The sequence below is a fragment of the Moorena sp. SIO3B2 genome (assembly GCF_010692525.1).
Classification (GTDB): Bacteria; Cyanobacteriota; Cyanobacteriia; order Cyanobacteriales; family Coleofasciculaceae; genus Moorena; species Moorena producens.
Map to the genome: position 1 here is coordinate 1 of NZ_JAAHHE010000041.1, position 44,996 is coordinate 44,996.

At 43.8% G+C, this 44,996-nt stretch carries 44 protein-coding genes and 2 pseudogenes; 23 read left to right on the forward strand and 23 right to left on the reverse strand.

The annotated features are described in order from the left end of the window. Positions 1-124: 124 nt before the first annotated feature. A pseudogene (locus F6K38_RS44160) lies at positions 125-262 on the reverse strand (Uma2 family endonuclease); the annotation flags it as partial. Positions 263-916: 654 nt separating this feature from the next. On the opposite strand from F6K38_RS44160, the gene F6K38_RS12575 reads away from it, so the two are divergent. Next, the gene (locus F6K38_RS12575) at positions 917-5,305 is read left to right on the forward strand and encodes an nSTAND1 domain-containing NTPase (RefSeq protein WP_287356678.1); all 4,389 of its coding nucleotides are present in this window, start codon (positions 917-919) and stop codon (positions 5,303-5,305) included. Between the two features lie 61 nt (positions 5,306-5,366). Then, positions 5,367-5,573, forward strand: a complete 207-nt coding sequence (locus F6K38_RS12580) for a hypothetical protein (RefSeq protein WP_131826990.1) — start codon at positions 5,367-5,369, stop codon at positions 5,571-5,573. A 52-nt stretch (positions 5,574-5,625) separates the two neighbouring features. Here the strand turns inward: F6K38_RS12580 and F6K38_RS12585 are convergent, their stop codons facing one another. Further along, positions 5,626-6,015 (reverse strand): hypothetical protein, encoded by a 390-nt coding sequence (locus F6K38_RS12585; RefSeq protein WP_287356680.1) that lies wholly within the window; start codon positions 6,013-6,015, stop codon positions 5,626-5,628. A 33-nt stretch (positions 6,016-6,048) separates the two neighbouring features. Then, on the reverse strand, positions 6,049-6,381 hold the full coding sequence (locus F6K38_RS12590; protein ID WP_287356682.1) for a hypothetical protein: 333 nt from the start codon (positions 6,379-6,381) through the stop codon (positions 6,049-6,051). A gap of 297 nt (positions 6,382-6,678) precedes the next feature. On the opposite strand from F6K38_RS12590, the gene F6K38_RS12595 reads away from it, so the two are divergent. Together F6K38_RS12595 and F6K38_RS12600 are read left to right on the forward strand one after the other, a co-directional pair. After that, positions 6,679-7,023 carry a peptidoglycan-binding domain-containing protein gene (locus F6K38_RS12595; RefSeq protein WP_008189214.1) on the forward strand — a complete coding sequence of 115 codons (345 nt, stop codon included), beginning with the start codon at positions 6,679-6,681 and terminating at the stop codon, positions 7,021-7,023. 352 nt (positions 7,024-7,375) lie between these two features. After that, the gene (locus F6K38_RS12600) at positions 7,376-9,820 is read left to right on the forward strand and encodes a caspase family protein (RefSeq protein ID WP_287356695.1); all 2,445 of its coding nucleotides are present in this window, start codon (positions 7,376-7,378) and stop codon (positions 9,818-9,820) included. Between the two features lie 269 nt (positions 9,821-10,089). On the opposite strand, the gene F6K38_RS12605 is transcribed toward F6K38_RS12600, so the two are convergent. Continuing rightward, the gene (locus tag F6K38_RS12605; RefSeq protein WP_154659940.1) at positions 10,090-10,251 is read right to left on the reverse strand and encodes a hypothetical protein; all 162 of its coding nucleotides are present in this window, start codon (positions 10,249-10,251) and stop codon (positions 10,090-10,092) included. Positions 10,252-10,298: 47 nt separating this feature from the next. On the opposite strand from F6K38_RS12605, the gene F6K38_RS12610 reads away from it, so the two are divergent. Then, entirely contained in the window at positions 10,299-10,421 is a 123-nt protein-coding gene (locus F6K38_RS12610; protein WP_287251492.1) for a hypothetical protein, read from the forward strand. A gap of 28 nt (positions 10,422-10,449) precedes the next feature. On the opposite strand, the gene F6K38_RS12615 is transcribed toward F6K38_RS12610, so the two are convergent. Further along, positions 10,450-10,881 (reverse strand): putative toxin-antitoxin system toxin component, PIN family, encoded by a 432-nt coding sequence (locus tag F6K38_RS12615; RefSeq protein WP_008189219.1) that lies wholly within the window; start codon positions 10,879-10,881, stop codon positions 10,450-10,452. A 9-nt stretch (positions 10,882-10,890) separates the two neighbouring features. Continuing rightward, the gene (locus F6K38_RS12620) at positions 10,891-11,142 is read right to left on the reverse strand and encodes an AbrB/MazE/SpoVT family DNA-binding domain-containing protein (protein ID WP_008189221.1); all 252 of its coding nucleotides are present in this window, start codon (positions 11,140-11,142) and stop codon (positions 10,891-10,893) included. Between the two features lie 65 nt (positions 11,143-11,207). Here F6K38_RS12620 and F6K38_RS12625 point away from each other — a divergent pair, with 65 nt between their 5' ends. Continuing rightward, the gene (locus F6K38_RS12625) at positions 11,208-11,459 is read left to right on the forward strand and encodes a hypothetical protein (protein ID WP_008189223.1); all 252 of its coding nucleotides are present in this window, start codon (positions 11,208-11,210) and stop codon (positions 11,457-11,459) included. A gap of 131 nt (positions 11,460-11,590) precedes the next feature. On the opposite strand, the gene F6K38_RS12630 is transcribed toward F6K38_RS12625, so the two are convergent. Genes F6K38_RS12630 through F6K38_RS12640 form a run of 3 tightly spaced genes read right to left on the reverse strand, consistent with a single transcriptional unit; the run spans position 11,591 to position 12,637 of the window. Then, positions 11,591-11,770, reverse strand: coding sequence for a DUF4351 domain-containing protein (locus F6K38_RS12630; protein ID WP_287356684.1), 180 nt, complete (start codon positions 11,768-11,770; stop codon positions 11,591-11,593). Beyond that, positions 11,754-12,101: a hypothetical protein gene (locus F6K38_RS12635; RefSeq protein ID WP_008189225.1), complete on the reverse strand. Its 348-nt coding sequence runs from the start codon at positions 12,099-12,101 to the stop codon at positions 11,754-11,756. Before F6K38_RS12635 ends, F6K38_RS12630 begins: the two co-directional genes overlap by 17 nt. A 56-nt stretch (positions 12,102-12,157) precedes the next feature. Next, positions 12,158-12,637 carry a ParB N-terminal domain-containing protein gene (locus F6K38_RS12640; protein WP_008189227.1) on the reverse strand — a complete coding sequence of 160 codons (480 nt, stop codon included), beginning with the start codon at positions 12,635-12,637 and terminating at the stop codon, positions 12,158-12,160. Positions 12,638-12,900: 263 nt separating this feature from the next. On the opposite strand from F6K38_RS12640, the gene F6K38_RS12645 reads away from it, so the two are divergent. The 3 genes from F6K38_RS12645 (at position 12,901) to F6K38_RS12655 (ending at position 16,204) form a co-directional block, all read left to right on the forward strand. Continuing rightward, positions 12,901-13,317: a hypothetical protein gene (locus F6K38_RS12645; protein ID WP_008189230.1), complete on the forward strand. Its 417-nt coding sequence runs from the start codon at positions 12,901-12,903 to the stop codon at positions 13,315-13,317. Between the two features lie 814 nt (positions 13,318-14,131). Continuing rightward, positions 14,132-15,022 (forward strand): Rpn family recombination-promoting nuclease/putative transposase, encoded by an 891-nt coding sequence (locus tag F6K38_RS12650; RefSeq protein ID WP_287356686.1) that lies wholly within the window; start codon positions 14,132-14,134, stop codon positions 15,020-15,022. A gap of 351 nt (positions 15,023-15,373) precedes the next feature. Next, positions 15,374-16,204 carry an Rpn family recombination-promoting nuclease/putative transposase gene (locus F6K38_RS12655; protein WP_287356687.1) on the forward strand — a complete coding sequence of 277 codons (831 nt, stop codon included), beginning with the start codon at positions 15,374-15,376 and terminating at the stop codon, positions 16,202-16,204. Between the two features lie 410 nt (positions 16,205-16,614). Here the strand turns inward: F6K38_RS12655 and F6K38_RS12660 are convergent, their stop codons facing one another. The 4 genes from F6K38_RS12660 to alr all read right to left on the reverse strand — a co-directional run bounded on the left by F6K38_RS12660 (position 16,615) and on the right by alr (position 20,173). Continuing rightward, positions 16,615-16,812 carry a hypothetical protein gene (locus F6K38_RS12660; RefSeq protein ID WP_154659941.1) on the reverse strand — a complete coding sequence of 66 codons (198 nt, stop codon included), beginning with the start codon at positions 16,810-16,812 and terminating at the stop codon, positions 16,615-16,617. Positions 16,813-16,826: 14 nt separating this feature from the next. Continuing rightward, positions 16,827-17,483, reverse strand: a complete 657-nt coding sequence (gene tsf, locus F6K38_RS12665; protein ID WP_008189236.1) for a translation elongation factor Ts — start codon at positions 17,481-17,483, stop codon at positions 16,827-16,829. 158 nt (positions 17,484-17,641) lie between these two features. Continuing rightward, the gene (gene rpsB / locus F6K38_RS12670; protein ID WP_008189244.1) at positions 17,642-18,481 is read right to left on the reverse strand and encodes a 30S ribosomal protein S2; all 840 of its coding nucleotides are present in this window, start codon (positions 18,479-18,481) and stop codon (positions 17,642-17,644) included. Positions 18,482-18,946: 465 nt separating this feature from the next. After that, entirely contained in the window at positions 18,947-20,173 is a 1,227-nt protein-coding gene (gene alr / locus F6K38_RS12675; RefSeq protein WP_287356689.1) for an alanine racemase, read from the reverse strand. 466 nt (positions 20,174-20,639) lie between these two features. Between alr and F6K38_RS12680 the strand changes: the two genes are divergently transcribed. The 3 genes from F6K38_RS12680 to F6K38_RS12690 all read left to right on the forward strand — a co-directional run bounded on the left by F6K38_RS12680 (position 20,640) and on the right by F6K38_RS12690 (position 23,855). Next, positions 20,640-21,152, forward strand: coding sequence for an inorganic diphosphatase (locus F6K38_RS12680; RefSeq protein ID WP_008189248.1), 513 nt, complete (start codon positions 20,640-20,642; stop codon positions 21,150-21,152). 1,039 nt (positions 21,153-22,191) lie between these two features. Then, the gene (locus F6K38_RS12685; RefSeq protein WP_008189251.1) at positions 22,192-23,103 is read left to right on the forward strand and encodes an MBL fold metallo-hydrolase; all 912 of its coding nucleotides are present in this window, start codon (positions 22,192-22,194) and stop codon (positions 23,101-23,103) included. Between the two features lie 569 nt (positions 23,104-23,672). Beyond that, entirely contained in the window at positions 23,673-23,855 is a 183-nt protein-coding gene (locus tag F6K38_RS12690; RefSeq protein ID WP_131826918.1) for a hypothetical protein, read from the forward strand. Between the two features lie 301 nt (positions 23,856-24,156). On the opposite strand, the gene F6K38_RS12695 is transcribed toward F6K38_RS12690, so the two are convergent. Beyond that, positions 24,157-24,402, reverse strand: coding sequence for a hypothetical protein (locus F6K38_RS12695; protein WP_131826919.1), 246 nt, complete (start codon positions 24,400-24,402; stop codon positions 24,157-24,159). 286 nt (positions 24,403-24,688) lie between these two features. On the opposite strand from F6K38_RS12695, the gene F6K38_RS12700 reads away from it, so the two are divergent. Then, positions 24,689-24,967 (forward strand): hypothetical protein, encoded by a 279-nt coding sequence (locus F6K38_RS12700; protein WP_008189253.1) that lies wholly within the window; start codon positions 24,689-24,691, stop codon positions 24,965-24,967. Positions 24,968-25,151: 184 nt separating this feature from the next. Here F6K38_RS12700 and F6K38_RS12705 read toward each other — a convergent pair whose 3' ends face one another. The 3 genes from F6K38_RS12705 to F6K38_RS12715 form a co-directional block, all read right to left on the reverse strand. After that, a complete protein-coding gene (locus F6K38_RS12705; protein WP_008189254.1) occupies positions 25,152-26,195 on the reverse strand; it encodes a hemolysin family protein in 1,044 nt (347 codons plus the stop codon). Between the two features lie 500 nt (positions 26,196-26,695). Then, complete coding sequence (locus F6K38_RS12710; RefSeq protein ID WP_008189255.1) at positions 26,696-27,292, reverse strand: hypothetical protein; 597 nt, start codon at positions 27,290-27,292, stop codon at positions 26,696-26,698. A 45-nt stretch (positions 27,293-27,337) separates the two neighbouring features. Beyond that, on the reverse strand, positions 27,338-27,547 hold the full coding sequence (locus tag F6K38_RS12715; RefSeq protein ID WP_287266261.1) for a hypothetical protein: 210 nt from the start codon (positions 27,545-27,547) through the stop codon (positions 27,338-27,340). A gap of 216 nt (positions 27,548-27,763) precedes the next feature. Here F6K38_RS12715 and F6K38_RS12720 point away from each other — a divergent pair, with 216 nt between their 5' ends. Then, positions 27,764-28,429, forward strand: a complete 666-nt coding sequence (locus tag F6K38_RS12720) for a sigma-70 RNA polymerase sigma factor region 4 domain-containing protein (RefSeq protein WP_008189259.1) — start codon at positions 27,764-27,766, stop codon at positions 28,427-28,429. An 87-nt stretch (positions 28,430-28,516) separates the two neighbouring features. Next, positions 28,517-29,572, forward strand: a complete 1,056-nt coding sequence (locus tag F6K38_RS12725; protein ID WP_008189262.1) for a tetratricopeptide repeat protein — start codon at positions 28,517-28,519, stop codon at positions 29,570-29,572. Here the strand turns inward: F6K38_RS12725 and F6K38_RS12730 are convergent. After that, positions 29,562-30,092 (reverse strand): 2TM domain-containing protein, encoded by a 531-nt coding sequence (locus tag F6K38_RS12730; protein ID WP_008189265.1) that lies wholly within the window; start codon positions 30,090-30,092, stop codon positions 29,562-29,564. The genes F6K38_RS12725 and F6K38_RS12730 overlap by 11 nt on opposite strands. 34 nt (positions 30,093-30,126) lie before the next feature. Here F6K38_RS12730 and F6K38_RS12735 point away from each other — a divergent pair, with 34 nt between their 5' ends. Together F6K38_RS12735 and F6K38_RS12740 are read left to right on the forward strand one after the other, a co-directional pair. Then, entirely contained in the window at positions 30,127-30,393 is a 267-nt protein-coding gene (locus F6K38_RS12735) for a hypothetical protein (RefSeq protein ID WP_008189267.1), read from the forward strand. A 155-nt stretch (positions 30,394-30,548) separates the two neighbouring features. After that, positions 30,549-31,676 (forward strand): site-2 protease family protein, encoded by a 1,128-nt coding sequence (locus F6K38_RS12740; RefSeq protein WP_008189269.1) that lies wholly within the window; start codon positions 30,549-30,551, stop codon positions 31,674-31,676. A 104-nt stretch (positions 31,677-31,780) separates the two neighbouring features. Here the strand turns inward: F6K38_RS12740 and F6K38_RS12745 are convergent, their stop codons facing one another. Both F6K38_RS12745 and F6K38_RS12750 read right to left on the reverse strand, forming a co-directional pair. Beyond that, a complete protein-coding gene (locus F6K38_RS12745) occupies positions 31,781-33,217 on the reverse strand; it encodes a URC4/urg3 family protein (protein ID WP_008189270.1) in 1,437 nt (478 codons plus the stop codon). Between the two features lie 92 nt (positions 33,218-33,309). Then, positions 33,310-34,578, reverse strand: a complete 1,269-nt coding sequence (locus tag F6K38_RS12750; protein WP_008189272.1) for a GTP cyclohydrolase II — start codon at positions 34,576-34,578, stop codon at positions 33,310-33,312. A gap of 322 nt (positions 34,579-34,900) precedes the next feature. Between F6K38_RS12750 and F6K38_RS12755 the strand changes: the two genes are divergently transcribed. Then, positions 34,901-35,710 (forward strand): PQQ-dependent sugar dehydrogenase family protein, encoded by an 810-nt coding sequence (locus F6K38_RS12755; RefSeq protein ID WP_008189274.1) that lies wholly within the window; start codon positions 34,901-34,903, stop codon positions 35,708-35,710. Positions 35,711-35,786: 76 nt separating this feature from the next. Here F6K38_RS12755 and F6K38_RS12760 read toward each other — a convergent pair. After that, positions 35,787-35,994 (reverse strand): annotated as a pseudogene (locus F6K38_RS12760) (helix-turn-helix domain-containing protein); the annotation flags it as partial. A 274-nt stretch (positions 35,995-36,268) separates the two neighbouring features. Between F6K38_RS12760 and F6K38_RS12765 the strand changes: the two are divergent. Then, positions 36,269-36,520 carry a hypothetical protein gene (locus F6K38_RS12765; RefSeq protein ID WP_287252824.1) on the forward strand — a complete coding sequence of 84 codons (252 nt, stop codon included), beginning with the start codon at positions 36,269-36,271 and terminating at the stop codon, positions 36,518-36,520. Here the strand turns inward: F6K38_RS12765 and F6K38_RS12770 are convergent. After that, on the reverse strand, positions 36,474-37,688 hold the full coding sequence (locus tag F6K38_RS12770; RefSeq protein ID WP_008189279.1) for a DUF790 family protein: 1,215 nt from the start codon (positions 37,686-37,688) through the stop codon (positions 36,474-36,476). The genes F6K38_RS12765 and F6K38_RS12770 overlap by 47 nt on opposite strands. A gap of 241 nt (positions 37,689-37,929) precedes the next feature. Here F6K38_RS12770 and F6K38_RS12775 point away from each other — a divergent pair, with 241 nt between their 5' ends. The 4 genes from F6K38_RS12775 to F6K38_RS12790 all read left to right on the forward strand — a co-directional run bounded on the left by F6K38_RS12775 (position 37,930) and on the right by F6K38_RS12790 (position 44,302). Further along, positions 37,930-38,211 (forward strand): hypothetical protein, encoded by a 282-nt coding sequence (locus F6K38_RS12775; RefSeq protein WP_008189281.1) that lies wholly within the window; start codon positions 37,930-37,932, stop codon positions 38,209-38,211. Between the two features lie 458 nt (positions 38,212-38,669). Next, complete coding sequence (gene galE, locus F6K38_RS12780; protein WP_044495096.1) at positions 38,670-39,701, forward strand: UDP-glucose 4-epimerase GalE; 1,032 nt, start codon at positions 38,670-38,672, stop codon at positions 39,699-39,701. 1,264 nt (positions 39,702-40,965) lie between these two features. Beyond that, entirely contained in the window at positions 40,966-42,123 is a 1,158-nt protein-coding gene (locus F6K38_RS12785) for a glycosyltransferase family 4 protein (RefSeq protein WP_044495134.1), read from the forward strand. A 142-nt stretch (positions 42,124-42,265) separates the two neighbouring features. Continuing rightward, positions 42,266-44,302 carry an ATP-binding cassette domain-containing protein gene (locus F6K38_RS12790; RefSeq protein WP_287356691.1) on the forward strand — a complete coding sequence of 679 codons (2,037 nt, stop codon included), beginning with the start codon at positions 42,266-42,268 and terminating at the stop codon, positions 44,300-44,302. A 302-nt stretch (positions 44,303-44,604) separates the two neighbouring features. Here F6K38_RS12790 and F6K38_RS12795 read toward each other — a convergent pair whose 3' ends face one another. Continuing rightward, complete coding sequence (locus F6K38_RS12795) at positions 44,605-44,904, reverse strand: hypothetical protein (RefSeq protein ID WP_287356693.1); 300 nt, start codon at positions 44,902-44,904, stop codon at positions 44,605-44,607. Positions 44,905-44,996: the final 92 nt, after the last annotated feature.

Below are 44,996 nucleotides of genomic sequence, written 5' to 3' on the forward strand. Positions count from 1 at the left end.
AATCTCAGAAAAGAAGTGGCAGTGATAAATGAGTTCAAAAAGAATCGGTTGCGCCGTGTACTTGGAGACTTGTTCGCACGGTGCGTTGGGGACGAAGCGGGAGCAATCCCGCTGACTTACCCAATCCACTGGCGGTGCGCTCAATCCGTAGATCTCGATTGGCTAAACAGAATTCAGAAAACTGGGCAGGGGTCATGGGGATGATCCCAGGAAGATTGACCATCACAGGGACAGTTTGGGTTTGAATGAGTAGCCTAGTCATTATAGGGTTTTTATCTAGGTTGTAAACATAATTCTTGTATAAAAAAGCTTGCATACAAGAGGAACCCACCCCTAACCCCTCCCAGGAGGGGAAAGGCAAGAGGGGAAAGAGATACGAAGTTTTATTGGACAGTAAAAAAATACCTCCTAGGTTTACATCTCATTTATAAACCCTATATACGCCAATGAAAGTATGTAAAGATTTATTACGAAACTAATAATTTCTGCGTAAAGTCAACAGATTATCCTGGGGAATAAATAGGGAGCATCCCACTGCTGTGTGAGCGTGATTATACCGCCCACATATAGCAGAAGTCAGAAGTCAGAAGTCAGAAGTCAGAAGTCAGAAGCGGTGCGACCCTGGTGATTTCTAATCACCATCAGAATGCGCACCAAGAGAGTATTACTCTTGCGCTTACTTAGGTTTGATACTTTTGTCATGTTCTAACTGCCCTGTCTTGATGCAATAGCGAGTGGGGGAAACCACGCCAGTTGCTCATGGGGGAGACCCCCAAGACCGCACTGGCTCCCCAAGACCGCGCTGCATCGCTGGCGACTGCTATAAAAAGATATTTTTGCCAAAAAAAATGGGATGCTCCCAATCAAGAGTATTCAAGTTATCTTTATAAGTGCTTTTAAGTGCTTTTAGCAGAACATGTTTTCTCGAAATCTCGCCTTTATCACCGGCATCAATAACTACACAAACGGCATTTCCCCCCTCAACACTGCCGTAAACGATGCCAAAAAACTAGTGGAAATTCTCCGCAAAAAGCATGATTACGAAGTCTGGGAATGCTTAGACGAAGTGGCAACTCTGTCTAACTTTAACAAATTTTTATCCCATACCTTACCCGAAAAAGTCACTGAAAATGACCGCTTATTATTTTACTTTGCTGGTCATGGAGTCGCTCTCAATGGGGATGATGGTCCGGCTGGTTACTTAATTCCTCAAGATGCTTTACTGGGGGATACTAATAGTTATCTGCCCATGACGAAGTTACATGACGCTTTAAGTCAATTACCCTGCCGTCATTTTTTGGGTATCCTCGACTGCTGTTTTGCTGGTGCTTTTAAATGGTCGAATACTAGGGATTTACTCACATCGCCAGAAGTAATTCACCAAGAGCGTTATGACCGTTTTATTAGTGACCCAGCCTGGCAAATCATTACTTCTTCAGCTTCTGACCAAAAAGCCTTAGATAACTTTAATTTAGATAGCGAACGCAGTCAAGTCGGTAATCATTCCCCTTTTGCTAGTGCATTATTAGAAGCCCTCGAAGGTGCAGCAGATATCTATCCTCCTGCTACGAATGGTAAATCGGCTGGAGATGGGGTAATTACAGCCACAGAATTATATTTATATTTACGGGATCGAGTCGAAATTCCCACAGAAAAATCCCGCCACCGACAAACGCCCGGTATTTGGTGTTTAAACAAGCACGATAAGGGAGAATATATCTTTCTTTCTCCGGGACATGAACTTAACTTACCACCAGCACCACCATTGGATGAGTCACAAAATCCCTACCGAGGTTTAAAGTCCTTTGAGGAGAAACACAGTTCACTGTTTTTCGGTAGAACATTACTAGTAGAAAAGTTAGACTATTTTGTCAAAGCTAATCCCCTGACAGTGGTGTTGGGTGCTTCCGGTTCCGGTAAGTCTAGCTTGGTCAAGGCCGGATTAATTCCCAAACTACGGCAAGATAACACTGAGAAATGGTGTATTTTGCCACCCATCCGTCCTGGTGAGACTCCCTTGGAAGCATTAAATAATGTGCTGACTGAAGCTAAGTTACCAAAGGTAGAGCCACAAAACCCCCAGCATAACCTGGCAATGAGCATTGATGTTTGGGCGAAAAATAACCCCAACTCTAAGTTATTACTGTTTATTGACCAAAGCGAAGAAATTATTACACTCTGTCGAAACTTAGATGAGCGTAAGGAGTTTTTCCAACAGATACTCACAGCTATCAATGCTCATGGGGATAAATTACGGGTAGTACTATCCCTACGGTCTGACTTTGAACCCCAAGTCAGAGATGCTGGCTTAAAGTTGGCACCGGAAGTACTAAATCAATTGGGAACCACGGTACTGATAAATCTTTGGCAAAGTGGACGATTTATTGTACCAGGGATGACACGAGGGGAACTGCGCGAAGCCATTGAGAAACCCGCAGAAATACGGGTCATGTATTTTCAGCCCCACGAATTAGTAGAAAAATTAATTGATGAAGTGGCGGATATGCCCGGAGCATTGCCCCTGCTGTCTTTTGCCTTGAGCGAACTGTATCTGAAATACTTAAGACGACAACGGGAGGCACAATACAGGGGTATTACTATTGACCGGGCGTTGACTCAAGGCGATTATATGGAATTGGGGGGAGTAATGCGATCGCTAACTCAAAGGGCGGATGAGGAGTATCAGAAGCTAGTTAATGAAAACCCCGCTTATGACCAAGTGATCCGTCATGTGATGCTGCGGATGGTGGCACTAGGTGGGGGTGAATTAGCCCGTAGGCGGGTACCTTTATCGGAATTGGAATATCCACCAGCGAAAAATAGTTTAGTCAAGGAAGTAATTGAGCGTTTTAGCACAGCACGGTTATTAGTAGAAGGACAAGATGTTGAGGGGAATCCCTATGTAGAACCAGCCCATGATGCTTTAGTGCGGGGTTGGCAAAAGCTGCTGGAGTGGAAACAAAAGGAGGAGGAAAATTTACTTCTACAACGGCGGTTGACTCCTGCGGCGGTGGAGTGGAAAAGCCAGCAACAGGCAAAGTTTCTTTGGAATGCTAACCCTCGTCTTGATTTGTTGAATAAAGAACTCAATTCTGAGGACAACTGGTTTAACCAAGTAGAAGTTGAGTTTGTGCAGCGTAGCGTCAGGCGAAAAAGCTTCAATACTCGTCGGAATTGGGTTGTTGCGATCGTAGTTATGCTGGGGTTAGGTACAGGTTTAGTATTTTCTTTGATTGGACAGAGAGATGCTTTGATCGGCCAAGTCAGGGCTGATCGGCAATCCGCCGAAGCAAACTTAGAATTAGGTCAAGATTTAGAAGCTTTGGTTGCTAGTTTACGAGCGGGTAAATCTCTAAAAGATTGGCCGGGATACTTATCCTTATTCAAGCCAGAAAATGAGCTTAAAACTCAAGTATTACAAACTTGGCGAAAGGTATTCTATTTAGCGAAAGAACGTAACCGCATAGAAGTGCCTGAAAACTTTAATAAGATGTTTTTTACGTCTGATCATCGGTTACTGATTGCTACAGCAGAGGATGGTACTGTCCGCTTACAAGACTTCAAAGGCACAGAACTACCCAAAGTATTTTCAGGACATAGAGGTGAAGTCAATCTTGATATTAATAAGGATGGTAGCTTATTAGCAACTATTGACGATAAATGTACTGTTCGCCTATGGAACTTGGAAGGAAAACAGCAAGAGCCACCAAAGCTTATACGTTGTATCTCACAGGATGAAAATCTCGGCAGTGATATCAGTTTCAGTCCTGATGGCAAGAAGCTTGTAGCCTATACAGACGATAGAAGGACTATCTACCTGTGGGACTTAACGGGAAATGAACCGAAGCTATTAAAAAAGGATCAAAACAATTTCAGTAGTATTAGTTTTAACTCCAAGAACCAGCTAGTTGTTGTAGCTAACGAATCTGACAATACCTTCCGCTTGTCAGACTTTATGTCTGGCAGTAATTTAGCAGATTTAAAAGATTTTGATGCGTGTCAATGGTGTTATAATCGACTCTTGGATAACCTCGTTTTTAGCCCTGATGGTAGATACTTGGCAGGCTCCTATGGAGAGGAGACAAGGATTGCGTATTTTGCTAGTTTAGAGGATGATAAATTGTGGAGGGCATTGACACCCATAATCCGACCTGTAAGCATCATTTTTGATGCCAAGAGTCGTCTGATTATCGGTCAAGAGAATAATGGTATTATTAGTGTTCATGATCCATCATTTGTGGTTGATGATTCGGGATTTGAACTGAAAGGGCATCAAGGTAGTATTCGTGAGGTTATTTCTAGCTCGAATGCCAGAAAACTTGCTAGTCGAGGTGATGACAATACTATTCGCTTGTGGGAAATAGAGAACAACCAGCAAGTGGAAGAGTTAAGCACAATTGAGACAATGGAGGGGAAGTTTAAAAGTCTCAGGATGAGCCCCGATGGCAAGCAAATAGCTGCTGTCAAACAAGATGGTACTGTCCATTTGTTGGATTTGAAGGGTAAGGATTTGAAGCGATTTAAAGATATTAAAGGCAAAATCAGCCAAATCATTTTTAGTCCTGATGGTCAGCAATTGGCTGCACTAGACGAAGATAATACGATTCGCATCTTGAATCTAAATGGGAAGGAATTGTATAAACCAAAAAAAATTGAAAAAACAATTAGCCAGCTTATTTTTAGTCGTGATGGTCAGCAATTGGCTGCCATGCACTGTGATTATACTATCTGTGATACTATTATCCATCTGTTTGAGTTGAACAGTAAAACTAAAACCTTGGAAAAAGTGTCCGAGAAGAGTTATCCTAGGGTTTACCCGGAGAGTCATATCGTTTTTAACTCGGATAACAAGCTGTTGGCAATGAGTATTAAAAATGAATTAGAGAAACATAATAAAATCTTCTTCGAATTGGAGTCTCATAAGCAATTAGTTGGGTTTGAGGATTATAATGGCGACATCAGTAGTGAAAAAAATGGTCTTGATATTCAGGGTAACTTATTAGCATCTATTGGGTACAGCTATGATATCCATGTATGGGATATCTCAGGAAAACGATTGACTACTTTAAAAGGAAAAGGGCAGCCAACAAACCAATTAACCAGTATAAGTCTTAGTGCTGATGGTAGCTTAATAGCTACCCTTGACGAGAAGGGTACTGCAAAGTTATGGCAGTTTGGAGGATTGGATGAACTGCTATCCAAGAGTTGTGATAGGGTGCGTGACTATCTTGAGAATAACCCCAATGTTGACAAGAGGGATCGCAATCTCTGCGACAATGTATATAGCAGTCGAAGTAAAGCTTAAGACATATTTATGCTCCCTGCTCCCTTTCAAGCAAAATACTTTGTCCTAAACTATACTTCGGTTGCTATACCAAAATTGGCGATCACCGAAGACTAATCGCACTCCAAAAACTCTTGGCACACAAGAGCGATTGGCCTACGGCCACGCTACGCGAGTCACGCGTTCGCAAAGCGTGGCCGTAGGCCTCAGCTTCCGCGCTTATGCGATTGGCCTACGGCCACGCTACGCGATGAAGCTTCGCTTCCGCGCTTATGCGATCGCTCTCTAAAAACTGTTGGTACGAAAGGGGAGCAGGTCAAAGTTGTAGAAGATATGAACTATCAGAACATCCGGGAAGGTGAAGGATGTTCTGATAGGACTTTGCCAGGGTTGCCCCCTGGCAAATCAGGAATTGTGAAGGATGTTTGGTGAAGGAAGATGAAGCAGGATGAAGGATGAGTTGGGATGTTATTGCTTTCCAGCAGTTGCTGACTAACTCGAGAAGAATGTACTATAGCGCTTTTTATCCTCATGAGGTACACATATTTTTTTCCCTCTTCCCTCTTCCCTCTTCCCTCTTCCCTCTTCCCTCTTCCCTCTTCCCTGCTCCCTGCTCCCTGCTCCCTGCTCCCTGCTCCCTGCTCCCTGCTCCCTGCTCCCTGCTCCCTAAAACCCAAAAAATTGTACCTTACTAGATTAAAAACCGCTATAGTTGATCTGGAGTTATCCAAATTTGAGTGCAGCTCAGCTGTACTTGTGGAAAGTTAAAGTACAGAAATCGGTCCAGGATTGGGGTTAACCCAAACTTGACCGATTTTTTTTATTGGGAATAGGGAGTAGGGACCAGCTGACAAGGGTAGGTTTTTTACTTTGGAGATAGGTAATAGGTAATAGGTAATAGGTAATAGGTAATAGGTAATAGGTAATAGGTAATAGGTAATAGGTAATAGGTAATAGGTAATGGGGAATGGGTAATGGGTAATGGGTAATGGGTAATGGGTAATGGCTAATCGGAACCCACCCGACACCCCGACCAGGAGGGGAAGAGCGGGAGATGGGTCGGTAATCGGTGGAAATTCTGGTAGATTTTCCGACATATTTTGAGAAATTTATTCCCAATGCCAGTACGTACTCGCCCTGCTAGGTAAAAAACCTACCCAAGTGAGGTAGGGATCAGGGAGTAGGGAGTAGGGAGTGTGGGGAGAGTGAACTGGGGTGAATGGGGTGAGTCGAGATCAAAAAATTGGTGCTAACTCGAAAAATTCCAAAATAGGGTTTTGAGATCGTCTTAAGGGTGTAGAGACAAAAGACAGAAAATAAAAACTTTGTCCAATGTCGAAACCTGAAAAGGTTTTCCTAGTAAACGTCAAATCATTAAGGAAAAGACATCCATCATGGCAACTAACACTATCAATTCTAAATCTGTACTAGCTAATGGTTCTACACTAGCTAATGGTTCTGAAGTAATTAGTCAGGCTAACGCTGCTTACGTCACCCACCTACCAGTTTTGAAAAAGGGAACAGCCGGTGAAGCTGTCCGCTTTCTCCAGCAGTTCTTAATTTGCTACATAGACTATTCTGTGCTTCTTGACGGACAGTTTGGCTCACAAACAGAACGGGCAGTAAGGGATTTCCAAAGCTACTACAACTCCCTCCAAAAATCTAATCCTGACTACTTGATTGTAGATGGGATTGTCGGTAAAGAAACCTATCGTGCCATCGGTAATACGTTTTGCTAAAGATCCCGAATTAGTAGGGATATAGCACAGGGTGGTGAACTGAGCCCCTGTTCACCACCTCATAAGGGTAGGTCTTTGTAAAAAACCTACCCTTATGAGGGTTAGGGGACCGGTCCCCATTACCGATTACCCATTACCCATTACCTATTACCTATTACCTATTACCCATTACCTATTACCTATTACCTATTACCTATTACCTATCTCCAAAGTAAAAAACCTACCCTTGTCAGGGGTCCCCATCTCCCTATCTATTTTTGGCGAGAATGAAATAGCCCTGCCCTTAATAAGAGGGTATTCCTATTCCATAAAAACCCATAATTTGGCACTTAATAAAATCGCCAACTGCTATATGTTCTCCCGAAATATCGCATTTATCGTCGGCATCAATAACTACACAAACGGCATTTCCCCCCTGCACACCCCCGTAAACGATGCCAAAAAACTAGTTGAAATTCTCCACAAAAAGCATGGCTATCAAGTCTGGGAATGCTTAGACGAACTTGCCAGCCTCACTAACTTCAAGAAATTTTTAGAAAAAACCTTACCGGAACAAGTCACTGAAAATGACCGCTTATTATTTTACTTTGCTGGTCATGGAGTTGCTCTCAATGGGGATGATGGCCCGGCTGGTTACTTAATTCCTCAAGATGCTTTACTGGGGGATACTAATAGTTATCTGCCCATGACCAAGTTACATGACGCTTTAAGTCAATTACCCTGTCGTCATTTCTTGGGTATCCTCGACTGCTGTTTTGCTGGTGCTTTTCGTTGGTCGAGTACCAGGGATTTACTCACATCGCCAGAAGTAATTCACCAAGAACGATACGACCGTTTTATTACTGACCCAGCCTGGCAAATCATTACTTCCTCAGCTTCTGATCAAAAAGCCTTAGATAACTTTAATTTAGATAGCGATCGCAGTCAAGTCGGCCATCATTCCCCTTTTGCTAGTGCATTATTAGAAGCCCTAGAAGGGGCAGCAGATATCTATCCTCTTGCCAAAAATGGTAAACCGGCTGGAGATGGGGTAATTACAGCCACAGAATTATATTTACATTTACGGAATCGAGTCGAAATACCCACAAAAAAATACCGTCAGCGACAAACCCCTGGTATTTGGTGTTTAAATAAGCACGATAAGGGAGAATATATCTTTCTTTCTCCCGGACATAAACTTAATTTACCACCAGCACCACCTTTGGATCAATCACAAAATCCCTATCGCGGTTTAAACTCCTTTGACGAGAAACACAGTTCACTGTTTTTCGGTAGAACATTACTAGTAGAAAAGTTAGAAGATTTTGTCAAAGCTCATCCCCTGACAGTGGTGTTGGGTGCTTCTGGTTCCGGTAAATCTAGCTTGGTAAAAGCCGGATTAATTCCCAAACTACGGCAAGATAATACTGAGAAATGGTGTATTTTGCCAGCCATCCGTCCTGGTGAAACGCCCTTACAAGGGTTAAATAATGCTTTGAAAAATACCCAATTACCAGAGGTAGCAGCCCAAAACCCACAGCAGAACCTGGCAATGAGCATTGATGTTTGGGCGAAAAATAACCCCAACTCTAAGTTATTACTGTTTATTGACCAAAGCGAAGAAATTATTACACTCTGTCGAAACTTAGATGAGCGTAAGGAGTTTTTCCAACAGATACTCACAGCCATAAATGCCCATGGGGATAAATTACGGGTAGTATTAAGCCTACGTTCTGATTTTGAACCCCACATCTGTGATGTGGGCTTAAAGTTGGCACCGGAAGTAATAAATCAATTGGGAACCACGGTACTGATAAATCTTTGGCAAAGTGGACGATTTATTGTACCGGCGATGACACGAGGGGAACTAAGGGAAGCGATCGAAAAACCGGCTCAAGCACGGGTAATGTATTTTCAACCCCACGATTTAGTAGAAAAATTAATTGATGAAGTGGCGGATATGCCCGGAGCATTGCCCCTGCTGTCTTTTGCCTTAAGTGAACTGTATCTGAAATACTTAAGGCGACAACGGGAGGCACAATACAGGGGTATTACTATTGACCGGGCGTTGACTCAAGCCGATTATATGGAATTGGGGGGAGTAATGCGATCGCTAACTCAAAGGGCAGATAAAGAGTATCAGAAGCTAGTTCAAGAAAATCCCGCTTATGACCAAGTAATCCGTCATGTCATGCTGCGGATGGTGGCACTAGGTGGGGGTGAATTAGCCCGTAGGCGGGTACCGTTATCAGAATTGGAATATCCCCCCGATAAAAATAGTTTAGTTAAGGAAGTAATTGAGCGTTTTAGCACAGCACGGTTATTAGTAGAAGGACAAGATAGTGAGGGAAATCCTGATGTCGAACCAGCCCATGATGCTTTGGTGCGGGGTTGGCAAAAGCTGCTGGAGTGGAAACAAAAGGATGAGGAAAATTTACTTCTACAACGGCGGTTGACGACCGCAGCACAGGAGTGGAAAAGCCAGCAACAGGCAAAGTTTCTTTGGCATGCTAACCCTCGTCTGGATTTGTTGAAAAAGGTACTGAATTCTGAGAATAACTGGCTGAACCAAGTGGAAGCTGAGTTTGTGCGGCGTAGTCTGCAAAAAAGGCGAAATGATAGCTGTCGATTAATTAGCTGTGTAACTGGATTGATTCTGGCTCTGAGTGGATTGAGCATCTTTAGTTTTAATCAGTTGCAGCAACTCAAATGCGCATCTGAGCAATTCCAAAGCGACTCTATGAAAGTACTAGGGGAATTTTCCATCAATACTGTATTGAACATTAACCCCACTTCTGAAAACAATCGAGTTCGTTGAGAGGTAAAGGCACTCATTGAAGCCCCTTGTACAACTCTGTTGGAATAAAAAAGTAAGGTATTTGCCATGTCACGCAACTATAATATAGCAAGTCTTATACCCATGAGGTACAAATCTCTGGGTTTTAGGGAGCAGGGACTTCGGAGCAGCGATGCAGCGCGGTCTTGGGGAGCCAGTGCGGTCTTGGGGGTTCCCCCCGGAGACGAAACCTTAGACAGTTGAGCCTTTATGATTGTTAGGCTATGCAGAAAAGGGGTAAAACTTATTGATTAAGGCTCAACTGTCTTACGGTAACTTCGGCGTAGCCGACGCTTCGCGAACAAACCATGAGCAACTGGCGTGGTTTCCCCCATGAGCGACTGCATCAAGACGGGAGCAGCGGATATGGGAAGTCGGAAGAGGGAAGAGGGAAAAAATAATGTGTACCTCATAGCTATGAGAAACGCTATAGACATCTCCAAAAACTGTTGGTACACAAGTGCGATTGGCCGTAGGCCACGCTACGCGAGTCACGCGTTCGCAAAGCGTGGCCTACGGCCTCAGCTTCCGCGCTTGTGCGATTGGCCGTAGGCCACGCCAAAGGCGATCGCACTCTCGTTAATCTTGGTTGAGAAGTAGTCGGGCAATCACTAAAGTTTTTCTTGGTTGAGAAGTAGTGCGATCGCCTCTGCCGGATCTACCACCGTTACTCCCTCTAATATCTGACCGTAAAACGAACCAAAGTGCTTCTTATCACCCGTTACCAAAAGGTCTGCCCTATTCTCTACTGCTGTCGCTAAAATAGGAGCATCTTTCAAAGGTAGCCCCATCTCCATGGCCCAATTAACTCGTGAAACCGGTGCTTCTCCAACAATAATTAGTTTAGGGATTAAATCCCGTTCCAATCGTGTCAAAGCTTCGGGATACTTAGCTGTAATGTTACGGCGTGTTTCTTCCAAGGCGTGAGGCGATGTTAGCAAAGCACAATACCCAGCAGAAGCTAACTCAAACAAAGCGTTACAGCGACCATCAGGACTAATAGCGGCTGCAAAGATTACATTGGCATCCAGAAACACGCGCATGTATCTTTCCTACTCAGCATCTTTAAGTTGACCCATTAGCTGTTCGGCTTCTTCGTTAGTTAAGCGATCGCCTGATAAAAACTCCTCAATCCGTTCCTCTGTATAGATCTCAATCGGATACACTCCCGCAGGACGCAGTAGAATTCCACCATCAGCAGTAGTTTCTACCAGTAGCATAGTTTCACCTTCCAACCCTAGACGATTGAGAATTGCTTTGGGAAGAGAGAGTTGACCTTTTTTTCCTAGCTTGATGACTTCCATAATTTAAAATAATTATAATCCGGCAAACCGGACTTTAAGTAAATAGTAATCGATCAGGCTAAAGAGTGCTCGTTTGGCTACATCACCAGAGAAAAGGACATACGAGGATAACAATTACTATTAATAATCAACAGGATCAGGATCGGCTAGATGAATACGATTTTAGCAAAGGCATACGTGGTAAATATGCTCACAGATATAGGGAAACTAGCAACATTGTTAAGTTGGATGACGATGTGGCTGAAATTTTTCCAGATGAAAAATCAGTTAATGATGCACTGCGGGCTTTAGCTAATATTATTTCTATCAACACTTAGCCTAACAGGATGAAAAAGAAGCGTATGCTAACTTAGTTGATCTTGGTTAAGAAGTAGTGCAGTCAGCCGAGCTATGCCCGTAGGGCTGATCGCGTAGCGTGGCCGTAGGCCAATCACACCGAAAGCATTACCTACGAGTTCGATTTGCTATCAGCAACACTACGTGAACGCATCCATTCATCCAAATCCTCGGGTTTCGTAAAGTCCAACAACGCTTCCCCCAAAGCTTCAAGCTGAGGGAGGGATAAGGCTTGAACCTGCGTTCGCGTAGCGTGACCATTCGCGTAGCTTGGCCTAAAGGCCAAGGTCAATCGCCCTTCCTTCTGGGTTATAAAGCTGATCTATAACAGCCTCACGATCTTCTGGAGGCACTGATAAGATGTCATAGGCCATCTTGTTTGTTCCTTCTTCCAGAAGTTTTGACCACTTTTTGGCAAGATCAGCATTCTCCTCTTTTTGAATAGCCTCAACGACATTGAAGCCAATAAGTAAGGTAGTTCTACCAGTACCATCTGTCGCTGCAACTCGATCAATCGATCTGCCATGTCTTGCGATCGCAGTATCCTCTCTTCTTTTCTTTTTCCGCTCAACTTCCTGTTTCTCAATTTGCAGCATCAGTTGAGCTTCTATGTATTGCTGCATCTTGGTCTAGACAAGATATAGCAATTCTCTATGCCATGAGGTACAAAGAGATCCCCCTAAATCCCCCTTATCAAGGGGGACTTTGAGGTTGAGAAGCGTACCTCATAAATCCTAGAAACGCTATAGCTATTTCGTAACTTGAGTTGCCTTAGTCGTTCTAGGTTGTCGGAGAAAGTCCTGATCTCTACGGGGACTCTTGGGAATTTGTTGCCATCTGAACCTGCATTTAATCCTTCAACTGCGGCATGGCGACTATTGCCATCGATAATTATTCCCCATTGATCAACTAAGAGAGGGACTAATTCTGGATTCGACCCATCCAATTCCTTGATCAATCGTTCCACATTTCCAGAGTTGTTGATATAGATCAGTTCATTGAATGGGAGTCTGATTAATAACTCTGGGTCAACGTCTGCTAGTCCTTCCTCAAATAATAATCGGAAATTTACATTATATGACATGATTGCCATATTTCTGGCCTTTTTGGAGTAGGAAACATAGCCACCACACCAGACAATCCCCTGGCTATCCCACAAGGATGGAGGGTGTAGGGTGTGGGGTGTGGGGTATGGGGTGTGGTGAAAATAGGCATGTACACAAATTAGCTAGAAAAGGCTTCATTAACCAACATTTACCTGATTTAATCGTACATTAGCCGATTTAAGCATCCCTACCAACTTTCGCGAAGCTCGGTCTTTTTTCCCTACACCCTACATCCTACACCCTACACCCTGCCTAACACCCTACCCCCTGAGCTACAATAGACTCTTAACGGACTGCGCTTTGAGGAGATGCCGTCATGAATTCTATTTCAACAACCATTACTCTGCAAATTCCTGACTTCCTCTATCAGCGCTTGGTCAACACTGCCCAAGCAACTGAACGCTCTCTTGAAGCTGTCATGCTCCATGCTTTACAAATTGGTAGTCCCCCCAATTGGTCTGATGTACCTGAAGAATTTCAAGCAGATCTAGCTGCCTTAGATAGGTTGGAAGACCAAGCTTTGTGGCCTATTGCCCAGAGTAAAAAAACACCGGAAGAAATGGAGCGTCACTACTGGTTGTTAGCTCAAAATCAAGAGCGTTCTTTAACAGATGCAGAACAGATTGAACTTGAGCAGCTTAAGATTTCAGCAGATCGTTTTATGCTACGCAAAGCTCATGCAGCGGCTCTCCTGAAATGGCGCGGTTACCCAGTTCCTCAAAGTATTGTGTAACCTCATGGCCTATATTCCAATATCTTTGAAGAATGAGATCGATCGCCAAGATCGCCGTTATTGTTGCTATTGCCAAACTAGTGAAGCAAATAGTGGTATTCCTTTAACTTACGATCACATTTTACCACAGCTCTATTGGGGGAAAGAGCATATTTTCAAATGTTTGCCTCGCCTGCTATACCTGCAACCAATTTAAATCGGATACAACTGTTGCCCTCGACCCTTTAACTAGTCAAACTGTTCACTTATTTAATCCCCGCACTCAGAATTGGGATGAACATTTCTCATGGAATGTGGATTTCACAAAAATTCAAGGACTAACCCCTGTGGGACGAGTAACAGTCATTACGCTTAAAATGAATAATCCCCTCGTTGTAGAAGCACGGTTTCGATGGACAATTAATGGTTGGCATCCCCCATCTTTTCTAGCGGAAAGATGAGCATAAAGTCTCTAGAGGTGACAACAAAGTTAAAAAGGAGACTGGGTGTAGGGTGACCGGGTGTGGGGTGTGGTTAAAATGAAGGTACATATCACTGCTATGTGGGTTTCATCAAGCCTCACTCTCCCTGATTCAATCATCCATTACCCAATTCAATTTTCTCTACTAACAAGGTGTTGCTCTTCTTTTTTCCCTACACCCTATACCCTACACCCCACAACCTACCTACTTTTTAATTCACTTGTCACCCCGTGAGATATGGGCGTACACTTTTGTGATTATAAAAAAATAATATCAAAAAATAACACCAACCGATGATAATATTGGCCAGATAGCCCAGATGCTCAGATGCCAGTTCATCGCAATGCAAACTAATGCGCACTGACAGCCTATTTTATAAAATCTTCCAAACCCTCCCTGGCACTCTCTTTGAACTCCTGGGAGACAACACTCAACTGGCACAAAACTATACATTTAAGGCCATCGAACTCAAAGAACTCGCCAAACGCACCGACGGCGTATTTCTCCCCAAACGGGACGGTGACCCCATTTATTTCGTAGAAGTCCAATTTCAGAAAGATGAAGACTTGTACTACCGCCTGATGCAAGAAGTGTTTGTCTACTTAGGACAAAATCGTTGGCGACATGGCTGGCAAGCGGTAGTATTTTGGGCTAAGCGCAGCTTGGATACAGGGATTCCCAGATGTTACGATGGCGAAGTCCAAACAGGATATCTGCACTCACTTTACCTTGATGAAACTCCAGACACCTCAGACTCAATCGGATTGGGACTGGTACGGCTGGTAGTGGAACCTCAAGCCAATGTCCAACACAGAGTACGACAACTAGAAAGATGTGCGAGGGCTCTACCAGTAGCACAGCAAAGAAATGCGATAGAATTAGTAGAACAAGCCTTAGTATATAAATTTCCTGAACGTCCTTGGAGGGAATTAGAAGCGATGTTTGGACTCACAGAATGGAAACAGACCAGATTTTATCGGGAAGTTAAGGCTGAAGGTCACCAAGAAGGTCACCAAGAAGGTCACCAAGAAGGTCACCAAGAAGGTCATCAAGAAGGTCGCATCACTGAGGCACAGATTTTGGTCATGCGTCTGCTGAAAAAACGATTCCCAGAAATGACCGAGGAAATAAACAATGTAGTTCAAGGTTTGTCTTTGTCAAATTTGGAAGGGTTAACAGATATTATTTTTGAGTTGAATAGTTGGGAAGATTTGTTGAGCTGGTTGTCACAGGTAGACCAATAATGCTCACATGGATTTGATCCCACTCATACTGTAGAAATGCTGTGAAAAAAACTCCCAACTTTACAATGCCTTGAACACCTGGTTAGGTCAAGCGATCGCAGAACTCGTAGGGTGGGCAAGGGGAAACTTTACCAATAGATTCATCAAATACCCCCTTTTCCCTTTGCCCACCAAATTACTCCCCAAGACTTACTGATAGTTCAACTGCTGAGGCGGAGTCAATATCAGAAGAGCACTTTATATATGGGCGTACACCTTTGTCATTATAAAAAAATAATATCAAAAAATAACACCAACCGATGATAATATTGGCCAGATAACCCAAATGCCAGTTCCTTCCAATGCTAACCAATGCGCACTGACAGCCTATTTTATAAAGTCTTCCAAACCCTCCCTGGCACTCTCTTTGAACTCCTGGGAGACAACACTCAACTAGCACAAAACTATAATTTTAAGGCCGTCGAACTCAAAGAACTCGCCAAACGCACCGACGGCGTATTTCTCCCCAAACGAGATGGCGACCCTATTTATTTCGTAGAAGTCCAATTTCAGAAAGATGAAGACTTGTACTACCGCCTGATGCAAGAAGTGTTTGTCTACTTAGGACAAAATCGTTGGCGACATGGCTGGCAAGCGGTAGTATTTTGGGCTAAGCGCAGCTTGGATACAGGGATTCCCAGATGTTACGATGGCGAAGTCCAAACAGGATATCTGCACTCACTTTACCTTGATGAAACTCCAGACACCTCAGACTCAATCGGATTGGGACTGGTACGGCTGGTAGTGGAACCTCAAGCCAATGTCCAACACAGAGTACGACAACTAGAAAGATGTGCGAGGGCTCTACCAGTAGCACAGCAAAGAAATGCGATAGAATTAATAGAACAAGCCTTAGTATATAAATTTCCTGAACGTCCTTGGAGGGAATTAGAAGCGATGTTTGGACTCACAGAATGGAAACAGACCAGATTTTATCAGGAAGTGAATGCTGAAGGTCGCATTACTGAGGCACAGATTTTGGTGATGCGTCTGCTAAAAAAACGATTCCCAGAAAAGACCGAGGAAATAAACAATGTAGTTCAAGGTTTGTCTTTGTCAAATTTGGAAGGGTTAACAGATATTATTTTTGAGTTAAAAAGTTGGGAAGATTTCTTGAGCTGGTTGTCACAGTTAGACCAATAATGCTCACATGGAGTTGATACCACTCATACTCTAGAAATGCTGTGAAAAAAACTCCCAACTTTACAATGCCTTGAACACCTGGTTAGGTCAAGTCTGCCCTTGGAGCCATCAGGGCAATCTGACGACTTGCCTGTGAAAGCGTTGTGATTGGTTCCATACGGGGGCATTGAACCCCCTGGTGGAACCGCGCATTCCTCTCACACCAAATCAAAGATTATGGTGTGAGGCTCCTGCTAAACTAGCTGATCTTCCCTATCTCCCAGATGTGAGCATTCAGCTATCAGCTATTAGCTATCAGCTATCAGCTATTAGCTATCAGCTATCAGCTATCAGCTTATGGGTCACAGGCTAGAAGCCTGTGCCACGCTGTCTTGATGCAAAGCGCGAGTGGGGGAAACCACGGCAGTTGCTCATGGGGGGAACCCCCAAGACCGCACTGCCTCCCCAAGACCGCGCTGCATCGCTACTTGATGTGCTTTTGAATAAAATAAGCTGACGGCTGACGGCTGACGACTGACGGCTGACGGCTGACGGCTGACGGCTGATAGCTGAATGCTTACTCCCAGATTCACTGAAGCGTGTTGATCAAGCTCAAGGATGAAGCTCAAAGGTAAGCTTCGGTTTAAGAACCCATCTGGGCAGCAACTTCTTCAGCAAAGTTGCTTTCTTCCTTTTCAATACCTTCACCCAAGACGTAGCGAGTGAAGCGACGCACTTGGATGTTTTCACCCAACTGGGCAACACATTGCTTGACTAATTCTTCCACTGTGATGCTTTGATCACGAATGTAAGGTTGATCCATCAACGAGAGTTCTTTAAGGCGTTTTTCAATCCTACCCTGAACAATTTTCTCTTTGATATTTTCGGGCTTCTTACCTAAGTCATCCCTACCCATTTCAATGTCTTTTTCTTTTTGAACAATCTCTTGAGGGATGTCATCGACCTTCACGTATTCAACGTTAGGGCAAGCTGCTACTTGCATGGCGACGTTCTTGACTAGGGCTTGGAACTCATCGCGGCGGGCAACAAAATCGGTCTCGCAGTTAATTTCTACGAGTACACCGACTCGACCACCAGTGTGGATGTAGCTGCCGATAATTCCTTCTGCTGCCACACGACCGGATTTTTTCTCAGCTGAGGTAATGCCTTTTTTCCGCAGCCATTCCATAGCTTTGGTCATGTCTCCGTCGCTTTCTACGAGAGCTTTTTTGCAATCCATCATGCCAGCGCCGGTTTTTTCTCGTAGCTCTTTGACAAGTTTTGCTGTAATTTCCGCCATGTTGTTTTTGTTCCTACTGTTAGTGAAACTGATTACACCGTGATATCTTCCCACACTACTCGATCCGTGAGTATGGGCTTCCCAGCCCACGCTGAAAACTAGTTGATTTTTATCAAAAGGTAAATTCAGCGTAGGGCTTCAAGCTCGAAGACAACTAACTATTCTTGCTCAGTATTCTGGTTATCTCCTTGATCTACGGATTCAATTTCCTCACTTTGTTCAGTCTCTTGAATTTCCTGAATTTCCTCCTCGTCTGGGAACTCCTCTAATGCCTCTTCAAATTCTTCGTATTCGTATTCCTCTGCGGTGTCTAGCTCACCATGACGGCCTTCGTAAATGGCATCAGCCAGTTTACCTATGATTAGCTTAATCGACCGGATCGCATCGTCATTAGCTGGAATCGGAATATCGGCTAAATCAGGGTCACAGTTTGTATCTAATAGTGATACTATCGGTAGACTTAGCTTTTCACATTCCAAAATAGCGTTGTACTCACGCTTTTGGTCTATGATTATGACAATGTCGGGGACCTTACGCATCATTTTGATGCCACCTAGATACTTCTGAAGCTTGCCTAGTTCCCGACGCAGCATAGAGCCTTCTTTTTTTGGCAGTAAGTCAAGGGCACCACTGGTTTCCCGACGCTCTAAATCTTTCAGTCGCTCCACCCTGGTCTTAATTGTTTCCCAGTTGGTGAGCATACCACCTAACCAGCGCTGGTTGACATAGTAGGCACCACAACGGCTTGCCTCTTGGGCAATAATTCCAGCAGCTTGCCGCTTAGTACCCACAAACAGAAATCTTTTGCCCTGCTCTGATGAGGTGCGAATATAGTGATAAGCGTCCTCCATCAGCTGAGCTGTCTGTACCAAGTCAATGATGTGGACACCATTACGAGCAGTGTAAATGTAAGGATCCATCTTGGGGTTCCATCGGCGAGTCTGGTGACCAAAGTGAACCCCTGACTCTAGCATTTCAGCTAAAGAAACTACAGGCATAATTTTTTAACTCCTAATTCGGGTTTAACCTCCATCCAGGTGGATTTCCCTTTAGAAACACCCGAAACCCTGGATGTGCGATGTTTATAAAACCCCTTTAGGGTAACACATTCTGACTCCCTAATGGCAAAGGGATTAGATGGATAAATTTTATTTTAATAACATTAAAATTGTTAATTGGTAAGCGATCAGCGATCAGCGATCAGCGATCAGCGATCAGCTTACGCGCTACGCGCACGCTACACCGAACAGCGATCAGCCATTGGCCGTAGGCCAGGGTACTTGAGGTGCTTTTGAATAAAATAAGCTGACGGCTGTTCCCTTAGCGTGGCCAACGGCTGACCGCTGACCGCTGACCGCTGACCGCTGACCGCTGACCGCTGACCGCTGACGGCTAACGGCTGACGGCTAACGGCTGACCGCTGACCGCTGACCGCTGACCGCTGACCGCTGACCGCTGAATGCTTACCCGACTACTACACGGGGTAGTCGGTGCTTAAAACCACAAATAATTTCCCAGGAAATGGTGCCTAAAGCCATAGCCCAGTCATCTGCTGAGATTTGCTCTTCCCCATCCTGTCCAATTAAGGTAACAATTTCCCCAACTTGTATATTAGGAATATCACTAACATCGAGCATGAGCTGATCCATTGTAATTGCGCCAATCTGAGGAACTTGCTGCCCTCGGATGATGACATTGATGCGATTGGAAAGATTTCGGGGAACACCGTCAGCATAGCCAATACCGACTACTGCTAGACGCATCTGTCGATTTGAAATAAATTGATGGCCATAGCTGATACCAGTGCCAGGGGGAATAGTTTTAATTTGGGTAATCCGCGCTTTTACCTGCATCACTGGCTTGAGGTGAATAACCTTTTGAAGATGCTCTGCTGGGTAGAGACCATAGACGGCTAATCCGACACGCACCCAATCGTAGTGCAATGCTGAGTCGGTTAAGGTGGCAGCGGAATTTGCCAAGTGTAATCGGGGTGGAGTTATGCCACCAGCCTGCAATTGTGCGATCGCGTTTTTAAACCTTTGATGCTGCTGTCTCATCACTGTGGGGTCAGGACTATCAGCAGTGGCTAGATGGGAATAGACACTAGCTATTTCCAAGTTAGGTAATTGTTGGACTAAGCGTACAAACTCGATGGCATCTTGCCAAGGCATTCCCAAGCGAGACATTCCTGTATCTAGTTTCAGATGCACTGGCAGGCTTTGGTTTAGACCACTCAAGGTTTCCGAAAACACTAACGCTTGTTGAGGATTACACAGAGTTGGTTCCAATTGCCAGTGAGCGATCGCTTTGACTTGTTCTGGGGTATTAGTCGCTCCCAACAAGAGTATAGTGGCCTTAATTCCCCCTTGCCTGAGTTGAATGCCCTCTGAGACAGTAGCAACACATAACCCCCCAGCACCAGCCTCTATCGCTGTGCGGGCAACGGTTAGAGCACCATGGCCATAGGCATCGGCTTTCACCACTGCCATTAGTTGGGTAGGATGGCGCAAAAGCTGCTGTATTTGCCGTAAATTTTGATAAAGAGCAACTTGATCAATTTCGGCCCAGGCTCGTTGGCGTAATCCAGGATAACAAGGGTCAGTTAGGCAGTCAGTATCATTCCCTAGGATTTGTGTGACAGATTCCGACTGTAATGGTGTTATACCAATCCTCTGCTGAAGCTCTCCCATAGGACTTCACTCCTCAATCACTCAGACATTACACACTCACACATTAAACACTATAGGTCGAATGACGCTTTGAAAAGTTGCTGTGAGATGTCACAATGTTCCACGGGGCTAGTAGTTCAATATAGCTGCCATTGAACGGCACCCTGCGTAAGCATTCAGCAGTCAGCCGTCAGCCGTCAGCTTATTTTATTCAAAAGCACCTCAAGTAGGGTGCGCGTAGCGCATAAACTGTTCGCTTAGCGTGGCCACATGCCTTTGGCTGATAGCTGATAGCTGATAGCTGATAGCTGATAGCTGATAGCTTAGCACCCTGCTCAGGATAATCTGATCGGTTGGCTATTCTACCTACCTAAAAAATCCTGAACTATGGGATTTGTTTGGGTAAGTATTAAAGCAGCTATTAGGATGTCTTAAGCACTAAAGATGAGATAACCCACATCTGCTGTTTTTTTGAAACATATAGTTCATGGATTTATCAAAGATTCCTGCTCAACCTAAACCAGGTCTGATCAACGTTTTAATTGAAATTCCCGCAGGTAGTAAAAATAAGTATGAGTTTGACAAGGATCTAGAAGCCTTTGCCCTTGACCGGGTACTTTATGCATCGGTACACTACCCCTATGACTACGGCTTTGTCCCTAACACTCTAGCAGATGATGGTGATCCTCTTGATGGTATGGTGATAATGGATCAACCTACGTTCCCTGGTTGTGTGATTACCGCTAGACCAATCGGGATGCTGGAAATGATCGATGGAGGTGATCGGGATGAAAAAATTCTGTGTGTTCCTGACAAGGATCCTCGCTACGCTGAAGTAAAAACTCTCCAAGATATCGCGCCCCATCGGTTGGATGAAATTGCTGAATTTTTCAGGACATACAAAAATCTGGAAAAAAAAGTCACTAAAATTTTAGGATGGAAAGATCTTGATCAGGTAATGCCTTTGGTGGAAGAGTCAATCAACAACTATAAGCAGTAGGGACTGATCAAGTAGGGACTCATCGGTGAGATGAGTTCCACTAGAGTTTCTTTTCTTAGGCTAATGGTTAGATGCTAGAAAGCTAGCAAAGCGATTAGCCATTCTCTGTTTTAAGGGCAAGCATAACAAAAAATACCCCAACCCTAATCAAGTAGGGTCAGGGAGTGATCCCAACAGAAGGTGACATACTCCCACACTGACTCTTTGAGTTCAGTGTGGGCTTCTTGCCAACTCCACCCAACAGTTAGGATACAAGGCCGTAGGCCACGCGGGGCGCGTTCGGCAAGGTTTATTAATGACACGGGATGCCCCTCCGCGCCGGAACATACAATGAGTTTGAGTTTTTTCTTAGGCACGTAGGTGGTGGTTAGCTCTTCATTTGTCTTCCCTACTAGATTTAGTATACACGGTCTTCGATCCTGTCCGCAATTCATCTCACACTCATGGCGTAGCATTGAGATGTGAGATGAATTGCGGATGAAGCTAAAAGATATTACCTTTTTAGGTGAGGAGATAATCAGGTGAGGATGGGATGGGGTGAGCAGTTATACTTGAGATGGGCATACACTGAGCTTTTGGTTTAGCTGTCGAGGTTAAGCTATAAGGAAATGGGCTGACTTCCGATAAATGAAAGCTGACCGATCAAGGGATAACCGATGATTTACCAGTTCCCATTCTAATTGATTGAATTAATTTGATGCGTTTGTGACATAGGTCACAAACTGTTTGTTCCTAAATCCGTTAAAATTAACCAACACTTAAGATACAGTTAAGAGAAAGCATAACTGTATCTTAACTTGTTTAGGGGGGCTGAAAGGTTCCAAATTAGAGATCTGACTAAATTACTGGGGCTGTTGTGGTTGCTTTCCCCCATCTATTTACTCTTGATGTATTCAATTTGATGTATGAAATCCGCCCACTTTAACAGAAAGTAGTGGTTAACCCTGATGGTTACTCATTTTCACCCGAGTATCCTCTAGTCGGAATCTACCAATGGGAATAATTTATAACTTAGGCTGACGTAATTCACAGATTCAAGATGCAAAATCTAGTAGCACCCACACGAGGCAACTATAAGGCTAAACCCAGCCTAAACAATGGCACTGGAGGCGACTTGAGCGTCCGATTTTGGGGCGTTAGGGGTCAAATTTCGGCTCCTGGGACAGATACAATTCGCTATGGTGGCAATACATCTTGTGTAGAGATGCGTGTTGGTAGAAAACGCTTAATCTTTGACGGTGGCAGTGGTTTGCGGGTGCTGGGAAATCATTGGCTTAAGCAAATGCCCATAGAAGCTCACATTTTTTTTTCTCATAGCCATTGGGACAGCATTCAAGGGTTTCCCTTTTTTACTCCTGCGTTTATTCCTGGTAACTGTTTTCATATCTATGGAGCAGCAGCACCTGATGGGGCATCCATTGAACAGTGTCTAGGTCAGCAAATGATTGCTCCAAATTTTCCAGTGCCCCTTCAGGTCATGCAGTCAGATCTGAAATTTCACGGGCTGAGGTCAGGTCATACAGTAACCCTAGATGATGTAACTGTAGAGGCTGTGCTTCTTAATGACTCACATCAAGCAATGGGCTATCGGGTAAACTGGCAAGGATATGCTGTTGTGTACGCCACTACTCACTCCAATGGTTGGGGTGCCATTGATGAAAATCTACGATACCTATCCCGTCAAGCAGATTTGCTAATTTTGGATGCTCCCTTTCCCCTCACAGGAGATGATCTGTCTAATTATTCACCTTTGATTTGGCAAGATCAGCGTTGGCAAACTGGCATAGCAACGGCAAAGGTGGCAGGTGTTAAGCGCATAGTTATGTCTCGTTATCATCCTGACTATAATGATGATTATCTCGACAAACTAGAAAAGCAACTCCAGTCTTTCAATGGTAATCACTTACTGGCTCGCGAGGGGATGGTTTTGCCTGTTTGTTCAAGGGTATAGGTTATTAGGTATGACTATAGTGCTGGAATTTTAGCTGAACCGCGAGAAGCCCCGCACTTTACCTTCATTGGCTAAGTGTCGTATGGGAAGCGCGGGGTAAGCTCCGGAACGAAGCTTACCAATGTGATATACTAGAAATGGTAGGGAAGATAAATAAAGAGCTAACCGCCACCTACCAAATAAAAATATAACTTTTTGTATTGTTCCGGCGGGTCGGGGCATCCCGGAGACGAAACCTTAGAATAGGGTTTGAAGTTACCGTAAGATCAGGTCGCCTTTTTGGGTTGTAGGTTATGCAGAAAAGGTTTAAAACTATTGTTATAAAGGCGACCTGATCTAAGGTTTCGTCTCTTGCCTTAATCATAAAGTTTTAACCCTTTACCCATAGCCGACTAACCATAAAGGCTGCCCCAGCGAGGGATTGCTCGCTGGGGTAACTTCTGACCGTGTCGTTAATAAAGCTTATCGTTCGCGTAGCGTGGCCTACGGCCTTGTATCCAAAAGCAGTAGCTGGAGTTGGTAAGAAGCCCGCCCTGTCCCGTTAGGGCAGCGTCGGGAGATGTCACGTAGTGTTGATATTCCCCAGAGTGTGTTCCCGTAGCGGCTCTTCGAGAGCATCGCATTTATCCCACTGGCGATGCGCGATCGCACTCTGGGGAATGCTGTTGGTTATTACTCGCTTTCGGGGTACTGATCCTGAACCCAATGGTTCACCCTGGTGGTTGTCGGTTACTGGAAATCCCTCTAATTAAGTTTTCTATTAGATTAGCCCAATCCTTTAATATATAGCGCTACAGTTCAATAGTCGTCCTGTCAGGTAAATATATTTCGCAATAGTTCTCAATCATGATATTAAAGCATTAAAAATGTCTATTTCATCAGCTTGATCAGCTGGCTTGGGGCAAGTGATTGGGGAAAACGCTCCTCGTCTGAGGCAATCCCTATGCCCAAAAAAAAAGAGAGCCACGTTTTTGACTCTCTCGATCATCAGGGTGCATCTACTAATTAAAATTTATCACAAATGGTGAGGGGTGTGACCCCTCATAGGAAAAATCAGCCAAATGGCTGATACCAATGGGCTAAATACCTGTGGGATATTACCTGTCCGATATAGAGTATATTGCCCTTTTGGCTGATTTTTGCCTCAATTTCACCGGATAAGCCCAAAAATAGTGTCCTAAAGGCTATCCGATCGGACAGAAATCCAGATTCGTAATAATTCAAGGTGATGTGGAATTGGTCAAGGGGATTTAGAGCAAATTGACATAAGCGATCGCTTAATGGCAGAGATGATCTCAAGCTTGTGCCAGTGGGAAGATAACTAAAAACTGAGGTCGATACTGATCACTCAGTAAAGGCGCACAAGCATGGATCTGTATAGTGGATCTGTATATTAGTAACCAACAGAAGACTCTGTTGACTGAAGTGATGCTCTAGAAAAGACTTGAAATCCTAGGTACTTGAGTTGTGGAATCGTTCATTCGCGAAGGGTGGCCCACGGCCAAGGTTTTGATGAAATTTCCTGAAACTCTAGATTTCCTTAAGTAGTGGGTATTAGACTTAACTTAAGGTACACCCTTGTCTGATGAAATTTGCTACTATTGCCCAAGCTAAGAGAATAATAATCTTTATACTAACGTTTTGCTTAAGTGGGTGTTTTCCTCAACTTGATCAACTATTCAGAAATCCATCTTGTAGGAAAGCTGAAGAAGTTGTCAAAACAGCCCAAAATAAATTCAATAGTATAGTTTTTAATTTGACGCTAGAAAGTCCCGATCAAGAGACAATTGAAAAGCTATACTCACAACTTCAAATTCTTGAAGAATCAGAAGAAAAAGCTTATCAAATATGTCAAAAAATCTAGTTTTTTAATTTATATAGCTTGGTTTAAAGGGAACAGCGGATCTGGGAACAGCGGATCTGGGAACAGCGGATCTGGGAACAGCGGATCTGGGAACAGGAAAAGGATAGCAGCAATGCATCGCTTTTTTTATCAATCATCTGTTTACATCTCAAATAAAAATTATCTCTTTATTCTTTTCCGAAAACTAATCCTGATCAAGACCATAAGATTGCAACATTTTTTCTCGCCGTTTACGAGCAATTGCTTGTAGATCAATGTTTCGATCGGTCTCATCAACAATTTCACCGGTTAGCACCTCCAGTACATCCTCCAGGGTGACTACACCAGAAACACCCCCATATTCATCCAGTACAACCATCAGATGTTCACGGGTTTGCTGAAAGGTTTTCAGTAGCTTATCAGCCCGAACAGTTTCAGGGACAAAGCGGACTTTACGAATCAGAGAAGCAAGGGGTTGGTTATGTTTTTCTTCAATGATTGCTGTGAGTAACTCATCTTTGAGAGCAATTCCAATAACTTTATCAATAGAGTCTTCAACCACAGGCATCCGGGTGTGAGGCGAAGCAATAATGCTTGGTTTAGCGTCAGCCAAAGTGGTATTACCATGTAAATAGGTGGTTAGGATTCGCGGCGTCATTAAATCAGATGCAGTCAAATCATTTAACTGAAATACTCGTTGGATCATTTCTGCTTCATCATCTTCAATCACCCCTTCTTGATACCCAACCTTCGCTAAAAACCGGATTTCCGCCTCATTGGTGGTAGGAAGTTTTTGACCTTTAGTAAACGGAGCAGTAATTTTTTCCATCAACCACACCAGAGGGGTAAACACAACGGTTAAGAACCGAACTGGTAGAGCCACGAGTAGGGCGATGTTTTGGGCGTAGATCTGACCAAGGGTTTTCGGGACAATTTCCCCAAATACAATAATGAGAAAGGTAAATAGACCTGAAAAAACCCCCAACCAAGCCTCTCCTAAGACCCTAGCAGCAAGGGAACCAATTACGATGCTGCCAACAATGTTGAAGGTGTTGTTGAGAATAACAATGGTAGCTATGGGCCGGTTCATGTTTTTGCGAATCGCCAGTAGTGCTAACGGTGTAGGCTTGTTTGACTGCGCTAACTGTCGGACTTTAACGATAGGCACTGAAAACAAAGCCGTTTCTGCCATAGCACAGATGGCTGAACCCAACAGAACAATAAGTACTGCGATAATGACTTCAAACATGTTGACAATCCCCGTCCTATAAGGACGGGGATTCTTACTTCAACGAGCTGTCTTGCCAAACCAGGTCGGAACCAGGAAAGGTAGAGGACAATTCTCCATAAGAGTTTAGATATTATAGATCTAGGTTTCGGTGTGCCCCACCGTACCTTACCTTTTTTTTACATATAGATAGATACTTTTTTTATCTAATTTTTTTTCATAGACGTTTAAGTCGTTAGACCAAATTACGCAATATGTATCTCTTACATATTTTTTACGTTGTCTACTTATGATTAGATAGTATTTATCTAGTTTTTGGTTTCTTGTTTATACTTTTATAATAACACGCAGTGCGAAAACTGTCAAGTTTTAACTTAAAAAGAAAGCCGTCCTATAAGGACGGGGCGCGATTACCCAAAATTTTTGGTAAATGTGATTAGGCGTAAAACCTTAGGCTGGTGCGCTACGCGCAATTGTTACCCGCCTAATCCCTGATTAACTCACCATTATTGATTTAACCGCTAATTAGAAACTTCTGCCAGTTCAATTACACGATCGTCCACATCCTTGACCAAAAAGTTCAGGGGCTTGAGGGTGCGCACTTTGTATTTCAGCCGTCTCATCTGCACCAGCATCAAAACTTGATCCAAGCACTCATGGTCAAAGCACACGTGACGTTGTTGGTTTTTATTGCCCAAGCTAGCTCCGGAAATCACGTGGAGCTGGGTATTCTTCTTTAACTGGTACCATAGCCCATCAGCACCACTGAACTGGGTCGCTTGGGTGGTTCCCAGATTGGTTGACATATATAGGGGGTCAATGCTGGTACTCCCCATGGTTTGCTCGTAATTATAGTAGTAATGTAGGGGGACTTCTGCTGCGGATAACTCTAGCAAGCCTTCATAAAACTGTCGCGCTATTGCCAAATCAGACACCATGATGGTGTGAACTTTTGGAGCGCTGGTCAAAAACATCCACATGGCAAAGGCATAGGCCCCTAGGAGCATCACCATGATACCTTGAGTGGAAAACAGGCTATCTAAAGGCAAAGAGGGTAAAAATGCGCCAAGAGGCAGGGGCGAAGTTAGCCAGGAAATAATATCAACTGATAGAATCATAAACTTAAACAGAGTTAGCAACTGGATAAATTAGTTTAAAGGTCCTTATGAACTTTTTGTCCAATCGTAGGTAATATTATTACCATCAGACATTGAGGTGCGACCCAAGGCCGTGAGCAATCCCTCACGGCCTTGGAGGCGCGCACCTTGGCGATGGCCTTTGGGCCACGCTACGCGAACGCTTTTTCTCAATTTTAGCTTCAACTGAAGGAGCATCGGAGCACCACAGGTTGTAGACTTGGTATCGGCATCCATCTCCTTCATCTTGAGGTCTAGTCCAGACCTAGGATACTAGGTTTGGAGATTGATCAACTCCAATGCCAGTTAATCATCGGCATTTCCCCTTTCTCAACACGAGGGGGTTGTGGTGAGATCAGGATGCATCTACAGGTGCGACCTGTGGCGAATTAAATTCCCTAAGGTCAAGGGCACCTCTCTAATTCTCCTAATTACAGGTTTTATTGAAAGATTGTGCAAATTCCCAATTTTCCTGAATCTAAGCATCCACTTATTAAATCACTGTTTCATCATAGTGATCAGGAATTGCTGACTTTGTTTCAGCGTCATCGGTCTGAAGGGAAGTACTTTACAGCAATTTTCTGTCGCTACAGTCCTATTGTCTATACATTAGTGCGCCACTCAGCGCGATCGCCTGTACAGGCGGAATATCTATTTGCTCTGACTTGGCGTCACATCTATCACGAACTGGGTGGCATGGATTTGCGGGAGGATTATGGACTAGAGTCAACGTCCTTCCAAAACCAGATTATAAACCTAACGGCGGTTTGTATTAACCAGGCCGACTTGCCACCAGTGGAATCTATTCACTATAACCTGAATTTAGCACCACCACCCTTGTGGTGTTATCTGGAAATGGCATTGGAACAGCTGCCACCAGCGGTGCGGTTGATGGTAATCATGGCTCAGACCTTTCACTGGAGTGAAACGCGAATTGCGGCTTATCTGCAAGCGGAGGGAGAAATGATTACTCCAGCTCAAGTCAGAACTGAACTCCAAGAAGGCTATGAACTGTTGGAAGCTGCTTTACCAGATGATATTAGGGTGGTCTATCTGGGGGTCGAAGCCAAGAATCGAGAAGAATCTGATCTATTTGCAGTACCGGTTTTGAGTGAATAAGGGGCGGTTAGTTTGCACCCTTGATCGGGGTACTTTGATTATAGGTTCAACAATAGCAGAAACGTTGATCAAACGGAGTCTTTTGGTATGGCGAATCATAGCAGGTTGCTGACTAGTCTTTCCGGAATCATAGCGCTAGCCTTTATTCCCTTGGTAATGTTGGCTAGCCCTATGGCTTGGGGTCAGACTCGGAGCATCGACCAACAACTGGCAATCCCTTTAGACAATCGTAGTGACCGCAGAGCAAGAAATCGGGCAGATTTTTTCCTGGAACAGTCAGAGCTGGCCAAACAGAGTGGTAACTTGAACGAAGCGATCGCGTATTTGTCCCAAGCGGGAGAAATTTATCAGCAAATTGGTGACTTTGAGGGATTGGGTAAGACTTACAATTCCCTAGGTCAGACTTACGCCAAGTTGGGACGCTATCAAGATGCAGAGCGAGCCTTGCGCCGAGGCTTGGGTGCTGCCCGTTCTCAACAAAGTTTTCAGCCACAGATTTATAGTATAAATAATATTGGAATATTATTGCTGCAAACGAGAAACCTCAAAGCGGCTCAGGAAGCTTTTACGGAAGCACTGACCATTTCCCGTACTATTAAGGATGATGACGGTGAAGGGTTGAGTCTGAATAATTTAGGCTTAGTGGCAGCTCAAGGGGGAAATTATCCCGAGGCGATTAAGTGGTATGAAGCTGCCCTAGTTTTACGGCGTCGCTCTCGGGATAAGTTGGGTGAGACGAATATCCGGAATAACTTGGGAGATGCCTATCTCGCCGCTAGACGGGAAAAAGATGCTTTGTATTCTTACCGCATTGCCCAGATACTGGCTGAGAAAGTTGACAATGTGTTCAATCAGATTCGTGCTATTAAGGGTATAGCGTTAACCCATATCGCTACAGGTAAGAATCGGCAAGCGGTGAAAGCACTGAAGGAATATCTGGCTTTGGCACAAGAACAAAACAATCGCCGTGAAGAGCTTGTTGCTCTAAAGTTGTTTGCCCAGTTATATCAAGACACTGGTAACTTGTTGGAAGCTCGGGCTTTTTATGAAAAAGCGATCGCAGTGGCTCATGCTTTAGGAGATATTCAGGAAGAAACATTGTTGATGAGCGATTTAGCTCAAATTATTTATGTTAGTCCTTAGTAGTTAGTCCTTGGTCTTGAATCCAGTTTTTGAGACTAGAATAAGTTGATTGGGCTATCTGTTTGACCTGGTTTTGAAGTTTCCATTTTTGGAAAGCTCTTTCGTAGTCATCGCCCTGTACTTGATAAGTATTCCAGGCTCTGAGTGCTATCCACAAACCCCAGAACAAGAAAATATATAAAGACCAAGACAGGGCAGCAAAGTTAAAACCAACGTTAATTAGATTAATCGCCAATAAAAAACTATTAACGATTACAAATTTTCCAAAACTTTTTTTGAATTGGCTACGTCGGTAGCTATTGAATTCATGACGTTTTTGCTGTTCTTGTTGTTGGGCTAGCCATTCTCGTTCTGCTTCCAAGAGAGTGTGGATTGAAATCCCTAATTCTGAAGCAATTTCCACCAACTGTTCACGGGAAAATTCTTCAACCATTTCCTGACGTGCCAGGGCTAGATTGAGGATTTGCTGGATGTCTTGTTGGTTGTAAGAGTGGGTGCTTTTGGTTTGAAAGACGGACATCGTTTAGTCAGTTTTACTAGTAGGAAGGGGGGTAGTGCTTAAAGAAGATGTTGCTCTAAACACGCTTGAGCTAAGAGCGGTGCTTAATTTTATTATGCCGATGGAAACAGAGAGGGGTCAAACCACCTGCATTCCTAAAACCGCACTAAGCGTGGACGGATTTTACGGCATTTTAGCAATCGGCAAATCTTTTACATTTCGTTACGATAGAACCATGAAAGACGAAACTACTATCGAGTTGCCTTCAGGTAGGTTAATTGTTCATTGCTCTTGGTTGATTGTTGATTGGCAAAAGCGATAAACCCTTTACTGCCAAGGATAACTGGCAATGGTATCATGATCTATTTTTCATGAACTATTTTTCATGAAATGTTAACTATGAACCATAACCTATCTACTACCTTAGAAGCCAACTTGGTATAAAAAAACGTCTTAGGAGAGTTTGAGGTAGTCTGCATGAACAGCAGTATTCGTGTTGGGAATTTATTTGGGATTCCCTTTTATGTGAATCCAAGCTGGTTTCTAGTCCTAGCTTTAGTCACCTTTGATTTCGGAGGTGACTTAACAAATTTTTCAGGATTGAGCGGTGTTTTGCCATGGTTTTTAGGATTTGTGACTGCACTTTTGTTATTTGCCTCTGTCTTAGCTCATGAACTAGGACACAGTTTTGTAGCGATTCAGCAGGGAATTGAGGTTAAATCTATCACTCTCTTCCTATTTGGTGGTCTAGCTAGCCTGGAGAAAGAATCAAAAAGTCCACTAGAGGCGTTCTTAGTTGCGATTGCTGGTCCAGCTGTTAGTTTGCTACTATTTGCTCTACTATATGCCGTTCAGGCTAATGCTAATCTAGCTAGTTCATTGGCATCAATTGTTGGACTCCTCGCCTCCATCAATTTGGCTTTAGCATTGTTCAACTTAATTCCTGGCTTACCCCTAGATGGGGGTAACATCCTGAAGGCACTGGTTTGGCAAGTTACGGACAACCCACACAAAGGTGTGTTATTTGCTAGCCGTGTTGGTCAGTTCTTTGGTTGGGGAGGAATTATTTATGGAGTGCTTCCAATCCTACTTTATGGTAGCTTTAATGGCATCTGGTTTGCCTTAATTGGTTTGTTCTTGCTGCAAAATGCTGGCATGTCTGCCCAATCTGCTATGGTTCAAGACCAGCTCGATGGGTTGACAGCAGAAGATGCGGTCATTGCCAACAGCCCAATTGTATTCGCTGATTTGTCTCTAAGGGAGTTTGCCAACGAGTACATTATCGGTAAAAATCAGTGGCGCAAGTTTGTAGTAACTGATGAAGCGGGCCAACTGCTAGGAGTTGTGATAGTCGATGATCTCAAAACTGTTCCTACCTCTAATTGGCCGGTGACTCCAGTAAGAGCACTGATTAAGTCTGTTAAGACTTTGAGAACTGTTCAATCAGACCATTCCCTGTTAGACGTTGTCAAAATTATGGAGAAAGAGCAGCTAGAGCAGCTACCTGTGGTTAGTGACAACGGTGTAGTGATGGGAATTCTGGATACAGCTTCCATTCGCAGTATCCTCGAAGAACGAAAAAAGGCTATTGAGGGTAAGGGGTAAGGGGTAATGGGTAAGGGGTAATGGGTAAGGGGTAATGGGTAAATGAACCAACTACTAGATCACCCAACTAGACTTGAGTACCCAATTGAGCAGGTCAAATTTTGTCAAAAGACTGTGCCATCACTTTCTATCTGAATCGGGGAAGAGCCTCCTGGTCTTAATTGAGCAGCAATTCTACGTCCTGCTGTCCAAGTTCCTCCTTGTAAAACTTTTACTAGTGGCAATTCAGTAGCACTCAGGTTCAGTTGTTGACGAATAGTTCCTGCTATTTGATCTAGCAAACTAACGGTGAGTGCTCGCCACTCAATAATCACTTCGGAGCTGGGTAAGTGAGACTGTTGTAAAATAGCGCTATCCTTGACTTCTAGTAATCCTAGATCTAAACATAAGCCCCCATTTCGATATTCTGCTAGGCCGGTCAACTGCTCAAGTTCAGTAATCTCTAAACCCAGTTCCTGCAATGGCTCTAATAGGGAGTAAGTTAACCACTGGGAGAGTTTGTGAAATGGTACATACTCGGAACCATAGTTATCCCCTTTGAGAGCAGAATGTTGCCACACATCCCCTAAGTTGACCCCCGCTATTGATTCTCGTTTTGGCCAAATATCCCCTAATCCTTCGAGGACGGTGCTGAATAGGTTAGTGGCACTCAGAAGGTTGGCAGGTTCACAGGTTGCAGGTTGTTGGTTGCCAGGTTGTAGGTTAGCTGGTTGACAAGTTGCAGGTTGTTCCTGGGGAGGTTGTGAATCTGTAAGTGGCTTGACCCAGCTTTGGTTGTCTTGGCAACTTTCAAGGTTTAAGTTGCTAAGCTGCAATCCCTTGGTAACCTGCAACTGATCTAGCCAGTGGTAATTTACCAAGTCATTTACCAAGTAATTTACTAAGTTGCCAGGACGAGGATTGACTTTGCCAAACATCTGTGGTATAATAGCTAGGGATTGCCCTAAGCGCTGTAGTAAGGCTAGCCTACCCTCTATGCCTATGAGTGGATTGGTTTGACTGACCTGGAATCCCTGGGCTAAGTGGTGGGCACTCAAGGATTGAAGTCCTTTGGCATCGACTTGCCAAGGTAGGTCTGGGTCGCTGGAGAAAGCTCCCTGACAGAACATGCGGAAACTAGCAACGGCTAATCCTTCGGAACGGCGAAACACTAGTCCGGTTTCTGGTTCATGATACTGCCAATTGCTGCCAGCTCCAGCATCGAGCAGGACGCTAATGATGACTAAGTCGAATTTGGTTTGGGCTTTTTGGAGTGGAGTGAATCCTGCCAATTTCTGGTCTAGTTCCCGAAGACGAGGGACATTTCCTACCTCAAAATGCCGCCAGCGACTATGAAATGGAATCTGGAAATCGGGGTAGTGCTGGTGCATTACCTCGATGACATAGTTAGCTACTTGCTCTAGCTTGGTTAAATTGCAGCGAAAGTACTGCAACTGGTCAGCACTAGCTAAGGTGAAAATGCGATCGCATCTCTCCCGAATTGCCAATGGGGTTCTTAAGTAAGCGATTAACTGCTGTTGTGCATTATCCACAGGTGACATAGGCAACAGGAAATTACGGAATAGGCAATTCGGGGTTAACTAAGCACTATTGACTATTGACTATTGACTATTGTGACTATTGACGATAAATACTAATCGGCTAAACCGCGCCCTTGAATTTCAGCTAATGCGATCGCATCTTGTTCAGTTGTATTTTCAGTGTAATAACCAGCAGCTTTTTTGGCAGCGATTTCTACTTGGGCATCAGCGGGAATTAAATGTTCTGGAATGGGAATGCGCTGAATAATCTCAATACCGGATTCAACGATAGCGTTATATTTCATATCGCTCATGGAGACAAAACGGTCAATTCGTTTAATTCCCAGCCAATTGAGCACATCAGGCATTAGTTCTTGGAAGCGCATATCTTGAACCCCAGCGACACACTCTGTACGGTTGAAGTAGGCATTAGCGCTATCACCTCCTTGCTGACGTTTCCGGGCATTATACACTAGAAACTTAGTTACTTCACCTAAGGCGCGACCTTCTTTACGGAAATAAACAATGACACCTGCACCTCCAGCTTGGGCTGTTTGGACACAGACTTCTAGACCATGGACTAGATACGGACGACAGGTGCAGATGTCGGAACCGAAAACATCAGAACCATTACATTCATCATGAACTCGTACAGCCAGCAGTCGATTGGGTTCAGTAATGGCTGCTACATCACCAATTAAATAAACAGTGATACTACCAATCGGGGGTAAGAATACCGTTAAATCGGGGCGAGTGATCAGTTCTGGGAACATGCCACCGGTTTGCTGGAATAGAGCACGGCGCAGGTAACTTTCCTGAATGTCCAATCGCTGGGCAATTCCCGGTAGATACCAAACCGGGTCAATTGCTACTTTAGTGACTACTAAACTACCATCGTTTTTAATAATTTTGCCATCAATTGCTAAACGCTTTTTATCTACAGCATCCTGTAGTTCTGGCATATTAATATGAGCTTTGGTGATGGCAATCGTGGGTCTAATGTCATATCCCTGCTGATATAAATCGCTATAAACCTCACCTACCATCGCCCCAAAGGGGTCGAGAGAGACAATCAAATTAGGGTCAGTCCAACTGGGATGAGGACCAATGGGAACGATGGGAGCAGTGTTGGTGAGATCCGGGCGGTGATTGGGCTCGAGTGTGCCACTGGCTACGGCTAAAGCTCGATACACTGAATAGGAGCCTGAGTGAGTACCAATAACATTGCGATGAGCTGAGTTAACTAAGGTACCGACAATAGGTCCTCGTTTGAGGGGGTCACTTTCTCCCCAGTTAATTGCTGGAGAATTGCATCTAGAAGAGTTAGGATGGGAGGTTAAAACAATATGCTTGGGTTTGGTTATAGTTTTTGAATCTTCCATTATAGTTAATCTGTAGAATGCACCAACGAGTGTCTAGGTCTTAGTATCTAAGACTTGGTTAATAGGGATAAACTACTATAGTAACAATTTATAACAGGACTATCAGTAGTTTCTATTACTATTGCTATAGTGGGCAAGAATTATGCAACCAGTGCCTTGATCTGTAACATACAAAAAACCACATTATGCCACCATGACTCCAACCTAAATTGCTCACAATCTAGTCTCACAAGCTAGTTATAACAAGGGGTTTCGTATTTTTGGATTTATTATATTTTTAGCGTCCGCGCTCTTAACTTAGGGGCATTAATATTATGTATCTATGAAAAAAAATCGCCTTCTATGTTTTATTTTATCACTATTATTGGTCATCTTTGCTGTTGGCAGGATTTCTTCTGCCCAGATAACCGATCCCATTCCCGAGCAAATTAAAAAGTCAGAACTCTCTGTGGGATTGGAAGAAGTTGTTCAAATTCCCAATAGTGGAACTGGAAGAAACAAAGCTGCTCGCTTGAACCTGCTTACCCATGCAGGAGATGGTAGCGGACGATTATTTGTTAACGATATGCGTGGCAAGTTGTATGTCATTGTTGACGGCACTGCTACTGTTTATATGAATCTGAAAAAATTAATTTGTGCAGACTTTACTTATGAAACTCCTCAACAGGGCTTCGCTTATTTTGCTTTTCATCCAGAATTTGCTCAGAATGGAATTTTTTATACTGTAACTAGCGAAGTTAAAACTGGCAGTACTCCTGACTTCCCCGTTACCAAACCAATTATTGACAGTAACAAGAAGATTATCGAAAGTGCCCACCACGATGTAATTCGCGAGTGGAAGGCAACAAACCCTTCTAGCAATACTTTTGTCGGAACATCCCGTGAGATTTTGCGCATTGAAGAGCCTTACCCAGATCATAATGTTGGACAATTGGGCTTTAATCCCAATGCTAAACCAGGGGATGATGATTATGGCTTGCTCTACATTGCTGTAGCTGATGGCGGTAGTGATGGCTACCCTGTTAGCGATACCGAAGCTCACGGACGTTGGGTCTTTTTGGCATGGTCTCGGTGGGTTTTTCGGTGGCCGCTCATCAGGATTCACCATGGCTCAATTACTTGTCTGTTCTGAGTTTCACACGACTTGAACCCTGAGGCAATCCCCCCTCTTGACAAAAGGCTTTTTCTCTTAACTTGTCACCAATGACCGGGGGCTTTCTTCTCGCAAATCTTTCCAATGCTAGCGCTTCCCCTTTCTCTAGAAATCCCTGGCGGATTCGACCCACTGTGTTGCGATGCCGATTCAGAGCTTGAGGGATTTCGTTATCTGTCCATGAACTCGATTGCCAGCTCTCCTTCATCGGACATCAAAAAGATTTGTGCATGAAGGATTTTTTGGGCTGGTGCCTGTCCATCATTCAACTCCAAGGGGACTCCCGTTATACCCGCGCATGTTAGCGGGAGGGGAATTGGAGACTGGATCTGTTGCGCTTTTTGATAATCTATGCTAGGATTATCGTATATTAATGGACCTTTTAGGTGCCGGTCGGCAAGCTGAAAAGCCTCTGCTAGAAGGATAAACCAATAAAAACCTTGAAAAAGTAAGCCCAATGATTTGAACGGAGGGTGTAGAGGCTGTTTGGCTCAGCCGTTAAGGGTTTTATACTCTTAAGAATCCCTCACTATAATCTTGGCCAAAAGGCCACGCTACGCGAAAGATTTAGTGATGGGAGTGTCAATCCGGCTAATTGCTTCGAGTCAATGCCAATGCTCTGTACTCAGTGCCATCTTGTCCCGTCTTCCTCTACCCATGGTTCTCACCGCTCCCTGGCTCTATTACACTAATTTAACATGGTCACTCCACTACGCACTTAACAAGAATACATTTTCCCAAACTATTCCAAAAGCTCCAACACAGCTTTCGGTGAAAGTTTATCCTTAAACCAAACAACTTGAGCTGGCAAATTCTTCACCGTAACCCCAGCTTTATCCAAATTTAACCGTTCCGAAATCGCCAGAATCAAATTGTCACATTCGGCCTTGCGCACCTGAGCGAATTTCTTCTTTAAATACTCTGGACGCCAGTAACCAATAATTTCTAATAGGAAATTTCGCCCATCAGGATGAACAATCCGAAAGTCGGGCACCATCACACTACCAGGAATAGGAATTAAATCCACTTCTCGCTCTAATACCCACTCAGTTTTCTGAGATTCCCAACGCTTAGCAAAGGAAGCCTCTAACATACTGTCGTAAGGTTTACCAGGGGGATAGTGAGTCACCAAGCCACAGCGGTCATTAAGGCTAAAATGCCCCGTCTTGATCGTACCGCTGTAAGAGTCACGGCTTTGTAAGGTAGCCTTGAGACTCCATTTAGTAACGTGTAGTAAGGCTGGAATCAGTTTTGCGATCGCTAAACCATAGCGAGTACTCGGCTTAAATAAACTAGTCGGTCCATCAATAGTAATCGTGAAGCCATGGTCCGCATCCCCTTCAATGTAAGTCATCAGCTGAAACAACTTCAAATAGCGGATTAATAGCTTATACTCCCCTGGAACATTCCGATGAGCATTCAGAGTCATCTCAGATGCCCGATAAAAAATACCCTGAACTTGAGATAAATTATAGCGATGCAGTAATGCCTCTGGTGCTGGGTGATCGAATTGAGTCAGAATACGATTTTCTTGTAAATCCGCATAAAGTCCTTTAGAAATTTGCTCAGGCAACACTTCCTGGTTTAATTCCTCAGATAAAGCAGTGCTCAGGCTTTCTAGAGTAGTCTGAGTTGCCTGGCGACTAGGAACAGATTGAGCCGCCAGGGCAAAAACTCGTTGGCGGAGTGCCTTAGGGTCTATGGGGCTAACAACTTCAAAGGTACTGAAGCTCGTTTTAAGAATATGGGCTAAACCTCGTTTAACCCGGTAGTCAGGGCTATCTCCTTCCCAATCCAACAACTTACGGTCTAGTTCCCCTTGGGTACTACCAGTAGCCTCAATAAAGCAGTGGATTAACTCAGCTGCCATAGCACAGGTCTGATTGTTAATCAGCAACCGTTTGGGAATGATTTCTTCGCCATTTTGTCTACTAATTAGCAAATCAGTCGGTAGCATTAATAATTAAGTGTTTTTTTTCTTTCTTTGCTGTGATATCTTGCTTGTAATGGCGGTGTCATGATAAAGAGCAACGGGTAAAGACACTGCCAGCTTGCCTGGTACAGAGAGTAAATGGTCAAGGAGGTTCCTAGTCAACTGTCTTTTCTAGCATCAAAATTTATTCTTTACTCACAATACTTCCTTTGACCCTAACCATTCAGGTTGGCTCGATTGAATTATACAGAGGTGCTAAATAATCATGAAAATCGCTCTATCCCCAGAATCGCCATTTTTGATTTCCCACCGACTAAAGCATAAATCTGTGGCGTCTACACCTGAACGCCAATCCAACCTGGACATAGAGACAATGGTAAACCAGATGATTACCAGGGGTCAATTGAGCCGTCAAGAGTATCTACAGCTGACGAGTGCCTTCCTCTGCGATTACAATATAAGCGACGCAGAACGCCACCAGATTAATCGGATATTTGATCATGTTCAGACTGGTCGTGTGAAATTAGTTGATTGTCAAGTTACTTGATTAGGGACGCACAGTGATAACTACCCACACTTTCCGGTCTCGAAAGTGTGGGATGACAACCAAGCCTTTGTTATTAGCCGTTATTAGCCTCAGGGTTTCCTTAAGACATCCATCTTGGTTGTGATTATCTCAGAAATACTACCTTATCCCAGACTAGATAAGCACTTCCCCGTGAGCATCCTGATGGATGGGACATTGTTTTAACTGTTGTCAAAGCGCATCTGACAGGCATTGAATCCCACAACCCCCTTACCGCTAGGAGGTGGGGCTTGAAGCCAGAATAATTAACCGGAATAATGAATCAGCTTGACTATTGCGTCACAATTAGGTTCAAGCATCACCAAATCAAATCTGGCATCTCCATATGGGATTACTATTTTACCCAAATTTGCGGAATTACAAGCAATCCCAGGGAATAATTTGGTAAAAGCAAAAATCTAGACTAGCGAGGTATTCAAGTGTCGCAATCCAAAGCAACTGTGCTAGTTACAGGGGGAGCCGGATATATTGGCTCCCATGCTGTATTAGCACTCTTGGCAGCTGGCTACAACGTGGTGGTTCTAGACAATTTAGTCTATGGTCATCGAGACATAGTCGAAGATGTTCTAAAGGTGAAGCTAGTTGTCGGTGATACCAATGACCGGGTATTACTCGACAATCTTTTTAGAGACTATGATATCAGTGCAGTAATGCACTTTGCTGCCTATGCCTATGTGGGAGAGTCGGTCACTGACCCGGCTAAATATTACCGCAATAATGTCACCGGGACACTAACACTCCTGGAAGCTATGGTAGCAGCATCAATTAAAAAATTAGTCTTTTCCTCTACCTGTGCTACCTACGGGGTACCAAAAACTGTACCGATTCCAGAAGATCATCCCCAAAACCCAATTAATCCCTATGGGGCGAGTAAATTAATGGTAGAGCGGATTCTATCGGATTTCCATACCGCCTATGATTTAAAATCCGTAACCTTCCGCTATTTTAATGCTGCTGGTGCTGACCCAGAGGGTAGGCTAGGGGAAGATCACACTCCCGAAACCCACCTTATCCCCTTAGTGCTGCTTACTGCTTTAGGTAAACGGGAGTCGATCTCCATTTTTGGTGCCAATTATCCCACAGCTGATGGAACTTGTATTCGGGACTATATTCACGTCAAGGATTTAGCCTCTGCTCATGTTTTGGGGTTGGACTATTTGTTAAAGGGTGGGGATAGTCAAATCTTTAACTTAGGCAATGGCAACGGCTTCTCAGTCAAAGAAGTGATTGAGGCAGCCAGATTTGTCACAAAACAAAACATCAAAGCTATAGAATGCGATCGCCGTCCTGGTGATCCGCCCGCTTTGGTCGGTAGTAGTGACAAAGCCAGAAAACTTCTGGGTTGGTATCCCCAGTATTCCGATATAAACACCATCTTATCCAACGCCTGGCAATGGCATCAGAAGCGCCATGGGTTCAAGGATGCTGGCCTTAGAGTTCCCGTCGCATAAAGGATTAAGGATTAAGAATTAAGAATGTTCGCCTTAGGCGTTCGGTGTAGGGTATGATTAAAAATTAACTATTATCGCCTAATCAAACTATGGAGTAGGCACATAGGGACAGCTTTACCAATTGGCTGGATGTACCGGTGCGCTTGACCTAGTCAAGCGCACCGCAATGGTCAACTCTTACGTCCGATACTTTTTAGCTACCAAAGTCTACCAAGATAGACCAAGGCTCGCCAAGGCAAGATGCAATAGCATCCAGGGGGTATCTCCCAAAGCTCTCGGGAATATCCCGCGAGCGCCATAAAAATGTCAAAAAAGTCTAACACCGGGATGTAACCGCAACTATCTTACCTTGGTTTTCGGCTTTAATTTAAGTTACATAATAATCCCTGTCGGTGTTACCATAATTTAAGTCTAACAAATAATAATAGTTTTTGGTAGACTCTGCGACATTTTCTCTAGCTGTTTACTAACCCTATGTTCCCTATGTTCCCTCTGTTTCCTTTCTTCCCTTTCTTCCCTATTTTCTAAATTTCCATCTACCACACCCCTGAAACGTTCAACGCTTTAGGGGTTAATGTCGGGTGCATCTCATATTTGAAAATTTTGCGTAGGGTGTGTTAGGGGAGCCTTCATTTTTCGCCTCGTAGTCAGGGTTTGGATAGCCCGCCCCGTAACGCACCACCGTGTCAAACAGCTTTTAGGAGATGCACCCTTAGTGTCGTTCGTCGATTTTTTGTTTGATTAGATTAGGGTGTGGAAAGCTTGATAGTTGATCACACCTGAGATTATAGCAGTTGAAACGGGAATACTGATTCTATGCGCCATTTTGCATTTCCCTGATTAAAGTGTTTATCTAGCAAAGTGTCAATCACCCCACCTAAATCGACAGGTAATGGTTGGTCTTCCTGAGATTTGACCCTTAGCACGCTTGGGTTTAGCTGGTAAGCACTTCCGAATAGCTCCCGAGTTGAGATTATCGGACAATTCCATAATTATGAGGTAAATTCAATTTTGTTACCCCGACTCCCGACTCCCGACTTCCTCTTTAGTGACCATTAGACCATTAGTAGGGTGGGCAAAGTAATCTAATCATGAATACTCAAAAGAATCAAATGGTTTTTGCCCACCCTACAAGCTCCTGACTCCCTCTGTCTTGACCATTAGTGCGTGGTAATTGGGACATCTTGCTAAACCCAAGGGGAGTAATAACTTTCACACGAGAGGTTGATCACCATGTATCGTGTACCAGTTTTATCAAAATCCGATGAACAAAAAAGTTTCCCTAGTTGTCAGTGACTTGTCCGGTGGTGGTGCTATCCGGGCATTTTTGCTCGGACAAGTCCTCAAAAAGCTCAACTATGCCATAGACATTGTGGGATTTATGTTTGGGAAGGAGTTATATGCCACTCCTCCTTCTGGTTTTACCATTACTTCCGTCCCTGGTGGTAAATATCCTGGAGTCTTAACCGCTGGCCGAGACCTGTTAAAAAAGATAGATGGCGATATTATCTATGCCGTAAAACCCAAACCCACCAGTTTTGGTCTGTCTGTGCTGAAAAAGTTTACTAGCCGTCGTCCAATCATTCTAGATATGGATGATTGGGAGCTAAGTTGGTATGGTGGGGACCAATGGCAGTATCGTCCAACCCTTAAACAGTTCGGTAGGGATATTATTACCAAAGATGGTCAATTGAGATATCCAGACCATCCCCTCTATATCAAATGGCTAGAAAACTTGGTCAATTATGCGGACGCTATCACTATAGATACTCAGTTTCTCAAGGAACGCTTCGGTGGTGTCTATCTATCCAATGGTAAAGATACCGATCTGTTTGACCCCGAGCACTATGACCCAGAACTGAGCAGGAAGCGTTATGGGTTATCGGAGTATCGGGTATTAATGTTTCCTGGTGCGCCACGACCCCACAAAGGAGTTGAAGATGTTTTAGTAGCGCTAGAGTATCTCAATCAGCCAGACTTAAGATTGGTGATTGTAGGAGGCAGTCCCTATGATGATTATGATCAACAACTGATCAAACAATGGGGACGTTGGATTCTTAAATTGCCCAGAACCCCAGTCGAAGAAATGCCAGAGGTCGTGTCAGCGGCTCATATTGTGGTGGTTCCCCAGCGAGATACTCTGGCGGCTAGAGCTCAGTTTCCTTTAAAATTGACAGATGGTATGGCAATGGCTAAGCCAGTTTTGTCTACCCGTGTTGGGGATATCCCAACAATTTTAGGTGATACCGGTTATCTGGTTGAGCCTAGTTCGCCACAACAACTAGCTGAGGGGATTCAACAGATATTTCAGAATCTAGATGTTGCCAATCATAAAGGACTTCAAGCCAGGGAGCTATGTGTGAAGTACCATAGTGTTGATGCCATGGCGGCAGTTCTTGCAGATGTTATTGCTGATTTATAATCTGCTAAGCTGTTCAACATATAATTTTGCTCACTAACTAACAGCTTTTTTGTTGACTGTTTATGCTTGAATGGAGCACCAGTAAGTCTTCCCCTATACCAACAGTCAACAGTCAACACTCAACAAGAAAAAAACAGTAATCATGTCTCCTAATCGATTACTCCTTAGCTACGCACTACGCCATCCTATCTTGATTGTATTGACTGTCCTGCTGGGATTTTCCAGTGCCATGTTTAATAGTGTCGGTACAACCATAATTGTGCCGTTAGTGCTGGAATTTTTAGGTCAAAAGAAACTAGAGTTAAGCAAAGCACCGCCTATCATTCAGAAAACCATGGCTCTTTTTGAGGGCTTTGAAGGGGGCGATCGCTTGCTGCTCATGGTACTGGTAGTTCTCTTAGCCATTGTCCTGAAAAATGTAGCTAACTATGTCAATATCTTAGTGTCTACCCATTTATCCAAAAAATTAATTAATACCTTTCGTAAAGAAGGGATAAAATTACTACTGGATGTGGATCTAGATTTTTATGCTAAGACTAAAATTGGTGATATTATAAATCGGATTAGTCAAGAAATTGGTCGAGCCGCTAATGCCATTAAAATTGCCATTCAATTATTTACGACGGTAATCACAATTTTTGTATTTGTATTTCTTCTAATCTCGATTTCCTGGCAACTCACTATTGCAACAAGTATTTTATTATTGGGCGTATTCATTATTAATCAAGTTTTTGTGAGGCGGTCTAAGCAATTTGGTAAAATTCTATCAGAAAAATCAAGAAAATATTCAGGTTCATTACTGGAAATATTAACGGGAATTAGGTTAATCAAATCAGTTAGTAATGAACAAGATGAATATCAACGGATTGAAAAAGTTATTGATGAACGTGAACAGGCTGAATTTCAATCCCAGGCTAATTTTGCGGCAATTAACCCCATTAATGAAGTCTCGGGAATATTGGCAATTTTAGCCATCGTCTTTGTGGGCAAAAATCTCCTGTTGCAAGATAGTTCAGCAGAAGAACTGGAAGCGATATCTACTGTTTTGGGGATTTATTTATTCTTACTATTCCGTTTGTTACCAGTAATCAGTCAGTTGAATGGGCAAAGAAGTCGGTTTGCTAATGTGTCTGCTAGTACAGCAATCGTGGCTGATTTTTTGCGGCGAGACAACAAACCGATCATGACCAATGGCAAAAATATCTACACAAAGCTATCCCAAGAAATTCGCATAGAAAATCTATCGTTTGCCTATCCTGGTCATGAGGATTTGGTACTCAATGGGGTGAATTTGTCGATTCCCAAAGGCACTACTCTGGCATTGGTGGGTGCTTCCGGTGCCGGTAAGTCAACTTTGGCAGATTTGTTGCCACGATTTTATGACCCAGTTGAAGGACGAATCACCATAGATGGCACAGATTTGAGGCAGTACGATATCCGTTCCCTCAGACAAGCGATGGGGGTTGTCAGTCAGGATACATTTTTATTTAATAATTCGGTGCGCAACAATATTGCTTATGGAATGAAAGATGTTACCGAGGCAGATATTATTGCAGCAGCGAAACGAGCCAATGCCTATGAATTTATCACTCAATTACCCCAAGGGTTTGATACCCAAGTAGGCGATCGCGGTGTACTCTTATCCGGTGGACAACGTCAACGCATGGCCATTGCCCGGGCACTGCTGCGGAATCCAGATATTTTAATTTTAGATGAAGCAACCAGTGCCTTAGATACGGTTTCCGAACGGCTAGTACAACAAGCTATTGATGAACTCTGTCGCGATCGCACAACGGTAGTGATTGCTCACCGACTGTCCACGATCCAAAAAGCTGATCAAATCGTGGTTATGGACAAAGGGCAAGTGGTTGAGATTGGCACCCATGAGGAACTGCTTAGGAAGGAGGGTTACTACTCTCGTTTGTACAAGATGCAGTTTGAGCACAATAGCAATGGAGAGGTTAAAAATGTCGTAAAAAAGGAGTTAGTCAAGACCTCCCATGAAGTGCGAACTCACCTGACCCCAATGATTGTTTGCTTGCAGTTAGTGGTGAATGACCTAGTGGATAGCCCTCAGGAACGTCAGGAATTAACTGAAGAAGCCTATCACTCAGCAGTTCGTCTGCTTAAAACCTTGGAGTATTTAGAAGAAAGCTCAACTATAAAATCAATAGCCTGATTTGTGATCCGTTTTATCGTAACCATTCAGCCATCAGCGGTCAGCCGTCAGCCCTGAGCCATTACCGTAGCGTGAGCTTTGGCCCAAAGCTAATAGCTAATAGCTGTTCGCGTAGCGTGCGCTACGCGAACAGCTATTAGATCTTTTTCTTATCCCGAACTGACCTGAGTTATAAGGGTTTGAGCTTGCTATTAAATGAATCTAGGGTTAATTTGGGACTGTATCTTCCCTAAGCTCATTTGCCTCAAAGCCTTATCTACTAAGCTTTTTAGGGCTGATGTCACCTAGTCAGCTTCCGCCTCTTAACCAACAGCAATAAAGCTGAAAGCACTATCTGCAAGACTATCGGGTGTTGAAGTTTCGCATACGAAGTAATAATCTTGAATGTCAACGACTGAAATAGACATTTGATAACTTTTCCAAGAATCCCCATAAATTGTACAGGTTACTCCAGGAATTTGTGCAAATTCCTTATCAAAGGTTATCTCGTAAGTCCCTGTCCGCCCTTTTTTAACTTTGAAGCCTTCACCAGATAAAATACCGCCGTGTGTCTTAACAACACCGAATAGACCTCTCCAAAAACTTGAAACTTTCTCAGGCACTGCTTTTCAGCGATCAAATTGACCAAGTCAATTTTACGTTGAATTAACGCTATAATAAGCTTAAGAAGCTATTGATGTTAATTTAGCACTAA

Bases quoted from the DNA above. Each gene is read 5' to 3' on its own strand.
- F6K38_RS12745 (WP_008189270.1), bottom strand. From the start codon at position 33,217: ATGTCACCTGTGGATAATGCACAACAGCAGTTAATCGCTTACTTAAGA.
- tsf (WP_008189236.1), bottom strand. From the start codon at position 17,483: ATGGCGGAAATTACAGCAAAACTTGTCAAAGAGCTACGAGAAAAAACC.
- F6K38_RS12645 (WP_008189230.1), top strand. From the start codon at position 12,901: ATGAATTCTATTTCAACAACCATTACTCTGCAAATTCCTGACTTCCTC.
- F6K38_RS12595 (WP_008189214.1), top strand. From the start codon at position 6,679: ATGGCAACTAACACTATCAATTCTAAATCTGTACTAGCTAATGGTTCT.
- F6K38_RS12635 (WP_008189225.1), bottom strand. From the start codon at position 12,101: ATGCAGCAATACATAGAAGCTCAACTGATGCTGCAAATTGAGAAACAG.
- F6K38_RS12755 (WP_008189274.1), top strand. From the start codon at position 34,901: ATGAAAAAAAATCGCCTTCTATGTTTTATTTTATCACTATTATTGGTC.
- F6K38_RS12600 (WP_287356695.1), top strand. From the start codon at position 7,376: ATGTTCTCCCGAAATATCGCATTTATCGTCGGCATCAATAACTACACA.
- F6K38_RS12620 (WP_008189221.1), bottom strand. From the start codon at position 11,142: ATGGAAGTCATCAAGCTAGGAAAAAAAGGTCAACTCTCTCTTCCCAAA.
- F6K38_RS12770 (WP_008189279.1), bottom strand. From the start codon at position 37,688: ATGCTACCGACTGATTTGCTAATTAGTAGACAAAATGGCGAAGAAATC.
- F6K38_RS12655 (WP_287356687.1), top strand. From the start codon at position 15,374: ATGCGCACTGACAGCCTATTTTATAAAGTCTTCCAAACCCTCCCTGGC.
- F6K38_RS12740 (WP_008189269.1), top strand. From the start codon at position 30,549: ATGAACAGCAGTATTCGTGTTGGGAATTTATTTGGGATTCCCTTTTAT.
- F6K38_RS12700 (WP_008189253.1), top strand. From the start codon at position 24,689: ATGAAATTTGCTACTATTGCCCAAGCTAAGAGAATAATAATCTTTATA.
- F6K38_RS12575 (WP_287356678.1), top strand. From the start codon at position 917: ATGTTTTCTCGAAATCTCGCCTTTATCACCGGCATCAATAACTACACA.
- F6K38_RS12775 (WP_008189281.1), top strand. From the start codon at position 37,930: ATGAAAATCGCTCTATCCCCAGAATCGCCATTTTTGATTTCCCACCGA.
- F6K38_RS12725 (WP_008189262.1), top strand. From the start codon at position 28,517: ATGGCGAATCATAGCAGGTTGCTGACTAGTCTTTCCGGAATCATAGCG.
- F6K38_RS12650 (WP_287356686.1), top strand. From the start codon at position 14,132: ATGCGCACTGACAGCCTATTTTATAAAATCTTCCAAACCCTCCCTGGC.
- F6K38_RS12750 (WP_008189272.1), bottom strand. From the start codon at position 34,578: ATGGAAGATTCAAAAACTATAACCAAACCCAAGCATATTGTTTTAACC.
- F6K38_RS12790 (WP_287356691.1), top strand. From the start codon at position 42,266: ATGTCTCCTAATCGATTACTCCTTAGCTACGCACTACGCCATCCTATC.
- F6K38_RS12785 (WP_044495134.1), top strand. From the start codon at position 40,966: ATGAACAAAAAAGTTTCCCTAGTTGTCAGTGACTTGTCCGGTGGTGGT.
- F6K38_RS12590 (WP_287356682.1), bottom strand. From the start codon at position 6,381: ATGTCGGAAAATCTACCAGAATTTCCACCGATTACCGACCCATCTCCC.
- F6K38_RS12685 (WP_008189251.1), top strand. From the start codon at position 22,192: ATGCAAAATCTAGTAGCACCCACACGAGGCAACTATAAGGCTAAACCC.
- F6K38_RS12615 (WP_008189219.1), bottom strand. From the start codon at position 10,881: ATGCGCGTGTTTCTGGATGCCAATGTAATCTTTGCAGCCGCTATTAGT.
- F6K38_RS12730 (WP_008189265.1), bottom strand. From the start codon at position 30,092: ATGTCCGTCTTTCAAACCAAAAGCACCCACTCTTACAACCAACAAGAC.
- rpsB (WP_008189244.1), bottom strand. From the start codon at position 18,481: ATGCCTGTAGTTTCTTTAGCTGAAATGCTAGAGTCAGGGGTTCACTTT.
- F6K38_RS12710 (WP_008189255.1), bottom strand. From the start codon at position 27,292: ATGATTCTATCAGTTGATATTATTTCCTGGCTAACTTCGCCCCTGCCT.
- F6K38_RS12715 (WP_287266261.1), bottom strand. From the start codon at position 27,547: ATGGATGCCGATACCAAGTCTACAACCTGTGGTGCTCCGATGCTCCTT.
- F6K38_RS12605 (WP_154659940.1), bottom strand. From the start codon at position 10,251: ATGAGGTACACATTATTTTTTCCCTCTTCCCTCTTCCGACTTCCCATA.
- alr (WP_287356689.1), bottom strand. From the start codon at position 20,173: ATGGGAGAGCTTCAGCAGAGGATTGGTATAACACCATTACAGTCGGAA.
- F6K38_RS12680 (WP_008189248.1), top strand. From the start codon at position 20,640: ATGGATTTATCAAAGATTCCTGCTCAACCTAAACCAGGTCTGATCAAC.
- F6K38_RS12705 (WP_008189254.1), bottom strand. From the start codon at position 26,195: ATGTTTGAAGTCATTATCGCAGTACTTATTGTTCTGTTGGGTTCAGCC.